33 protein-coding genes are annotated in these 41,043 nt (G+C 71.6%); 26 read left to right on the plus strand and 7 right to left on the minus strand.

The window, feature by feature from the left end; all coding sequences use genetic code 11:
* Window position 1: 1 nt before the first annotated feature.
* The 14 genes from ACFVST_RS23745 to ACFVST_RS23810 all read left to right on the plus strand — a co-directional run bounded on the left by ACFVST_RS23745 (window position 2) and on the right by ACFVST_RS23810 (window position 16,239).
* Window positions 2–1,858, plus strand: coding sequence for a peptidoglycan D,D-transpeptidase FtsI family protein (locus ACFVST_RS23745; RefSeq protein WP_390155443.1), 1,857 nt, complete (start codon window positions 2–4; stop codon window positions 1,856–1,858).
* A 14-nt stretch (window positions 1,859–1,872) separates the two neighbouring features.
* A complete protein-coding gene (locus ACFVST_RS23750) occupies window positions 1,873–3,579 on the plus strand; it encodes a UDP-N-acetylmuramoyl-L-alanyl-D-glutamate--2,6-diaminopimelate ligase (RefSeq protein WP_390155445.1) in 1,707 nt (568 codons plus the stop codon).
* 4 nt (window positions 3,580–3,583) lie between these two features.
* Window positions 3,584–5,017, plus strand: a complete 1,434-nt coding sequence (gene murF / locus ACFVST_RS23755) for a UDP-N-acetylmuramoyl-tripeptide--D-alanyl-D-alanine ligase (RefSeq protein ID WP_390155447.1) — start codon at window positions 3,584–3,586, stop codon at window positions 5,015–5,017.
* Window positions 5,017–6,087, plus strand: coding sequence for a phospho-N-acetylmuramoyl-pentapeptide-transferase (mraY, locus tag ACFVST_RS23760; protein WP_390155496.1), 1,071 nt, complete (start codon window positions 5,017–5,019; stop codon window positions 6,085–6,087). Before murF ends, mraY begins: the two co-directional genes overlap by 1 nt.
* On the plus strand, window positions 6,069–7,496 hold the full coding sequence (gene murD / locus ACFVST_RS23765) for a UDP-N-acetylmuramoyl-L-alanine--D-glutamate ligase (protein WP_390155449.1): 1,428 nt from the start codon (window positions 6,069–6,071) through the stop codon (window positions 7,494–7,496). Before mraY ends, murD begins: the two co-directional genes overlap by 19 nt.
* A 135-nt stretch (window positions 7,497–7,631) precedes the next feature.
* A complete protein-coding gene (gene ftsW, locus ACFVST_RS23770) occupies window positions 7,632–8,966 on the plus strand; it encodes a putative lipid II flippase FtsW (RefSeq protein WP_390155498.1) in 1,335 nt (444 codons plus the stop codon).
* A gap of 6 nt (window positions 8,967–8,972) precedes the next feature.
* The gene (gene murG / locus ACFVST_RS23775) at window positions 8,973–10,067 is read left to right on the plus strand and encodes an undecaprenyldiphospho-muramoylpentapeptide beta-N-acetylglucosaminyltransferase (RefSeq protein WP_390155451.1); all 1,095 of its coding nucleotides are present in this window, start codon (window positions 8,973–8,975) and stop codon (window positions 10,065–10,067) included.
* A 45-nt stretch (window positions 10,068–10,112) separates the two neighbouring features.
* Entirely contained in the window at window positions 10,113–10,901 is a 789-nt protein-coding gene (locus ACFVST_RS23780; RefSeq protein ID WP_390155453.1) for a cell division protein FtsQ/DivIB, read from the plus strand.
* Between the two features lie 283 nt (window positions 10,902–11,184).
* Window positions 11,185–12,411, plus strand: a complete 1,227-nt coding sequence (ftsZ, locus tag ACFVST_RS23785; protein ID WP_390155455.1) for a cell division protein FtsZ — start codon at window positions 11,185–11,187, stop codon at window positions 12,409–12,411.
* Window positions 12,411–13,169, plus strand: a complete 759-nt coding sequence (pgeF, locus tag ACFVST_RS23790) for a peptidoglycan editing factor PgeF (protein ID WP_390155500.1) — start codon at window positions 12,411–12,413, stop codon at window positions 13,167–13,169. Before ftsZ ends, pgeF begins: the two co-directional genes overlap by 1 nt.
* Window positions 13,170–13,175: 6 nt before the next feature.
* Complete coding sequence (locus tag ACFVST_RS23795; protein WP_390155457.1) at window positions 13,176–13,895, plus strand: YggS family pyridoxal phosphate-dependent enzyme; 720 nt, start codon at window positions 13,176–13,178, stop codon at window positions 13,893–13,895.
* Window positions 13,896–14,032: 137 nt separating this feature from the next.
* Window positions 14,033–14,701, plus strand: coding sequence for a cell division protein SepF (sepF, locus tag ACFVST_RS23800; protein WP_390155459.1), 669 nt, complete (start codon window positions 14,033–14,035; stop codon window positions 14,699–14,701).
* 60 nt (window positions 14,702–14,761) lie between these two features.
* Entirely contained in the window at window positions 14,762–15,046 is a 285-nt protein-coding gene (locus tag ACFVST_RS23805) for a YggT family protein (RefSeq protein ID WP_390155461.1), read from the plus strand.
* A gap of 71 nt (window positions 15,047–15,117) precedes the next feature.
* The gene (locus tag ACFVST_RS23810; RefSeq protein WP_390155463.1) at window positions 15,118–16,239 is read left to right on the plus strand and encodes a DivIVA domain-containing protein; all 1,122 of its coding nucleotides are present in this window, start codon (window positions 15,118–15,120) and stop codon (window positions 16,237–16,239) included.
* Window positions 16,240–16,448: 209 nt separating this feature from the next.
* Here the strand turns inward: ACFVST_RS23810 and ileS are convergent, their stop codons facing one another.
* Window positions 16,449–19,592, minus strand: a complete 3,144-nt coding sequence (gene ileS / locus ACFVST_RS23815; RefSeq protein ID WP_390155465.1) for an isoleucine--tRNA ligase — start codon at window positions 19,590–19,592, stop codon at window positions 16,449–16,451.
* A gap of 572 nt (window positions 19,593–20,164) precedes the next feature.
* Between ileS and ACFVST_RS23820 the strand changes: the two genes are divergently transcribed.
* From ACFVST_RS23820 to ACFVST_RS23840, 5 genes are all read left to right on the plus strand, one after another.
* On the plus strand, window positions 20,165–21,145 hold the full coding sequence (locus tag ACFVST_RS23820; protein WP_390155467.1) for a TraR/DksA family transcriptional regulator: 981 nt from the start codon (window positions 20,165–20,167) through the stop codon (window positions 21,143–21,145).
* 111 nt (window positions 21,146–21,256) lie between these two features.
* Window positions 21,257–21,883 carry a signal peptidase II gene (lspA, locus tag ACFVST_RS23825; protein WP_390155469.1) on the plus strand — a complete coding sequence of 209 codons (627 nt, stop codon included), beginning with the start codon at window positions 21,257–21,259 and terminating at the stop codon, window positions 21,881–21,883.
* 51 nt (window positions 21,884–21,934) lie between these two features.
* A complete protein-coding gene (locus ACFVST_RS23830; protein ID WP_390155471.1) occupies window positions 21,935–22,876 on the plus strand; it encodes an RluA family pseudouridine synthase in 942 nt (313 codons plus the stop codon).
* Window positions 22,873–23,346 carry a GNAT family N-acetyltransferase gene (locus tag ACFVST_RS23835; protein ID WP_390155473.1) on the plus strand — a complete coding sequence of 158 codons (474 nt, stop codon included), beginning with the start codon at window positions 22,873–22,875 and terminating at the stop codon, window positions 23,344–23,346. The genes ACFVST_RS23830 and ACFVST_RS23835 overlap by 4 nt, the downstream gene beginning before the upstream one ends.
* Before the next feature lie 138 nt (window positions 23,347–23,484).
* Window positions 23,485–25,071 carry a Na+/H+ antiporter gene (locus ACFVST_RS23840; RefSeq protein WP_390155475.1) on the plus strand — a complete coding sequence of 529 codons (1,587 nt, stop codon included), beginning with the start codon at window positions 23,485–23,487 and terminating at the stop codon, window positions 25,069–25,071.
* Window positions 25,072–25,102: 31 nt separating this feature from the next.
* Here ACFVST_RS23840 and ACFVST_RS23845 read toward each other — a convergent pair whose 3' ends face one another.
* Window positions 25,103–26,206, minus strand: a complete 1,104-nt coding sequence (locus ACFVST_RS23845; protein WP_390155477.1) for a mechanosensitive ion channel family protein — start codon at window positions 26,204–26,206, stop codon at window positions 25,103–25,105.
* Window positions 26,207–26,325: 119 nt separating this feature from the next.
* On the opposite strand from ACFVST_RS23845, the gene ACFVST_RS23850 reads away from it, so the two are divergent.
* Window positions 26,326–26,898 (plus strand): dienelactone hydrolase family protein, encoded by a 573-nt coding sequence (locus ACFVST_RS23850; protein ID WP_390155501.1) that lies wholly within the window; start codon window positions 26,326–26,328, stop codon window positions 26,896–26,898.
* A gap of 19 nt (window positions 26,899–26,917) precedes the next feature.
* Here ACFVST_RS23850 and ACFVST_RS23855 read toward each other — a convergent pair whose 3' ends face one another.
* The 4 genes from ACFVST_RS23855 to ACFVST_RS23870 all read right to left on the minus strand — a co-directional run bounded on the left by ACFVST_RS23855 (window position 26,918) and on the right by ACFVST_RS23870 (window position 31,844).
* A complete protein-coding gene (locus ACFVST_RS23855; RefSeq protein ID WP_390155479.1) occupies window positions 26,918–28,639 on the minus strand; it encodes an alkaline phosphatase D family protein in 1,722 nt (573 codons plus the stop codon).
* Between the two features lie 107 nt (window positions 28,640–28,746).
* Window positions 28,747–29,562: a DsbA family protein gene (locus ACFVST_RS23860; protein WP_390155481.1), complete on the minus strand. Its 816-nt coding sequence runs from the start codon at window positions 29,560–29,562 to the stop codon at window positions 28,747–28,749.
* Between the two features lie 103 nt (window positions 29,563–29,665).
* On the minus strand, window positions 29,666–30,361 hold the full coding sequence (locus ACFVST_RS23865; protein ID WP_390155483.1) for a hypothetical protein: 696 nt from the start codon (window positions 30,359–30,361) through the stop codon (window positions 29,666–29,668).
* A 163-nt stretch (window positions 30,362–30,524) separates the two neighbouring features.
* Window positions 30,525–31,844 (minus strand): DUF2252 domain-containing protein, encoded by a 1,320-nt coding sequence (locus ACFVST_RS23870; protein WP_390155485.1) that lies wholly within the window; start codon window positions 31,842–31,844, stop codon window positions 30,525–30,527.
* A gap of 213 nt (window positions 31,845–32,057) precedes the next feature.
* Between ACFVST_RS23870 and dnaE the strand changes: the two genes are divergently transcribed.
* The gene (gene dnaE / locus ACFVST_RS23875) at window positions 32,058–35,612 is read left to right on the plus strand and encodes a DNA polymerase III subunit alpha (RefSeq protein WP_390155502.1); all 3,555 of its coding nucleotides are present in this window, start codon (window positions 32,058–32,060) and stop codon (window positions 35,610–35,612) included.
* Window positions 35,613–35,708: 96 nt separating this feature from the next.
* On the opposite strand, the gene ACFVST_RS23880 is transcribed toward dnaE, so the two are convergent.
* A complete protein-coding gene (locus ACFVST_RS23880) occupies window positions 35,709–35,882 on the minus strand; it encodes a hypothetical protein (protein WP_390155487.1) in 174 nt (57 codons plus the stop codon).
* A gap of 294 nt (window positions 35,883–36,176) precedes the next feature.
* On the opposite strand from ACFVST_RS23880, the gene ACFVST_RS23885 reads away from it, so the two are divergent.
* From ACFVST_RS23885 to ACFVST_RS23905, 5 genes are all read left to right on the plus strand, one after another.
* Window positions 36,177–37,412 (plus strand): NYN domain-containing protein, encoded by a 1,236-nt coding sequence (locus tag ACFVST_RS23885; protein WP_390155488.1) that lies wholly within the window; start codon window positions 36,177–36,179, stop codon window positions 37,410–37,412.
* Between the two features lie 119 nt (window positions 37,413–37,531).
* Window positions 37,532–38,548 carry an ABC transporter ATP-binding protein gene (locus ACFVST_RS23890; RefSeq protein ID WP_390155490.1) on the plus strand — a complete coding sequence of 339 codons (1,017 nt, stop codon included), beginning with the start codon at window positions 37,532–37,534 and terminating at the stop codon, window positions 38,546–38,548.
* A 65-nt stretch (window positions 38,549–38,613) separates the two neighbouring features.
* Window positions 38,614–39,423 carry an ABC transporter permease gene (locus ACFVST_RS23895; RefSeq protein ID WP_390155504.1) on the plus strand — a complete coding sequence of 270 codons (810 nt, stop codon included), beginning with the start codon at window positions 38,614–38,616 and terminating at the stop codon, window positions 39,421–39,423.
* Between the two features lie 67 nt (window positions 39,424–39,490).
* Window positions 39,491–40,252 (plus strand): hypothetical protein, encoded by a 762-nt coding sequence (locus ACFVST_RS23900; RefSeq protein WP_390155492.1) that lies wholly within the window; start codon window positions 39,491–39,493, stop codon window positions 40,250–40,252.
* A gap of 101 nt (window positions 40,253–40,353) precedes the next feature.
* Window positions 40,354–41,043 (plus strand): leucine zipper domain-containing protein (locus ACFVST_RS23905; RefSeq protein ID WP_390155494.1); only part of this gene is annotated, 690 nt, incomplete at its 3' end.

A 41,043-nucleotide genomic window follows, 5' to 3' on the forward strand; every position in this document is an offset into this window, starting at 1 on the left:
GGTGCCGCGGCCCGCCCCCCGCGGCCCGGCCCGGCCGCTGACGCTGGGCAGCCCGCGGCCCCGGCTGCGGCTGGTCAGCCTCGGACTCGCCCTGATCATGCTGGTGTTCGTGGTGCGGCTGCTCCAGGTGCAGGCCGTCGACGCCAGCGCCTACTCGGCCAAGGCGGCGCAGAACCGCTACCTCACCCAGCCGCTCACCGCCGAACGCGGCACCATCACCGACCGCGGCGGCGTCGAACTCGCCACCACCGTCGACGCCTACAACATCACCGCCGACCCCACGATGTTCACGCCGAGGGAGACCAAGCTCGCGGACGCCCCGGAGCAGGCCGCCGCGCTGCTGGCGCCGATCCTGAAGCAGGACGCCGCCGGGCTGACGAAGAAGCTGAAGACGCCGAGGACCCGCTATGTGACGCTGGCCCGCCGCCAGACCCCGCAGGTGTGGAACCAGATCAAGGACCTCAGATCCACCCTCGCGGCCAAGGCCGGCCAGGACCCCAAGGCGGTCAACGTCCTCGCCGGCGTCCTCCAGGAACCCACCAGCAAACGCGTCTACCCCAACAGCGATCTGGCCGCCGGGATACTGGGCTGGGTGGACGCCGACGGCAAGGGCGGCGGCGGACTCGAACTCCAGCTCAACAAGGAACTCGCCGGCAAGGACGGCAAGATCCGCTACGCCCAGTCCGGCGGCCACCGGGTGCCCACCGCGGGCAGCACCGAGACGCCCGCCGTGGCCGGCACCCAGGTGGAGCTGACCATCGACCGGGACATCCAGTGGGCCGCCCAGCAGGCCATCAGCGAACAGGTCAGGAAGTCGAAGGCGGACCGCGGCTATGTCGTCGTCCAGGACACCCGCACCGGCGAGATCCTGGCCCTGGCCAACGCCCCCGGGTTCGACCCCAACGACCTGTCGAAGGCGACCCCCGGCGCGCTCGGCAATCCGGCGCTCCAGGACGCCTACGAGCCCGGGTCCACCGCCAAGGTGATGTCGATGGCGGCCGTACTGGAGGAGAACGCGGCCACCCCCACCACCCGTGTCACCGTCCCCAACACCCTGCACCGCGGCGACCGCATCTTCCACGACGACATCGACCACCCCACCTGGTACCTGACGCTCAACGGGGTCCTCGCCAAGTCCAGCAACATCGGCACCATCCTGGCCACCGGCCAGCTCGGCAAGACCCAGCAGCAGGCGAACCGGGTACTCCACTCGTATCTGCGGAAGTTCGGCATGGGGCGGGAGACCGGGCTCGGCTTCCCCGGGGAGACCTCCGGCATCCTCGCCGCGCCCGGCACCTGGTCCACCTCGCAGCAGTACACGATCCCCTTCGGCCAGGGCTTCTCCATCAACGCGGTACAGGCCGCCTCCATCTACTCCACCATCGCCGACGGGGGCGTCAGGACCGAGCCGACCCTGGTCCGCGGCACCAAGGGCCCCGACGGCCGCTTCACCCCCGCCGACGCCCCCGACCGCCGCCGCGTGGTGAGCGCCGCCACGGCCCGTACGGTCGCGCGGATGCTGGAGTCGGTGGTGGACGACGAGGAGGGCACCGGCCTCGCCGCCCGCATCCCCGGCTACCGCGTCGCGGGCAAGACCGGCACCGCCAACCGCGTCGACCCGGAATCCGGCCGCTACCACGGCTACACCTCGTCCTTCGCCGGCTTCGCCCCCGCCGACAAGCCGCGCGTCACCGTCTACTGCGCCCTGCAGAACGCCACCAAGGGCAGCTACTTCGGCGGCCAGACCTGCGGGCCCATCTACCAGAAGGTGATGGAGTTCGCGCTGAAGTCCCTCCAGGTGCCGCCCACCGGTGCGGCCCCCGCCCGCATCCCCGTCACCTTCAAGCCCCACGGCTGAACCAGGAACCGCCCGTGACCCCCATCACCCCCGATCCCGGGAACCGTCCCGACGCCGGCGCCCCGCGGTCCGGCCGTCCGCCGCAGCCGCCCCGCCCTTTTGGCTCCGGGACGGGTGAGCCCGGTACGCTCACCGCCGTGCCACAAGCCGATCAGTCCCGAACCACCCGCAAGGACGCCCCCGTGACCTACCCCGGAGCCCCCCGGCCGGCCCAGGTCCGTGCCACCCCCCTCGCGGAGCTGGCCGGAAAGCTGGGCGTCAGCGCCACCGCGGAGGCCGCCGTCACCGGCATCACCCATGACTCGCGCGCCGTCCGCCCCGGCGACATCTACGCCGCGCTGCCCGGCGCCCGGCTGCACGGCGCGGACTTCGCCGCGCAGGCCGCCGACCTCGGCGCCGCCGCCGTCCTCACCGACCCCTCCGGCGCCGAACGCGCCGCCGCCACCGGTCTGCCGGTGCTCGTCGTGGACCACCCCCGCGCCCACATGGGCGAGCTGGCGGCCACCGTCTACGGGCATCCCGGACGCGACCTGCTCCAGATCGGGATCACCGGTACCTCCGGCAAGACCACCACCGCCTATCTGGTGCAGGGCGGCCTCACCGCCGGCGGCGATCTGCCCGCGCTGATCGGCACCGTGGAGATGCGCATCGGCGAGGAGCGCATCAAGTCCGAGCGCACCACCCCCGAAGCCACCGATCTCCAGGCGCTGTTCGCGGTGATGCGGGAACGCGGCGTGGCCTCGGTGGCGATGGAGGTCTCCAGCCACGCGCTGATCCTCGGGCGGGTCGACGGCTGCGTCTTCGACGTCGCCGTCTTCAACAACCTCAGCCCGGAGCACATGGACTTCCACTCCGGGATGGAGGACTACTTCCAGGCCAAGGCCCAGCTCTTCACCAAGGACCGCTCCCACCAGGGCGTCGTCAACCACGACGACGAGTACGGGCGGCGGCTCATCGAGGAGTGCGCCGAGCGGGGCTACCCGGTCACCACCTTCTCCGCCGAGGGCCACCCGGACGCCGACTGGCGTGCCGAGGACGTCCAAGTGGGGCCGCTGGACTCGACGTTCACCGCGGTCGGCCCCGAGGGCGTGCGGGTCGCCGCGCGTTCGCCGCTGGCCGGGCCGTTCAACGTGGCGAACACGCTGGCCGCGATCGTCGCCCTCGCCGTCGCCGGACGGGACCCGCAGACCGCCGCCGACGGGATCGCCACCGTGCCCGGCGTCCCCGGCCGCCTGGAGCGCGTCGACGCCGGGCAGCCCTATCTCGCGGTCGTGGACTACGCGCACAAGACGGACGCCGTGGAGTCGGTGCTGCGGGCGCTGCGCAAGGTCACCGAGGGCAGGCTGCACATCGTGCTGGGCTGCGGCGGTGATCGGGACGTCACCAAGCGGGGCGCGATGGGTGCCGCCGCCGCCCGCCTCGCCGACACCGCCGTACTGACCTCGGACAATCCGCGGTCGGAGGATCCACTGGCGATTCTCGCCACGATGCTCGCGGGGGCCGCGGAGGTGCCCGCCCATGAGCGGGGCGACGTCGCGGTGTTCGAGGACCGGGCCGCCGCCATCGCGGCCGCCGTGGGCCGCGCGGAGCCCGGCGACACCGTGATCGTCGCGGGCAAGGGCCATGAACAGGGCCAGGACATCGCCGGGGTGATCCGCCCCTTCGACGACCGGCGGGTACTGCGCGAAGCCATCGAAGCCGTTCAGAAGAATCAGGGATGAACTTGTGATCGCCCTCTCCCTCGCCGAGATCGCCAGCATCGTCGGCGGGCAGACGCATGACATACCGGATCCGTCGGTCACCGTCACCGGGCCCGTGGTGCGGGACAACCGCGAGGTGGTGCCGGGCGGCCTGTTCGTCGCCTTCGTCGGCGAGCGCGCCGACGGCCACGACTTCGCGGAGCGGGCGGTGAAGGCGGGCGCCGTCGCGGTGCTCGGCTCCCGCCCCGTCGCCGGGGTGCCCGTGATCGTCGTCAAGGATGTGCAGACGGCCCTCGGGGCCCTGGCGCGCGCCGTGGTGGAGCGCCTCGGGGCCACCCTGATCGCGCTCACCGGGTCCGCGGGCAAGACCAGCACCAAGGACCTCATCGCCCAGGTGCTGAGCAGCAGGGCGCCCACGGTGTGGACGCCGGGCTCGCTCAACAACGAGATCGGGCTGCCCCTCACCGCACTCAGCGCCACCGCCGAAACCCGTTTCCTGGTACTGGAGATGGGCGCCCGCGGTATCGGCCACATCCGCTATCTGACCGGTCTCACCCCCCCGCGGATCGGCCTGGTGCTGAACGTCGGCACCGCGCACATCGGCGAGTTCGGAGGCCGGGAGCAGATCGCGCAGGCCAAGGGCGAGATGGTGGAGGCCCTGCCGTCCGCCGCGGACGGCGGTGTCGCCGTACTCAACGCGGACGACCCACTGGTTCGAGCCATGGCCGAACGCACCACCGCACGGGTGCTGTTGTTCGGTGAGGCCGACGAAGCGGACGTTCGGGCGCAGAACGTGCGGCTGACCGCGGGCGGGCAGCCGTCGTTCCGCCTTCACACACCCTCCGGGTGCAGTGACGTGACCCTGCGGCTGTACGGTGAGCACCACGTGTCGAACGCGCTCGCCGCGGCCGCCGTCGCCCACGAGTCGGGCATGTCCGCAGACGAGATCGCCCGTGCGCTCTCCGAGGCGGGCACCCTCTCCCGCTGGCGGATGGAGGTCACCGAGCGCGCGGACGGCGTGACAGTGGTCAACGACGCCTACAACGCGAACCCCGAGTCCATGCGGGCCGCTCTGCGCGCGCTCGCGGCGATGGGCCAGGCAGCACAGGCCAAGGGGGGCCGTACGTGGGCGGTGCTCGGTCAGATGGCCGAGCTCGGGGACGAGGCTCTCGCCGAGCACGACGCGGTCGGACGGCTAGCCGTCCGGCTCAACGTGAGCAAGCTCGTGGCAGTCGGCGGCAGGGAAGCGGCCTGGCTGCAGATGGGCGCCTACAACGAGGGTTCGTGGGGTGAGGAGTCGGTGCACGTGTCCGACGCACGGGCGGCGGTCGACCTGTTGCGCAAAGAACTGCGCCCGGGGGACGTCGTGCTGGTGAAGGCATCCAGATCGGTCGGCCTTGAGCAGGTGGCCACCGCGCTGCTCGGGGACGCCGGCGAGGGCGAGGTCGCCGCCCGATGATGAACCAGATCCTGTTCGCGGGAGTCATCGGCCTCTTCCTGACCCTGGTGGGCACGCCGCTGCTGATCAAGCTGCTGGCCCGCAGGGGCTACGGCCAGTACATCCGCGACGACGGCCCGCGGGAGCACCACAGCAAGCGCGGTACCCCGACGATGGGTGGTATCGCCTTCATCCTGGCGACGATCGTCGCCTACTTCCTCAGCAAGGTGATCACCGGCAAACCGGTCACCTTCTCCGGTCTGCTGGTGCTGGGGCTGATGACCGGGATGGGCCTGGTCGGCTTCCTGGACGACTACATCAAGATCGTCAAGCGGCGTTCGCTGGGCCTGCGGGCCAAGGCGAAGATGGCCGGGCAGTTGATCGTCGGTATCAGCTTCGCGGTGCTCGCCCTGATGTTCGCGGACAACCGCGGCAACACCCCGGCGTCCACCAAGCTCTCCTTCGTCACCGACTTCGGCTGGACCATCGGCCCGGTGCTGTTCGTGGTGTGGGCGCTGTTCATGATCCTCGCCATGTCGAACGGGGTGAACCTCACCGACGGCCTGGACGGTCTCGCCACCGGCGCCTCGGTGATGGTCTTCGGCGCGTACACCTTCATCGGCGTCTGGCAGTTCCAGGAGTCCTGCGCCAACGCGCAGACCCTCACCAACCCGGCCGCCTGCTTCGAGGTGAGAGACCCGCTCGACCTGGCCGTGGTCTCCGCCGCGCTGATGGGAGCGTGCTTCGGCTTCCTGTGGTGGAACACCTCGCCGGCCAAGGTCTTCATGGGCGACACCGGTTCGCTGGCGCTCGGCGGCGCCCTGGCCGGCCTCGCCATCTGCTCCCGTACCGAACTGCTGCTCGCCCTCCTCGGCGGCCTCTTCGTCCTCATCACCATGTCCGTGGTGATCCAGGTCGGCTCCTTCCGCCTCACCGGGAAGCGGGTCTTCCGAATGGCCCCGCTCCAGCACCACTTCGAACTCAAGGGGTGGTCGGAAGTCCTGATCGTGGTCCGGTTCTGGATCATCCAGGGCATGTGCGTGATCGTCGGACTCGGTGTCTTCTACGCGGGATGGGCAGCCGACAAGTGACCAGCAGCCAGGAGTGGACCGGGCGGCGGATCACCGTCGCCGGGCTCGGCGTCAGCGGTCTCAGCGCGGCCCGCGCCCTGACCGGACTCGGCGCCGCTGTCACCGTCGTCGACGGCGGTGACAGCGAGGCGCACCGCGAACGGGCCGCGGCCGCCGAGGCGGAGGGCATCGCCGTCCGCCTCGGTGACGCCGAGACCCTGCCGCCGGGTACCGGGCTCGTGGTCACCTCGCCGGGCTGGGCGCCGTCCGCACCGCTCTTCGCGGCGGCCGCGGCGGCCGGCGTGGACGTGGTCGGCGATGTGGAGATCGCCTGGCGGCTCCGCGGCCCGGACTCCGCGCCCTGGCTGGCCGTCACCGGGACCAACGGCAAGACCACCACCACCCAGATGCTGGCGTCCATCCTCACCGCGGCCGGCCTGCGCACCACCGCCGTCGGCAACATCGGCACCCCCATCGTCGACGTGGTCCTCGGCGAGGAGCAGTACGACGTGCTCGCGGTGGAGCTGTCCAGCTACCAGCTGCACTGGGCGCCCTCGCTGCGCGTGCACTCCGCCGCCGTCCTCAACCTCGCCCCGGACCACCTCGACTGGCACGGCTCGATGGAGGCGTACGCCGCCGACAAGGGCCGTGTCTACGAGGGCAACCAGGTGGCCTGTGTGTACAACGTGGCCGACAAGGCCACCGAGGACCTGGTGCGGGCCGCCGACGTCGAGGAGGGCTGCCGCGCGATCGGCTTCACCCTCTCCGCCCCGGCGCCCTCCCAACTCGGCGTGGTGGACGGCATCCTGGTCGACCGCGCCTTCGTCGAGGACCGGCGGCGGCAGGCCCAGGAGCTGGCCGAGACGGGCGACGTCCAGCCGTCCGCCCCGCACAACATCGCCAACGCCCTCGCCGCCGCCGCCCTGGCCCGCGCCTACGGCGTACCGGCCGCCGCGGTCCGCGAGGGCCTGCGCGCCTTCCGCCCCGACGCCCACCGCATCGCCCATGTCGCGGACCTCGGCGGGGTGGCGTACGTGGACGACTCCAAGGCCACCAACACCCATGCCGCACAAGCCTCGTTGGCGGCGTACGAGTCCATCGTGTGGATCGCCGGGGGGCTCGCCAAGGGGGCCGTCTTCGACGAGTTGGTGGCGCGTTCCGCGGCCCGGCTGCGGGGCGTGGTGCTGATGGGCCGGGACCGGGCGCTGATCCGCGAGGCGCTGGCGCGACACGCCCCCGAGGTCCCGGTGGTGGACCTGGAGCGGACCGACACTGGGGCGATGGCGGCCGCGGTCCATGAGGCGAGGGGGCTCGCCCGCGCGGGCGACACGGTGCTGCTGGCGCCGGCCTGCGCCTCCATGGACATGTTCGCCAACTACAACAAGCGCGGGGACGCTTTCGCTGACGCGGTACGTGGGCTCGGCGCCTGAACCCTTTCCGGGAGGGACCGTGACCATGAGGCGCAGTGCGATGGTATGTCCGATGCGGGAGTACGGGAGTTGGCGGCTGATCCGTCCCCGGGGCGGTCGTCCGGTACCGGGCCCGGTGGGAAGCTGACGGCGCCGATGTCCTCCGCACTCGCCACCTTCAACCGCCGGGTCCGCCGCGCCTGGGACCGCCCGCTTACCGCCTACTACCTGCTCATCGGCAGCGCGCTGCTGATCACGGTGCTCGGCCTGGTGATGGTCTACTCCGCGTCCATGATCCGGGCCCTGCAACTCTCCCTGCCCGGCGCCTACTTCTTCCGCAAGCAGTTCGTCGCCGCCCTCATCGGCGGCGCCCTGCTGCTGGCCGCCGCCCGGATGCCGGTACGGCTGCACCGGGGCCTGGCCTACCCGATGCTGGCGGTGTCCGTCTTCCTGATGGCGCTGGTGCAGGTGCCGGGGATAGGGATGGCGGTCAACGGCAACCAGAACTGGCTGTCGCTGGGCGGCCCGTTCCAGTTGCAGCCCAGTGAGTTCGGCAAGCTGGCGCTCGTCCTGTGGGGCGCGGACCTGCTCGCCCGCAAACACGACAAGCGCCTCCTCAGCCAGTGGAAACACCTGCTGGTACCGCTGATCCCAGTGGGCTTCCTGCTGCTCGGACTCATCATGCTCGGCGGCGACATGGGCACCGCGATCATCCTCACCGCGATCCTCTTCGGCCTGCTCTGGCTGGCCGGCGCCCCCACCCGCCTCTTCGCCGGAGTCCTCTCCGCCTCCGCGCTGATCGGCGTCCTGCTGATCTGGACCAGCCCCAACCGGATGTCCCGGCTCGCCTGCCTCGGCGCCACCGACTCCGGCCCCGGCGACCGCTGCTGGCAGGCGGTGCACGGAATCTACGCCCTGGCCTCCGGCGGGCTGTTCGGCTCCGGGCTCGGCGCCAGCGTGGAGAAGTGGGGCCAACTCCCCGAAGCCCACACCGACTTCATCTTCGCCATCACCGGTGAGGAACTCGGCCTGGCCGGCACCCTCTCGGTACTGGCCCTCTTCACCGCCCTCGCCGCCGCCGGCATCCGCCTCTCCGGCCGCACCGAGGACCCCTTCGTGCGGTACGCGGCGGGCGGCGTCACCACCTGGATCACCGCCCAGGCCGTCATCAACATCGGCGCGGTACTGGGCCTGCTGCCCATCGCCGGCGTCCCCCTCCCGCTCTTCTCGTACGGCGGATCCGCCCTGCTGCCCACGATGTTCGGGATCGGACTGCTGATCGCCTTCGCCCGCGAGGAGCCTGCCGCCCGGGCCGCGCTCGCGATGCGCGGACCAGGGCCGGTACGCCAGCTCGTCGGCCGGGCGGCGGCCCGTCGCCGGGACTTTGATAAAAACGGGGCTGCGGCACGAGGTTCGCGGGTCACCGCAGAACCTCGCAGATGGAACACGATGCGACGGCGCGCCGCGGCGCGTTCGTCCGGAGAGCGGTGAATTTCGGTGCATGTCGTACTCGCCGGTGGGGGGACCGCCGGCCACATCGAGCCAGCGCTTGCCCTAGCGGACGCCCTGCGCAGGCAGGACCCGACCGTGGGCATCACTGCCCTCGGCACGGAACGCGGTCTGGAAACCCGGTTGGTGCCCGAGCGGGGCTACGAACTGGCGCTGATCCCCGCGGTCCCGCTGCCGCGCAAGCCCACCCCCGAGCTGATCACCGTGCCGGGGCGGCTGCGCGGCACCATCAAGGCGGCCGAGCAGGTCCTCGAACGCACCCGCGCGGACGCGGTGGTGGGCTTCGGCGGCTATGTCGCCCTCCCCGGCTACCTCGCCGCCAAACGGCTCGGGGTGCCGATCATCATCCACGAGGCCAACGCCCGCCCCGGCCTCGCCAACAAGATCGGCTCCCGCTACGCGGCCCAGGTCGCCGTCTCCACCCCCGACAGCAAGCTGCGCAACTCCCGCTATATCGGCATCCCGTTGCGCCGCTCCATCGCCACCCTCGACCGGGCAGCCGTCCGGCCCGAGGCGCGCGCCGCGTTCGGCCTCGACCAGAACCTGCCGACGCTGCTGGTCTCCGGCGGCTCGCAGGGCGCCCGCCGCCTCAACGAGGTGGTCCAGCAGGCCGTTCCGGCGTTCCAGCGCGCCGGTATCCAGGTGCTGCACGCGGTCGGCCCGAAGAACGAGGTACCGCACGTCGACAACCTGCCCGGGATGCCGCCCTATGTCCCGGTACCGTATGTGGACCGGATGGATCTCGCCTACGCCGCGGCCGACATGATGCTCTGCCGGGCCGGCGCGATGACCGTCGCCGAACTCTCCGCCGTCGGGCTCCCCGCCGCCTATGTACCGCTGCCCATCGGCAACGGCGAACAGCGGCTCAACGCCCAGCCGCTCGTCAAGGCGGGCGGCGGACTCCTCGTCGACGACGCCGAACTCACCCCGGAATGGGTGCAGGGCAACGTCCTGCCGGTCCTCGCGGACCCGCACCGACTGTATGAAATGTCCCGCGCCGCCTCCGAGTTCGGCCGCCGGGACGCCGACGAGCTGCTGGTCGGCATGGTGTACGAAGCGATCAGGGCGCGGCACGCGGCCTGACGCCCGACCGGTCACGCCGCACGGTGTGACGGAAGGCAGGGGAACGTGGCCGGACCCATGACCGCCCGCCGCAGCGAGCGGCGGCCGCCCAAGTCCGGCCCGCCCCGGCCCGACCGGAGCCCGCGCCCCCACCGGCGCCGCCGCCTCCTGGTCCTCACCCCGCTCCTCCTCGCCCTCCTCGCCGGCCCCGCACTCTGGGTGCTCTACGGCTCCTCCTGGCTCCGCACCACCCGGGTGCAGGTGACCGGCACCGAGGTCCTGACGCAGGCTCAAGTCCGCGACGCGGCAAGGGTTCCGGTCGGCTCGCCACTCGTCTCGGTGGACACCTCGGCCGTCGCGGCCCGGCTGAAGAAGGCGCTGCCGCGGGTCGACTCGGTGGACGTCTCCCGCTCCTGGCCGCACGACATCTCGCTCAGGGTGACCGAACGCCATGCGGTGGCGGTGCTCGCCCGGGGCGGCCGATTCGCCGAAGTCGACCGCGGGGGCGTGCGGTTCGCCACTCTCGCGCGTCCGCCCCGGGGCCTGCCGCGGATCGAGTTGCGCGCCGCGGACTCGCCCAGCCGGTCGCGCTTCGGCACCGGGCGGCTGCTGCGTTCCGCGGTGGCCGTGGTGGACGATCTGCCGGCCGCCGTACACCGCGACACCCGCAAGGTCACGGTGCGCTCATTCGACTCCGTGGTACTGGAGTTGACACGTTCGCGCACGGTGAACTGGGGGAGCGGAGAGGAGAGCGCGGCGAAGAGCAGGGTCCTCTCCGCTCTCATGAAAGCAGCTCCACATTCCCGGCACTTCGACGTCAGCGTCCCCACCGCCCCTGCCTCATCGGCGAGTTGACGGCTGTTGTCGCAGGCCAGCACCCTGGTTGGGCAGCGCTACGGGTGATCACATAGGGTGAAAAGAAAAACGGGAGGTTCGGCGTGTTCGTTGAACGGGCGCCACGTGTCGACTTAGTGTCCTGTTCGGAACAGTCAAGAAGTCCCAGCAACAGGCACACTGGTAACCCTAAACTTCAGGCTTAGGGTTCGGGTCGGCTTCGGACCGTCCCATTCGGCATCAGTCGTCGCGGCGCCATCAAGAGCGCGGCGGCGGCACGTAATCGAGGCGAGAGGCCTTCGACGTGGCAGCACCGCAGAACTACCTCGCAGTCATCAAAGTCATCGGTGTCGGCGGCGGTGGTGTCAATGCCATCAACCGGATGATCGAGGTCGGTCTCAAGGGCGTCGAGTTCATCGCCATCAACACCGACGCGCAAGCTCTGTTGATGAGCGACGCCGACGTCAAGCTCGACGTCGGCCGGGAACTCACCCGCGGACTCGGCGCCGGCGCCAATCCGGCCGTCGGCCGCAAGGCCGCCGAGGACCACCGCGAGGAGATCGAGGAGGTCCTCAAGGGGGCCGACATGGTCTTCGTCACCGCAGGCGAGGGCGGCGGCACCGGCACCGGCGGCGCGCCCGTCGTGGCCAACATCGCCCGCTCGCTCGGTGCCCTCACGATCGGCGTTGTCACCCGCCCCTTCACCTTCGAGGGCCGCCGTCGCGCCAACCAGGCGGAGGACGGCATCGCCGAGCTCCGCGAAGAGGTCGACACCCTCATCGTCATCCCCAACGACCGGCTGCTGTCCATCTCGGACCGCCAGGTCTCCGTCCTCGACGCCTTCAAGTCGGCGGACCAGGTACTGCTCTCCGGTGTCCAGGGCATCACCGACCTCATCACCACCCCCGGCCTCATCAACCTGGACTTCGCCGACGTCAAGTCCGTGATGTCGGAGGCCGGTTCGGCCCTGATGGGCATCGGCTCGGCCCGCGGCGACGACCGCGCGGTGGCCGCCGCCGAGATGGCGATCTCCTCGCCGCTGCTGGAAGCGTCCATCGACGGCGCCCGTGGCGTGCTGCTCTCCATCTCCGGCGGCTCCGACCTCGGCCTCTTCGAGATCAACGAGGCGGCCCAACTGGTCAGCGAGGCCGCCCACCCCGAGGCCAACATCATCTTCGGCGCGGTCATCGACGACGCCCTCGGCGACGAGGTCCGGGTCACCGTCATCGCGGCCGGCTTCGACGGCGGGCAGCCCCCGGCCAAGCAGCGTGACGGCGTCATCGGCGGTTCCGCCAAGCGGGAGGAGCAGCCCGCCCCGTCGTCCCGCCCCGCGGAGAGCCGCCCGGCCTTCGGCGGCCTCGGCAGCGTCACCCCGCGCGAGGAGCCGGTGAGCCCCGAGCCCGTGGCCGAGCCGGTCCCCGCGAGCGAACTGCCCTCCGGTTCCACCCAGACCACCCCGCCGCAGCCGCGCACCACCACCACGTACGACAGCGCTGCCGAGGAGCTGGACGTGCCGGACTTCCTGAAGTGATAGGCCGAAGCGAGGCCGCGGCCCCCGCCGCGGCCACTGCGGAACACTCCGCGAACGGCGCCCACTTCGCCTTCACCGATCGGTGGGGCGGGGTGAGCGCCGTTCCGTACGAAGAGCTCAATCTCGGTGGGGCCGTGGGCGACGAGCCGGAGGCGGTCCGCACCAACCGGGCCCGCGCCGCCCGCGCCCTGGGCCTCGACCCGGACCGCGTGGTCTGGATGAACCAGGTCCACGGCCGCGAGGTCGCCGTGGTCGACGCTCCCTGGGGCGAGCGGCCGGTGCCCGAGGCGGACGCCGTGGTCACCACCGAACGCGGCCTTCCGCTCGCCGTGCTCACCGCGGACTGCACCCCCGTTCTGCTCGCCGACCCGGAGGCCGGCGTGATCGCGGCCGCCCACGCGGGCCGTCCCGGAATGGTGGCCGGCGTGGTCCCCGCCACCGTCGCCGCCATGACCGCACTGGGCGCCGACCCCTCCCGCATCGTCGCCCGCACCGGCCCCGCGGTCTGCGGCCGCTGCTACGAGGTGCCCGAGCGGATGCGCGCCGAGGTCGCCGAGGTGGAGCGGGCGGCCTTCGCCGAGACGAGTTGGGGCACCCCCGCGGTGGATGTGACGGCCGGGGTGCACGCCCAGTTGGAGCGGCTCGGGGTACACGACCGGGAGCAGTCCCCGGTGTGCACCCTGGAGTCCGGCGACCACTTCTCGTACCGGCGCGACCGCACCACCGGGCGGCTCGCGGGCTATGTGTGGCTGGACTGAGGGCAGATGACGGAACGCAAGGAGCAACTCGCCGCGAATCTGACGGGAGTTGAGGACCGGATCGCCACCGCCTGCGCGGCGGCCGGCCGGGACCGCGACGAGGTCACCCTGATCGTGGTCACCAAGACCTACCCCGCGTCCGATGTGCGCCTCCTCGCCGAACTCGGCGTGCGGCACGTGGCGGAGAACCGCGACCAGGACGCCGCCCCCAAGGCCGCCGCTTGTTCGGACCTGCCGTTGACTTGGCACTTCGTGGGCCAGTTGCAGACCAACAAGGCGCGTTCCGTGGTCGGTTATGCCGATGTCGTGCAGTCCGTGGACCGGGTCAAACTGGTCGACGCGCTCTCCCGGCAGGCCGCGGCGGCCGGTCGCGAGGTGGGCTGCCTGATCCAGGTGGCACTCGACGCGGAGGAGGGCGGACGGGGTGCCCGCGGCGGCGCATCGCCGGGCGCGGTAAGGGAGTTGGCGGACCACATCGAGGCCGGGCCCGGGCTCCGGCTCGGCGGTCTGATGACGGTGGCGCCGCTCACCGGAACCTACGCGGGACAGCCGCGGCAGGCGTTCGACCGACTGTGGGAAATCTCAACAGCCCTGCGCTCGCGGCATCCTGCTGCGAACATGGTCTCAGCGGGGATGAGCGGAGACCTCGAAGAGGCCGTGGCGGCCGGAGCGACACATGTGCGCGTCGGTACTGCGGTACTCGGAGTCAGACCACGGCTCGGGTAACGTCGCCAAGAAGTCGGACCACAGCAGAAAATATGGTCAATCCCAAACTTGTGGGACGGACCGAGTGGATCGCGGACACTAGGTTGGCGGCAGCCGATCCACCACGACGATCCACCACAGAGCGGAGGACTCAGAGCATGGCCGGCGCGATGCGCAAGATGGCGGTCTACCTCGGTCTCGTGGAGGACGATGGTTACGACGGCCGGGGGTTCGACCCCGACGACGACTTCGAGCCCGAACTGGACCCGGAGCCCGAGCGGGACAGCAGACGGCACGAGTCGCCGCACCAGTCGCACCAGCCCCTTCCGGCACACGAACCGCATGAGTCCCACACGAACGAAAGGGACGAACCGGCGCGTTCCGTAAGGGCGTCGGCTGAGCGCGAACCGGCCCGCCGGTCCGCCTCACTTGCCCCGGAATCCGGACGTCCGGCGCGTATCGCACCCGTGGCGTCCATCACACCTGAACGTCAGAGCCTGGAGAAGAACGCGCCGGTGATCATGCCCAAGGTCGTGTCCGAACGAGAGCCGTACCGGATCACCACACTCCACCCCCGGACCTACAACGAAGCCCGTACCATCGGGGAACACTTCCGCGAGGGCACTCCGGTGATCATGAATCTGACGGAGATGGACGACACGGACGCGAAGAGACTTGTCGACTTTGCGGCTGGACTCGTCTTCGGTCTTCACGGCAGCATCGAGCGGGTGACACAGAAGGTCTTCCTTCTGTCTCCTGCTAACGTCGATGTCACGGCGGAGGACAAGGCCCGCATCGCAGAGGGCGGGTTCTTCAACCAGAGCTGAGACACAACCGGTCACAACAGCAGCAACGGTACGAGTTCAGGGGAGAGGGAAGCGCGGATCATGAGCGTGTTCTTGGATGTGCTCTACATCGCGTTGATGTGCTTCCTCATCGTGCTCATCTTCCGGCTGGTGATGGACTACGTGTTCCAGTTCGCCCGCTCATGGCAGCCAGGCAAGGTGATGGTGGTCCTCCTTGAGGCCACCTACACAGTCACGGATCCACCGCTCAAGCTTCTGCGGCGATTCATCCCGCCGTTGCGTCTCGGGGGCGTGGCGCTCGACCTGTCCTTCTTCGTTTTGATGATCATCGTCTACATCCTGATCTCCGTCGTGAGCCGGCTGTGAGCGATACGGTCCTGCCGAATGTCGACTGCCGAATGTCGAATGCCGCCGATGACCCCAGTTGAGGTGAAGAGATGCCGCTGACCCCCGAGGACGTGCGGAACAAGCAGTTCACAACCGTCCGTCTGCGAGAAGGCTATGACGAGGACGAGGTCGATGCCTTCCTGGACGAGGTCGAAGGCGAACTGACCCGTCTGCTCCGCGAGAACGAGGACCTGCGCGCCAAGCTGGCCGCAGCGACCCGTGCCGCCGCGCAGAACCAACAGCAGCAGAACATGCGGAAGCCGCCCGAACCGCAGGACCGGCCGCAGGGTCCGGTGCCAGCCGCCATATCGGGCCCGCAACCGGTGCCCCCGCAGCAACATCCGATGGGCGGTCCGCCCCAGTTGCCCGGTGGTGCACCGCAGTTGCCCGCAGGCCCCGGCGGTCACGGCCCCGGACCCCAGGGTCCGCACGGCCCCGGCCCCATGCAGGGCGGTCCCATGGGCGGCCCGATGGGCGGCCACGGCGGCCCCCAGCTTCCCGGCCCCGGCGGTCCTGGTGGCCCCGGCGGCCCCGGCGGTCAGGGTGGTCCCGGCGGCGACAGCGCGGCCCGGGTGCTGTCGCTGGCCCAGCAGACCGCGGACCAGGCGATCGCGGAGGCCCGTTCCGAGGCCAACAAGATCGTCGGCGAGGCCCGCAGCCGTGCCGAAGGCCTGGAGCGGGACGCCCGCGCCAAGGCCGACGCCCTGGAGCGGGACGCGCAGGAGAAGCACCGCGTGGCGATGGGCTCCCTGGAGTCCGCTCGCGCCACGCTGGAGCGCAAGGTCGAGGACCTGCGCGGCTTCGAGCGCGAGTACCGCACCCGGCTGAAGTCCTACCTGGAGTCCCAGCTCCGCCAGTTGGAGACGCAGGCGGACGACTCGCTGGCCCCGCCGCGGACCCCGGCGACCGCTTCGCTGCCGCCGTCCCCGGCTCCGGCGCCCTCGATGGCTCCGGCCGGTGCGGGTGCCCCGTCCTTCGGTGGCAACCAGACGATGGGCGGGGGTGCTCCGGGCGGTCCCGCGCAGGGTGCCCCGTCGTACGGCGGGCAGCAGCAGATGTCCCCGGCGATGACCCAGCCGATGGCGCCGGTGCGGCCGCAGGCTCCGCAGCCGATGCAGCAGGCGGCACCTTCGCCGATGCGGGGCTTCCTCATCGACGAGGACGACAACTGAGCGGTCACCGCCAGTAGTACCGACAAGGGCGGGGCTCCGGATTCTTCCGGGGCCCCGCCCTAGTGTGCGTAACGGGGGCCGCCCACCTGGGAGTTGCCCGGCGCCGGGGGTCCCGCAAGCGCGGGGTTGGGCGGGTCGTGAACGGAACCGCCGCCCGCCGGTGGGGAGTTGGCGGGCGGCGGTGCCGGGGGCGGGTGCTCCCGGGTGGGTCAGGACTTGCGGAGGTGGAAGGTGAGGGTGAGGGGCTCGTCGGTGAAGGCCTCGCCGTAGGAGTCGTCCGCCTCGCCGGAGGCGAAGTCCGCGGCGAGGACCTCGTCCGCGATCAGCCCGGCGTGCTCGGTGAGCGCGGTCCTGACCGCCTCGTCGGACGCGGTCCAGCGCAGCGCGATGCGGTCCGCGACATCGAGCCCCGAGTTCTTCCGGGCCTCCTGGATGAGGCGGATCGCGTCCCGGGCGAGCCCGGCCCGACGCAGTTCCTCGGTGATCTCCAGGTCGAGCGCGACGGTGGCGCCCGAGTCGGAGGCGACGGACCAGCCCTCCCGCGGTGTCTCCGTGATGATCACCTCGTCCGGGGCGAGGGCCACCGGCTCCCCGTCGACCACGACCGAGGCGGTGCCCTCGCGCAGCGCCCGGGAGAGCGCGGCGGCGTCGGTCCCGGCGATGGCACGGGCCACGGCCTGTACGCCCTTGCCGAACCGCTTGCCCAGGGCACGGAAGTTGGCCTTGGCGGTGGTGTCCACCAGTGAGCCGCCCACGTCCGAGAGACCGGCGAGCGAGGTGACGTTGAGCTCCTCGGTGATCTGGGTGCGCAGTTCGGCGGAGAGCTGGTCGAAGCCGGCCGCGGCGACCAGCGCCCGGGACAGCGGCTGCCGGGTCTTGACGCCGGACTCGGCGCGGGTGGCGCGGCCCAGTTCGACCAGCCTCCGCACCAGTGCCATCTGCTGCGACAGCCGGGGGTCGACGGCCGCCGGGTCGGTCTCCGGCCAGCTCGCCAGGTGCACCGACTCGGGGGCGTCCGGCGTCACCGGCACCACCAGGTCCTGCCAGACCCGCTCGGTGATGAACGGGGTGAGCGGGGCCATCAGCCGGGTCACCGTCTCGACCACCTCGTGCAGGGTGCGCAGCGCCGCCTTGTCGCCCTGCCAGAAGCGCCGGCGGGAGCGCCGCACATACCAGTTGGACAGGTCGTCCACGAAGGCCGAGAGCAGCTTGCCGGCCCGCTGGGTGTCGTAGGCGTCCAGGGCCTGGGTGACCTGGTCGGTGAGGGTGTGCAGCTCGGACAGGAGCCAGCGGTCGAGGAGCGGGCGGTCGGCCGGCGCCGGGTCGGCGTCGGTCGGGGCCCAGCCGGAGGTGCGGGCGTAGAGGGCCTGGAAGGCGACGGTGTTCCAGTAGGTGAGGAGGGTCTTGCGGACGACCTCCTGGATGGTGCCGTGGCCGACGCGGCGGGCCGCCCAGGGGGAGCCGCCGGCCGCCATGAACCAGCGGACGGCGTCGGCGCCGTGCTGGTCCATGAGCGGGATGGGCTGGAGGATGTTCCCCAGGTGCTTGGACATCTTGCGGCCGTCCTCGGCGAGGATGTGGCCGAGGCAGACCACGTTCTCGTAGGACGACTTGTCGAAGACGAGGGTGCCGACGGCCATCAGCGTGTAGAACCAGCCGCGGGTCTGGTCGATGGCCTCGGAGATGAACTGCGCCGGATACCGGCTCTCGAACAGCTCCTTGTTCTTGTACGGGTAGCCCCACTGCGCGAACGGCATGGAGCCGGAGTCGTACCAGGCGTCGATGACCTCGGGCACCCGGCTCGCGGTGCGGCCGCAGCCCTCGCGCGGGCAGTCGAAGGTGACCGCGTCGATGTACGGGCGGTGCGGGTCCAGCGCCGACTGGTCCCGGCCGGACAGCTCGCCCAGTTCGGTGCGGGAGCCGACGCAGGTGAGGTGGCCCTCCTCGCAGGTCCAGATCGGCAGCGGGGTGCCCCAGTAGCGGTTGCGGGAGAGGGCCCAGTCGATGTTGTTGTCCAGCCAGTCCCCGTAGCGGCCGTGCTTGACCGAGTCGGGGTACCAGTTGGTCTTCTCGTTCTCGGCGAGGAGGCGGTCCTTGACGGCGGTGGTGCGGATGTACCAGGACGGCTGCGCGTAGTAGAGCAGCGCGGTGTGGCAGCGCCAGCAGTGCGGATAGCTGTGCTCGTACGGGATGTGACGGAAGAGGAGGCCGCGGGCGTCGAGGTCCTGGGTGAGGGGCTCGTCGGCCTTCTTGAAGAACTGGCCGCCGACGAGCGGGACTTCGGCCTCGAAGGTGCCGTCGGGGCGCACCGGGTTGACCACCGGCAGCCCGTACTCGCGGCACACTCGGAGGTCGTCCTCACCGAAGGCGGGGGACTGGTGGACGAGGCCGGTGCCGTCCTCGGTGGTGACGTAGTCGGCGTTGACCACGAAGTGCGCGGGGGCCTCGAAGGGCACCAGCTCGAACGGCCGCCGGTAGCCCCAGCGTTCCATCTCGGCGCCGGTGAAGCGCTGCCCGGTCGCGGTCCATCCTTCGCCGAGCGCCTTCTCCAACAGGGGCTCGGCGACGACCAGTTGCTCGGTGCCGTCGGTGGCGACCACATAGGTGACCTCGGGGTGGGCGGCGACCGCGGTGTTGGACACCAGGGTCCACGGCGTCGTCGTCCACACCAGCAGCGCGGCCTGCCCGGCGAGCGGCCCGGAGGTCAGCGGGAAGCGTACGTAGACCGAGGGGTCCACGACCGTCTCGTAGCCCTGGGCCAGCTCGTGGTCGGAGAGGCCGGTGCCGCAGCGGGGGCACCAGGGCGCCACCCGGTGGTCCTGGACCAGCAGGCCCTTGTCGAAGATCTCCTTCAGCGACCACCACACGGAGTCGACGTACTCCGGGTCCATGGTGCGGTAGGCGTCGTCCAGGTCGACCCAGTACCCCATGCGGGTCGTCAGCTCGGCGAAGGCGTCGGTGTGCCGGGTCACGGACTCCCGGCAGCGGGCGTTGAACTCGGCGATGCCGTACGCCTCGATGTCCTGCTTGCCGTTGAAGCCCAGCTCCTTCTCCACGGCCAGCTCCACCGGCAGCCCGTGGCAGTCCCAGCCCGCCTTGCGGCCCACGTGGTAGCCGCGCATGGTGCGGAAGCGGGGGAAGACGTCCTTGAAGACGCGGGCCTCGATGTGGTGGGCGCCCGGCATCCCGTTGGCGGTGGGCGGGCCCTCGTAGAAGACCCACTCGGGGCGGCCCTCGGACTGTGCCAGCGTCTTGGCGAAGATCTTCTGCTCGCGCCAGAAGTCCAGCACAGCGTGCTCAAGCGCGGGCAGGTCGACCTGGGCGGGGACCTGGCGGTACTGCGGCGGCGTCATCGGCGTACTCCTCCAACGGAACGTGCTGCCTTCCGTCGGAGGGACGAGAGCCGGCCGCGCTGCGGCGCTCCCGCGGTACCACCCTCCTTGGCCCTCCGGCGGCGGGTGTGCCGGCGGGCCCCCTCATTGGGGCAGCGAGACCGGGTCTACTGGCCGGGCCGGGGGCCTCGGTGTTCTTCCGGCGACTCCGGGGTGATCTTCACGTCGCGCAGACCCCCGGGCTCACACCGTCCCCGGGTCGCTCCTGGCCGCGTACGCCGCTACTCGTCCCCATCCACGTTTTTCGCTGCGCCCAGTGTACGGGGCTCGGCGGACCGCGGCCGACCGCTTTTCCCGGGGCGCGGGGAGGCGCCGGGTGACCCGAATGGTCCGTCGGGCCGGTGGGGGACGGGTGGGGCGGGGAGGGGCGGATTACCCGGCGGGGAGCTGGGCACAACGCTTGCAGGTCGCTCGCGCGGCTCCGGCGGGGCGGGCTGATCGGGCGGCGTGCCCCGTTGCCGCGGGCTGGGAGTCGATTTATCGTTCCAGCGCGATTCGCGGGGAAGATCACCCTATGTGAAGGGGTCTCTGCCATGGTGGCGAAGAAGACCGCCGTACAGCATTCGGAGAAGGGCGGTACCGCCGCTTCCCGCGGCCGGTCGACCGCCGCGGACGGCGCGGGCCGGGCCCCCGGGAAGTCGCGGCCCACCCCGGAGAAGGCAGCCGGAAAGCGGACGGCCACCAAGAAGACCGCGAAGAAGACGGCCACGAAGAAGACGGCCACGGCTGCGAAGAAGGCGGCGCCGAAGCAGGCCGCCGCCGCCGAGAAGACGGCAGCCGAGAAGCGCTCCGCGAAGAAGACGGCGGCCAAGAAGACGGCCGCGAAAAAGGCCGCGCCGAAGAAGGCCGCGGCCAAGAAGACGGCGGCGGGGAAGAGTGCCGCGCAGAAGGCGGGCGCCGAGGTGGCGGCCGTGAAGAAGTCCGCCAAGAAGTCCGCGGGCAGGAAGAAGGCGGAGGCCCCCCGGGCCGAGGCCGGCAGGAAAGGTGCGGGTCACGAGACGGCCGCCCCGGTGGCCGAGGGTGCGGCTGAGGCCGCCGAGACGACAGGAGCCACGCCAGTGGTTGCGAAGAAGACGGTGGCGAAGAATCCCACCCCGGTGCCCCTCGCGGCGGAACCCGGCGAGCTCGCGGTACGCCCCGGCGAGGATCCGTGGACCAAGGACGAGGTCGACGAGGCCCGCGCCGAGCTGACCGCCGAGGTGCTGCGGCTCAACAACGAGCTGGAGTCCTCCGAGCAGTCGCTCGCCGGTCTGATGCGGGACTCCGGCGACGGCGCGGGCGACGACGAGGCCGACACCGGCAGCAAGAACATCACCCGCGAACACGAGCTGGCCCTCGCCGCGAACGCCCGCGAGATGCTCCAGCAGAGCGAGCGCGCCCTGGAGCGCCTGGACGCCGGCACCTACGGCGTCTGCGAGAACTGCGGCAATCCCATCGGCAAGGCCAGGATGCAGGCCTTCCCGCGGGCCACCCTCTGTGTGGAGTGCAAGCAGAAGCAGGAACGCCGCTACTGACCGCGGACCGTGCGGCACGCACCCCGTCCCCGAGCGCCCCGTGCGGGCCGCGGGCCGGGGTGCGTGTCGTACTCTCGTCCCCAGCGAAGGCATCCAGCTCGAAGGACTCACGTGGCAGAGGCGGAGCGCACCATCGGTACGCCGGATTCACCGGAAGCGGCGGACGCCGCCGAGGACCGGGGCGGCGAGAGCGGGACGGGCGGGAGTGAGAAGGGCGAGCAGGGCGAGGCTTCGGTGCCGCAGGGTGGCCGGGGGCCGCGGCGGATCGCCGTCCTGCTCGGTGTCGCGCTGCTCGCCTACCTCATCGATCTGGGCAGCAAGATGCTGGTCGTGGCGAAGCTGGAGCACCGCGAGCCGGTCCGGCTGCTCGGTGACTGGCTGCAACTGACAGCCATCCGCAACGCGGGCGCCGCCTTCAGCATGGGCGAGGCGTACACGGCGGTCTTCACGGTGATCGCGGCCACGGTGATCTTTGTGATCGTGCGGCTGGCGCGGAAGCTGTACAGCCTGCCCTGGGCGATCGCGCTGGGGCTGCTGCTCGGCGGTGCGCTGGGCAATCTCACCGACCGGCTGTTCCGTTCCCCGGGTGTCTTCCGGGGCGAGGTCGTGGACTTCATCGCCCCTCGGCACTTCGCCGTCTTCAATCTGGCGGACTCGGCGATCGTGTGCGGCGGCATCCTGATCGTGCTGCTGTCGTTCCGCGGCCTCGACCCGGACGGCACCGTCCACAAGAACTGAGCCCCGGCACTCGCGTACGGGGCCGTCAGAACCGTCCGTCATACTCGACGGGTGAGCACGCTTCCCGAGATCCGTACCCTGCCCGTGCCCGACGGCCTGGAGGGCGAGCGCGTCGACGCCGCCATCTCGCGCATGTTCGGCTTCTCCCGGACCAAGGCGGCCGAGCTGGCCGCCGCGGGGAAGGTGCAGGTCGACGGGGCCGCGGTGGGCAAGTCCGAGCGGGTGCACGGCGGGGCCTGGCTGGAGGTGGAGATGCCGCAGGCGCCCGCCCCGGTGCAGGTGGTGGCCGAGCCGGTGGAGGGCATGGAGATCGTCCACGACGACGAGGACGTGGTGGTGATCGTCAAGCCGGTCGGGGTGGCCGCCCATCCCAGCCCCGGCTGGCGCGGGCCCACCGTGATCGGCGGTCTCGCCGCCGCCGGGTACCGCATCTCCACCTCGGGCGCCGCCGAACGCCAGGGCATCGTGCACCGGCTGGACGTGGGCACCTCGGGTCTGATGGTGGTCGCCAAGTCCGAGTTCGCGTACACCTCGCTGAAGCGGCAGTTCAAGGAGCGCACCGTCGACAAGCGCTACCACACGCTGGTGCAGGGCCATCCCGATCCCACCAGCGGCACCATCGACGCGCCCGTCGGCCGGCATCCGCAGCACGACTACAAGTGGGCGGTCACCGCCGAGGGCAAGCCGTCGGTGACGCACTACGACCTGGTCGAGGCGTTCCGGGCGGCCTCCCTGCTGGACGTGAAGCTGGAGACGGGCCGCACCCACCAGATCCGGGTGCACATGGCGGCCCACCGGCACCCCTGCGTCGGCGATCTGACCTACGGCGCCGACCCCACCCTCGCCAAGCGCCTGGGGCTGACCCGGCAGTGGCTGCACGCGGTGCGGCTCGGCTTCGAGCACCCGGGCGACGGCCGCTGGGCCGAGTTCGAGAGCGGGTACCCGGACGACCTCCAGCGGGCGCTGGACCGGGTGCGGGCGGAGAGCGCGTGAGCGTTCCGGCCGCGGTCCTGGTCCGGGTCACCGAGGGCGCCGGGGACCGCGAGGCCTGCTTCGCCGTCCGCCGGGAGGTCTTCGTCGAGGAGCAGGGCGTCCCGCCGGAGGTGGAGTACGACGAGTACGACGCCGGGGCCGTGCATCTGCTGGCGCTGGGGGCCGACGGGCGGCCGCTGGGCACCGGTCGGCTGCTGTTCGGGCCCGAGGCGGTGGAGCGTACCGGCGGTGACGCGGCGGTCGGATCGCTGGGGCGGCTGGCGGTCGGCCGGGCGGCGCGGGGGCTCGGGGTGGGTGCGGCGCTGGTGCGGGGGATCGAGGACGCGGCCCGGGAGCGCGGCCTGACCGCGGTCGACCTCCATGCGCAGACGCAGGCGCTGGGCTTCTACGAGCGGCTCGGATACGCGGCGTACGGGCCGGAGTTCCCGGACGCGGGCATCCCGCACCGGGCGATGCGCCGCGCGCTCTGACGCCTGACCCTCTCACCGCACTTCGTCCGCATTCGTCCAACTTCGCGGTGTGGGGCCGGGGTTCGTCCCGTTGGCCCGGGGGCGGCATGGGAGGCTGGGGGTCCGGATTCCCCGAAACATCCCCTCGGAGCGCGCCCCGTGGACCAGTTGGCCCTGCTGTTCGTGATGCTGCTCGGGGCGGTGATCAGCGTGCCGGTCGCCGACCGGATCCGGCTGCCCGCGCCCGTGCTGATGACCATCGTCGGCATCGTGCTGGCGCTGATCCCCGCGGTGCCGAACGTCAACATCCCGCCCGCGCTGATCCTGCCCGCGCTGCTGCCGCCGCTGCTGTACGCGGCCGTACAGCGCACCTCCTGGCGGCAGTTCGCGGCCAACCGGCGGCCGATCTTCCTGCTGGCGGTGGCGCTGGTCTTCGTCACCACCGCCGCCGTCGCGTTCGTCGCCAGTGCCGTGGTGCCCGGGCTGCCGCTGGCCGGTGCGGTGGCGCTCGGCGCGCTCGTCGCCCCGCCCGACCCGGTGGCCGCCACCGCCGTGGCCGGTCAACTCGGCCTGCCGCGGCGCCTGGTGTCCATCCTGGAGGGCGAGGGCCTGTTCAACGACGTCACCGCGATCGTGCTCTACCACGTGGCGATCGCCGCCGCCGTCAGCGGCAGCTTCTCCGCCTCGCACGCCGCCCTGGAACTGGTGCTGTCCGCGGTCGTCGCGGTGGCCGTCGGACTCGCCCTCGGCTGGGCCGCGAAGAAGCTCATGGAACTCCTCGGCGACGCCACCCTGCAGATCGGCCTCACCCTGCTGGTGCCGTTCGCCTCCTATGTCCTGGCCGAGGAGTTCAGGGGCTCCGGGGTGCTGGCGGTGCTCACCACGGCGCTGTTCCTCGCCGAGTACGCCCTGGACGCCGACGATGTGCAGGCCCGGCTCGCCGGCCGCACCTTCTGGGACGTGGTGGACACCCTGGTCACCGGCCTCGCCTTCGGCCTCGTCGGTCTGGAGCTGCACAACGCGGTCCGTACCGCCGAGGGCCACTGGCCGCAGATGCTCGGCTGGGCCGCCGCCGTCGTCGTCACCGTCATCGTGGTACGGCTGCTGTGGCTGCTGCCCGCGTCCTGGATCACCCGCCGGCTGCACGCCCTGCGCGACTACGACGAGGACATCCCCAGCACCTGGCGGGAGACCCTGGTGATGTGGTGGTCCGGGATGCGCGGGGTGGCCTCGGTGGCGCTCGCCCTGGCGATCCCGCTCACCATGGACGACGGCGCGCCCTTCCCGCACCGTGACGAACTGGTCTTCCTCGCCTTCGCCGTGATCATGGTCACCCTCGTCGTGCAGGGGCTCAGCCTGCCGTGGCTGGTGCGGAAGTTGGGGGTGCGGGCCGACACCGAGAAGGAGAAGGAGTTCGAGCGGCTGCTGGCGCGGCGGGCCGGACGGGCCGCCCGCAACCGGCTCAAGGAGATCGAGAGCACCGAGGAACTCCCCGACGAACTCACCGAGTTGCTGATCCATCGGGCCCAGGAGATCGCCCTGCGCATCAGCCCCGACCTGGGCGACACCGAGCGCCGTGAGGCGCAGGCCACCCGGGTGGAGCGGCTGCGCCGGGTGCGGCAGATCCAGGCCGAGATGATGTCCGCGGCCCGGCACGAGGTGCTCGCCGCCCGCAGCGAGGCCGGCTCCGACCCGGAGATCGTGGACCGGGTCCTGCGCCAACTCGACGTCCGCAGCCTGCGCTGACGCCGGTTCCGGAACGCCCGTGCGGAGCGGGTCAGCCGCGGCCGGTGCGGGGCACCCGGCCCTCCTTGACCAGCCGGTGGCTGGGGATGCCGTTCGGAACGGCGGCCGCCGGGCCGGTGTTGATCCGCGGCAGCGCGTACGGGTGCTCGCGGCTCAGCCAGTCGATCATCTGCTCCCGGACGGTGACCCGTACCGTCCAGATGTCGGAGGCGTCCTTCGCGGTCACCACGGCCCGTACCTCCAGGGTGCTGGGGGTGGTGTCGGTGACGGCCAGGCCCCAGTTGCGCTGGTCCCAGGCGGGGCAGCCCTCCACGATGGCGCGCAGCTTGTCGCGCATGGCGGGGATCGGCGCCCGGTGGTCCAGGTGGAAGTAGACGGTGCCGGTCATCTGCGCCCCGCCGCGGGACCAGTTCTCGAACGGCTGGCTGGTGAAGTACGAGACGGGCATGGTGATCCGGCGCTCGTCCCAGGTGCGCACGCTGAGATAGGTCAGCGTCACCTCGTCGATGACGCCCCACTCGCCGTCCACCACCACCGTGTCGCCGATCCGCACCATGTCGCCGAAGGCGATCTGGAAGCCGGCGAAGAGGTTGCCCAGGGTGGACTGGGCGGCGACACCCGCGACGATGCCGATGAGGCCCGCCGAGGCCAGCATCGAGGTGCCGATGGCCCGCAGATCGGGGAAGGTCAGCAGCATCGCGCCGGCCGCCAGCACACCCACCACCGCGGTCACGATCCGCATCATCAGCGAGACCTGGGTCCGCACCCGGCGCACCCGCGCCGCGTCCCGGGTGGACGCCGCGTACCGGGCGTAGGTGGCCTCGACTACCGCCGAGGCGATCCGGATGATCAGCCAGGCACTGGCCCCGATCAGCACCAGGGTCAGCAACTGACCGACGCCCGTCGCGTGGTTCTGCAACGCGTCCCAGCGGACCTGGCGGTAGGTGCCGCGCAGCCCGGCCGCGGACATCACCAGTACCAGCGGCAGCCGGCAGCGGCGCAGCAGGCCCCAGAGCGGGGTCTCGTGGTGGCGGGCGTCGGTCCGGCGCAGTACTTGGTCGACGGCCCAGCCCACCAGCAGAGCCAGCAGCACCGAACCGCCGACGACGATCAGTGGACGTAGTACGTTCTCCATCCCCCGACCGTAACCGCCGGAGGGACCCCTTCCGCAACGCCCCCCGACGGGGCACCGGGAGACGGCGGATGGCACCATACGCGGCTCGGCACGGTCCGCGCGGCTGGCACGATGTGCGGATGGACATCATGCTCTTCCACTCGACGTTCGGGCTGCGGCCCGCCGTGCACGCCGCCGCGGACCGGCTGCGCGCCGCCGGCCACGAGGTGCACACCCCGGACCTCTTCGACGGCCGCACCTGTGAGAGCGTCGAGGAGGGCATGGAGCTCCGGGACGGCCTGGGCCGCGAGGAGTTGCTGCGCCGCGCGGTGCTCGCCGCCGCGCCCTACTCGGAACGCGGCCTGGTCTACGCCGGGTTCTCGTTCGGTGCCTCGGTGGCGCAGACCCTGGCCCTGGGCGACGCCGAGGCCCGCGGACTGCTGCTGATCCACGGCACCTCGGACATCGCCGACTCGGCCTCCGCCGACGGGCTGCCGGTGCAACTGCATGTCGCGGAGCCCGATCCGTTCGAGACGGACGACTGGCTGAGCGCCTGGTACCTGCGGATGAGCCGGGCCGGCGCCGACGTCGAGGTCTACCGCTACCCCGGCGCCGGCCACCTCTACACCGACCCGGACCTGCCGGATTACGACGCGGAGGCCGCCGAGTCCACCTGGCGCACCGCCCTCGGCTTCCTGGACTCGCTGCGGTAGCCCACTGCCCCAACTCCCGCTAGGCGACCGGTGCTTCGGCCCGTTCCATCTGCTGGGTGCCGCGGGGGGTGCGGTAGGAGCGGGCCCAGGACGAGGTGGCGTCCGGGTCGCCGCGGTCCGAGACCAGGAAGTAGTCCATCTGCGCGCGGGCCGCGGTGAGATCGAGCACGCCGTAGCCGTGGCCGTCCATGTCCAGCCATTTCACATGCCGGTTGGCGGCCCGGATCGCGGCCTCGGCGACGGTGGAGACGGTGCCGGCCGGTACATGCAGGAAGTCGTCCACATTGTCCGAGGTGACGGAGGTCACCACGAACTCCGTGGCCGCGGACGGTGACTTGGGATACGTACTGGCGGTCACCGGCACCTCGTTGGCCCAGGCCATATGGATGTCGCCGGTGAGGAAGACGGTGTCGCGGATGGCGTGGTCCCGCAGGTGGCCGATGAGTTCGGCCCGGTCGTGGGTGTAGCCGTCCCACTGGTCCACGTTGACCGCGAGGCCGCCGGAGGGCAGGCCCAGCAGTTCGGTGAGGGGTGCCAGGACCTTGGCGGGTACCGAGCCGAAGGCCACCGGGGAGATCATCACCGAGGTGCCGACCAGCCGCCAGGCGGACTGCGAGGCGGACAACCCGGCCTTCAGCCAGTCCAGTTGGGCCCGGCCGGTGATGGTGCGGTCCGGGGAGTCCACCGCCCCGTCGCCGATCCTGGCCTGCTGGGAGCGGAACGAGCGCAGGTCCAGCAGATGAAGATCGGCGAGGCGGCCGAAGCGCAGCCGCCGGTAGACGGTGCCCTCGGTGGAGGTCCGGACCGGCATCCACTCGAAGTAGGCCTGCTTGGCGGCCGCTTGACGGGTCTGCCAGTCGCCCTCGGTGTCCGGGCTGTGGTTCTTCGCGCCGCCCGACCAGGCGTTGTCGGCGAACTCGTGGTCGTCCCAGATGGCGATGACGGGGTGCGCGGTGTGCAGCGCCCGGACGTCGGCGTCGGCCTTGTGGGCGGCGTGCCGGACGCGGTAGTCGGCGAGGGTGGTGATCTCGTGCGCCGGCTCATGGGGGCGCACCGTGTACTTGGCCTTCGGGTGCTCGCCGGTGGCGAACTCGTACAGATAGTCCCCGAGGTGCAGTACGGCGTCCAGGTCGCGGCGGGCGGCGAGATGGCGGTACGCGGAGAAGTAGCCCGCCTCCCAGTTGGCGCAGGAGACCACGCCGAAGCGCAGCCCGTCGGGGTTCGCGTCGGCGGCGGGCGCGGTGCGGGTGCGGGCGGCGGGGGAGAGGGTGTCGCCGGCGCGGAAGCGGTACCAGTAGTCGGTGGCCGGCCGCAGCCCGCGTACGTCGGCCTTCACGGTGTGGTCGGCGGCGGCGTGGGCGGTGACCGTGCCGCTGGCCGCGACGCTGGTGAAGGCGGCGTCCTCCGCTATCTCCCAGGCCACCTCGGTGTCGGGGCCGCGGCCGGAGCCGGGGGCGGCCTCGGGCACGGGCGTCACCCGGGTCCACAGCAATATGCCGTCGGGCAGCGGGTCGCCCGAGGCCACACCGTGGAGGAAGGCGGGCCCGGCGGTGGCGCGGGCGGCCGCCGCGGCCAGGGGCACCGCGGCGGTGCCGATCGCGGCGGCCTTCACCAGGGTCCGGCGCCGGGGCCGGCCGGGGCCCGCCGAGTCGCCCTCGCCCAAGTCACCGTCGTCCAGGGCGGGTTCGGACCCTGCGGGTCCGGTCCGGTCGGATTCTGATCGGTCGAGTCGTCTGGTCATGACCCATCAGATTACCGATCGGTAGAGCACGATGCGGGCGAACACCGCGATGTCCGCCCGCACTTGGGGAGCGCGTCAGCGAGCCGGCACGGCCCGGACGCCCCGCGTCACGCCTTCAGCGCCGCGTCCATGGCCTTCTGGAAGTCCGGCACCGTCATCGGGGTGTTCTTGCCGTCGGAGCCGGTCAGCTTCTTGCCGTCGACGACGAGCGAGGGGGTGCCGGTGACCTCGTCCTTGTTCTTGTCGAAGGTCTTGGACATCTCCAGCGCCCACCGGTCGTAGGTGCCGTCGTTGACGGCCTTCTGGAAGGCCTTGTTGCCCTTGAGCGCGTCGACCGTGTCCGCGACCTTGATCAGATACGAGTCGTCCTTGAACTTGTCGTCGGTCTCCTCGGGGTGCCACTTCGCCGAGTAGAGCGCCGTCTTGTACGCCTCGAAGGCCTCCGGGCTGACGTTCAGCGCGGCGCCCAGCGCACTCAGCGCGTTCTTGGATCCCTCACCGCCGTTGCTGTCGATGAAGGTGGCGAGGACGTACTTGACGTTGTACTTGCCCGAGTCGATGTCCTTCTTCACGGTGGGGCCCACGGTCTGCTCGAACTGCGAGCAGATCGGGCAGCGCAGGTCCTCGTACATGGTGAGGGTCTTCTTGGCGTCGGGCTTGCCGACGACGAGGGTGGTGCCGTTGGTCCCGCTGGTGTTCGCCGGCTTGACCAGCTTCGCGTTCTTGGCGGCGTCCCAGCCGGACGGCTTGTTGGCCTGCATCACGGCGTAACCGACACCGCCGGCGACGGCCAGCACGGCGACGATCGAGAGGCCCACGAGGACCTGCCGCTTCGTCTTCTCCTTCCGGGCCTGCCGCTCCCGCTCCATCCGCAGCCGCTCGCGCGCCGCGTTCTTCGCCTGCTGGGTGTTCCTCTTGCTCATGCTGATCTGCTCCGAGTGGTGACGCGCGCGACGAGGCGCACGTGAAGGTCGTGGGGGTCTGTACCGCGTCGGCGGCCGGACTACGGGCGCGGTGGTCCGTACGTCAGGCGGCCAGGACGGTGCGGGGTGGCCCGCGGCGCCCTACCGAGTGCAGCACCCACTGGCCGGGCAGGGCGGCCCGTGCCCGGTGTGCGGGGTGCGGGCGGTCCACGGCGGGGGCGGGGCCGGCGGTGACGGCGGCGACCGCCAGCAGCAGTGGCCGGAAGGTGGTGCCGGCCACGGCTCGCAGCACCTGGCCCAGGGCGCGTTCGCCGCGCCGGAGCCAGGCCGCGGCCAGCAGCCCCACCGAGATGTGCGCGGCCAGCAGCAGCCAGGCGGCCGCCGGATCGGCATGGGTGAGCAGGGCGGCGATCCGGGTGTCGGTGGTGCCCATCCCCGGCAGCGGTACGCCCAGCGGGCCGCCGCCGCACAGGACGTCGATGCCGACGGAGCGCAGCGGGCCGCGGACCGGGCCGCCGCCCTGGCCGTAGCAGACGTGCTGACCGGAGGTGAAGAGGGTGTCGGCGGCCAGCTCCAGCGGGATCAGCAGCGCCGCGATCCGGCCGAAGCTCCGCTCCCGGCCGGCCAGCGCATAGGCCGCGGCGAACACCGCGGCGGCGGTCGCTGCCACGGTGAACGGCGGCAGCGGGGCGCGGGAGAGCAGGATGTGGGAGGCGGAGGAGAGCGTCACGACCAGCGCGGCGAAGAGCGCCGCACGCAGCGCGCGCGGCGCCGCCCTGGTGATGTCAGCTCTCTGCACGTCGCTCTCCGGCCGGGCCCCGCGGCGGGGCGCGGCGGGGCGGTGAGTGTCCGTCCGAGTCTGCCACGACCTCGGGTAGGGGTGGGCTAAGGGTTCGCTGTGCGTTACCGGATCGAGTCGCCGCCGCCCGTCGCCGTGCCTGGCCCCGGTCAGAACGCCTGGGTCAGAGCCCCTTGATGCGGCCGTTGCGGAGGAGGTCGACGAAGATGCGGTGGTCGCGGCGGGCGCGGGCGCCGTAGTCGTGGGCGAAGTCCGAGAGCAGCGGGGCGAAGCCGTCCTCGTCGGCGGCGAGGGCCGCGTCGATGGCGCGCTCGGTGGAGAACGGCACCAGCTCCGAGTGACCGGTGGCGTCCTCCGGCACCGCGTGCATGGTGGCGGTGGCCCGGCCCAGGTCGGCGACGACCGCGGCGATCTCCTCCGGCTCGTCCAGATAGGACCAGTCCAGGTCGACCGCGTACGGCGAGACCTCCGCGACCAGTTGCCCGGCGCCGTCCAGCTCGGTCCAGCCCAGCCACGGGTCGGCGTGTGCCTGGAGGGCGCGCTGCGCGAGCACCGTGCGCCGCCCCTGGTGCCCCCAGTACTCGCGGATCGCGCGGTCCGTGACATGCCGTGCGGCGGCCGGGGTCCGCGCCTGTCTGAGGTAGATCACCACATCGCTCTCCAGCGCGTCGCTGCCCCCTTCCAGCAGGATGTTGTACGAGGGCAGCCCGGCCGGTCCGACGCCTATCCCGCGCCGCCCCACCACGTCCTTCACCCGGTACGAGTCGGGGCGGCCCAGGGCGGAGTCGGGCAGCGTCTCCAGATATCCGTCGAAGGCGGCCAGCACCTTGTACCGGGTGGCCGCGTCCAGCTCGACGGCGCCGCCACCGGGGGCGAACCGCCGCTCGTAGTCCCGGATCTCCGTCATCGAGTCCAGCAGTCCGAAGCGGGTCAGGGAGCGGGCCATCCGCAGGGCGCCCAGCAGCGGGCCCTCGGCGGTGTCCAGGGTGAAGGGCGGCACCTCGTCGCTCTTGGCGCCGGCGGCCAGGGCGTGGACGCGCTCCCGGTAGGCGGCGGCGTAGGTGTGCACCAGGGCGGTGATCTGCTCGTCGGCGAGGGCCTTGGCGTACCCGAGCAGGGCCAGCGAGGCGGCGAACCGCTTCAGGTCCCAGAGGAAGGGGCCGACGTACGCCTGGTCGAAGCCGTTCACATCGAAGACGAGCCGGCCCCGGGCGTCCAGGTGGGTGCCGAACCGCTCGGTGTGCAGATCGCCGTGGATCCAGACCCGGCCGGTGCGGTCGTCGAGGTAGGGGCCGCCGGGCTCCAGGTCGTGGTGGAAGAGGCAGGCGCTGCCGCGGTAGAACGCGGAGGCGGAGGCGGCCATCTTCCGGAACCGGGCCCGGCAGGCGGCCGGATCGGCTGCCAGTAGCTCCCCGAATGCGGTGTCGAGGACGGCGAGGATCTCCTCGCCTCGCTGCTCGGCGCTGGGCTGCGGGACCGGCATCGCTGGGTGCCTCCAGAGGCGGATGGTGCGCGGCGGTGGGACGGGTGCTGGGACTCGTGCTGGTACTGGTGTTCCGTGGTTCCAACGCACGAACGGGCCGCCGAGTGCCCCGCCCCGGCTGTCGGACCCGGGTCGTAGACTTCCGCGGTGTCCCCCCTTGGTAGGGAGGGGCGTCAGCGCATCCCGCCGAGCACCCCGCTGGAGGCCTCCGCCGTGGCGTCGTCCGACAAGCCCCCCTTCACCCACCTGCATGTCCACACGCAGTACTCGCTGCTGGACGGCGCGGCCCGGCTGAAGAACATGTTCGACGCCTGCAACGAGATGGGCATGACCCATATCGCCATGACCGACCACGGCAATCTGCACGGCGCCTACGACTTCTTCCACTCCGCGAAGACGGCCGGGGTGACGCCCATCATCGGCATCGAGGCGTACGTCGCCCCGGAGTCCCGGCGGAACAAGCGGAAGATCCAGTGGGGCCAGCCGCACCAGAAGCGGGACGACGTCTCCGGCTCCGGCGGCTACACCCACAAGACGATCTGGGCGGCCGACCGCACCGGCCTGCACAACCTCTTCCGCCTCTCCTCCGACGCCTACGCCGAGGGCTGGTTGCAGAAGTGGCCCCGGATGGACAAGGAGTCGCTGGCCCAGTGGTCCCAGGGCCTGATCGCCTCCACCGGCTGCCCGTCGGGCGAGTTGCAGACGCGGCTGCGCCTCGGCCAGTTCGACGAGGCGCTCAAGGCCGCCGCCGACTACCAGGACATGTTCGGCAAGGGCCGGTACTTCCTGGAGCTGATGGACCACGGCATCGAGATCGAACGCCGGGTCCGCGACGGCCTGTTGGAGATCGGCAAGAAGCTCGGCATCCCGCCCCTGGTCACCAACGACTCGCACTACACGTACTCGCACGAGGCGAGCGCGCACGACGCGCTGCTCTGCATCCAGACCGGCAAGAACCTCTCCGACCCGGACCGCTTCCGCTTCGACGGCACCGGCTACTACCTGAAGTCCACCGAGGAGATGTACGCGGTGGACTCCTCCGACGCCTGGCAGGAGGGCTGCCGCAACACCCTGCTGGTCGCCGAGCAGATCGACACCACCGGCTGGTTCGAGAAGCGCGACCTGATGCCCAAGTTCGATGTGCCGGAGGGCTTCACCGAGGTCACCTGGTTCCAGGAGGAGGTCAGGCGCGGCATGGCCCGCCGCTTCCCCGGCGGCGTCCCGGAGGACCGGCAGAAGCTGGTCGAGTACGAGATGGACGTCATCATCCAGATGGGGTTCCCGGGGTACTTCCTCGTCGTCGCCGACTTCATCATGTGGGCGAAGAACAACGGCATCGCGGTCGGCCCCGGCCGCGGCTCCGCGGCCGGCTCGATCGTCTCCTACGCCCTGGGCATCACCGACCTCGACCCGATCGAGCACGGCCTGATCTTCGAGCGCTTCCTCAACCCGGAGCGCATCTCCATGCCCGACGTCGACATCGACTTCGACGAGCGCAGGCGCGTCGAGGTCATCCGCTACGTCACCGAGAAGTACGGCGCCGACAAGGTCGCCATGATCGGCACCTACGGCAAGATCAAGGCGAAGAACGCCATCAAGGACTCGGCCCGCGTGCTGGGTTACCCGTACGCGATGGGGGACCGGCTCACCAAGGCCATGCCCGCCGACGTCCTCGGCAAGGGCATCGACCTCTCCGGCATCACCGACCCCAAGCACCCGCGGTACTCCGAGGCGGGCGAGATCCGCGGGATGTACGAGAACGAGCCGGACGTCAAGAAGGTCATCGACACCGCCAAGGGCGTCGAGGGCCTGGTGCGGCAGATGGGCGTGCACGCCGCCGGCGTGATCATGTCCAGCGAGACCATCACCGACCACGTCCCGGTCTGGGTCCGGCACACCGACGGCGTCACCATCACACAGTGGGACTACCCGAGTTGCGAGTCGCTCGGCCTGCTGAAGATGGACTTCCTCGGCCTGCGCAACCTCACCATCATGGACGACGCCGTCAAGATGGTCAGCTCCAACAAGGGCACCGATCTCGACCTGCTGGCCATCCCGCTGGACGACCCCAAGACGTACGAACTGCTCTGCCGCGGTGACACCTTGGGCGTCTTCCAGTTCGACGGCGGCCCGATGCGCTCCCTGCTGCGGCTGATGAAGCCGGACAACTTCGAGGACATCTCTGCCGTCTCCGCGCTCTACCGCCCCGGCCCCATGGGCATGAACTCCCACACCAACTACGCCCTGCGCAAGAACGGCCAGCAGGAGATCACCCCGATCCACCCGGAGCTGGAGGAGCCGCTCAAGGAGGTCCTCGGCCTCACCCACGGCCTGATCGTCTACCAGGAGCAGGTGCAGAAGGCCGCCCAGATCGTGGCCGGTTACTCGCTCGGCGAGGCCGATGTGCTGCGCCGGGTGATGGGCAAGAAGAAGGCCGAGGAACTGGAGAAGAACTTCGTCCTCTTCCAGGCCGGCGCCCGCAAGAAGGGCTTCAGCGACGAGGCCATCCAGGCCCTCTGGGACGTCCTGGTCCCCTTCGCCGGCTACGCCTTCAACAAGGCCCACTCCTCCGCGTACGGCCTGGTCACCTACTGGACGGCGTACCTCAAGGCGAACTACCCGGCCGAGTACATGTCGGCGCTGCTCACCTCGGTCCGCGACGACAAGGACAAGTCGGCGGTCTATCTCAACGAGTGCCGCCGGATGGGCATCCGGGTGCTGCCGCCCGACGTCAACGAGTCGGTGGCCAACTTCGCCGCCCAGGGCGACGAGGTGATCCTCTTCGGCCTCTCCGCGGTGCGCAACGTCGGCACCAACGTGGTCGAGTCGATCATCCGCAGCCGCAAGTCCAAGGGGAAGTTCTCCTCCTTCCCCGACTACCTCGACAAGGTCGAGGCCGTCGCCTGCAACAAGCGCACCACCGAGTCCCTGATCAAGGCCGGCGCCTTCGACACCATGGGCCACACCCGCAAGGGCCTCACCGCCCAGTACGAGCCCATGATCGACAACGTGGTGCAGGTCAAACGCAAGGAGGCCGAGGGGCAGTTCGACCTCTTCGGCGGCATGGGCGGTGACAGCGGGGACGGTGACGAGCCCGGCTTCGGGATGGACATCGAGTTCACCGAGGAGGAGTGGGACAAGTCGTATCTCCTCGCCCAGGAGCGGGAGATGCTCGGCCTCTATGTCTCCGACCATCCGCTCTTCGGCATCGAGCACGTCCTCTCCGACAAGGCGGACGCGGCGATCTCCCAACTCACCGGCGGTGAGCACTCGGACGGCGCCGTGGTCACCATCGGCGGCATCATCTCCGGCCTCCAGCGCAAGGTCACCAAGCAGGGCAACGCCTGGGCCATCGCCACCGTCGAGGACCTGGCGGGCTCCATCGAGTGCATGTTCTTCCCCGCGACCTACCAGCTCGTCTCCACCCAACTGGTCGAGGACGCCGTGGTGTTCGTCAAGGGCCGGCTCGACAAACGGGAGGACGTGCCGCGGCTGGTCGCCATGGAACTCCAGGTCCCCGACCTGTCCCACGCCGGCACCGACGCCCCCGTGATCATCACCATCCCCGCGGTGAAGGTCACCCCGCCCATGGTCAGCCGCCTCGGCGAGATCCTGGGCCACCACCGGGGCAACAGCGAGGTCCGCATCAAGCTCCAGGACGCCCGCAAGACCACCGTCCTCCGCCTGGACCGGCACCGGGTCACCGCCGACCCGGCCCTCTTCGGCGACCTCAAGGTCCTGCTCGGCCCGTCCTGCCTGGCGGGTTGACCCGAAGACCGATCTGAGCTCCGAGGGGCGCGCCCGATCGGTCCGGGCGCGCCCCTCGCGGCAGTTCCGGGGGTCTCAACGGCCCCTGGACGGCGTTCAGTTGTGGCCGAAACGCTTCTCGTGCTTCCGTGCCACGTCGGAGGGGCTGCCCGGCACCCGCGTGGTGGACTGGGCCTCGGTCTGCGAGGCGCCCGACTGCTGCTCGGCCCGCTCGGTCTGCGCGGAACGCTCGTTCTGCGACGCCGGTTTGCGGTTCTTGTTCTTGGCCATGGTGCTGCCTCCTTGAGGGGATCTATAAGGGCCAGGGCCGCTGTCAGACTCACATACAGTGGCAAAGGGTGCATTTCAGAGAATCACCGAGAGTAAGTGGACGAGCCCGGTCAATCCACGGTCCGCCGCAGCGGATACGCCACGCCGAAGATCGAGTTCCGGCCGTCAACCCCCGTACGGTCGGGCAGACTCGAAGGAACCCGAAGCGGACCCGCCGGCCCCCCGGGCGCGGTGGCCCTTCGAAGCGCCGGCCCGTGGGAGCCGGGACGTCTACGGGAAAAGAGGGTGGACCGCATGGAGCGCTGCATCGTCCTGGTCGACGCCGGCTATCTGCTGGGGGCGGCGGCGAGCCTCCTCGCCGGAGAGCCCTCCCGATCCCGGATCAAGGTCGACCACCCTGCCCTCGTCCAGGCCCTGCGGGACCGCGCCGAAGCCGAGACCCAGCGCCCCCTGCTGCGGATCTACTGGTTCGATGGCGCCCCTGACCGCGTACCGCAGCCCGAGCACCGGCGGCTGCGGGTGATGCCCCGGGTCACCGTCCGGCTCGGTGCCCTGACCCGCAGCGACGGGCGGTGGGCGCAGAAGGGCGTGGACGCCGCCATGCACGCCGAGCTGACCGAACTCGCCCGCAACCGTGCCTGTTCCGACATCGTGCTGGTCACCGGCGACGGCGATCTGCTGCCCGGCATGATGGCCGCCAAGGAACACGGGGTCGCCGTCCACCTGTGGGCCGTGCAGGCCGCCGACGGCGACTACAACCAGTCCGAGGACCTGGTCGCCGAGGCCGACGAGCGCCGGGTCCTGGACCGCGCCTGGATCACCCAGGCCGTCAGCGCTCGCGAACCCAAGGAGTTCGGCGGAGTCTGCGCCCCGCCCGCCGCGCCCCGCCCCGAGATCGCCGCCATCCTCTCCGCCCCGCTGCCCGACGCCGCCCTCGCCGCCGCCGCGGAGCGCGCCGCCGAACCCCACCCGCGGGAAGGCGGCCACGCCCCGGCCGCCGCCGAGGAGCACCCCGCCGGGGAACGCGGCCACCCCGCCAAGGGCGTCCCCACCCCCAAGGACCTCGCCGCACTGCACGCCCCCACCGGCCACCACCCCGCATCGCAGCCCGCCTCCGCCACCCTGCGCTGGTCCTCCGAGAAGGGCGGCTGGGTGGAGCGGGCGCCCGGCAGCACCGAGCCGCCCGAGGCCGCCGGACTGCCGACGCTCGCCCAGCTCACCACCGCCGAGCAGCGCTGGGCGGACCGCGAGGAGGACATCACCGCCGTCGGCGGCGACCCCTTCGAGGTCGGCCAGGTCTTCGCCCGCCGCTGGTCCGCCCGCCTCGCCGACGAGGACGCGGTACGCCGGATCTCCACCCTCTACCCCCGCATCCCGCACCGCATCGACGGCGAACTCCTGCGGTACGCCGCCCGGTTCGGGCTCCTCGCGCACAAGGACGACCAGATCGACGAGCACGACCGGTACGCGATCCGGGCCGGCTTCTGGCGCGAACTCGACGCCCCCGTCACCGGCAGCCCCACCCCCTGACCCGCCCCCGGCACCCCCCTCGCCGCCCCGCTGCCCGAACGTACGGTCGCGGTCCTCCGTACGGGCAGGGGCGGGGGCGGGGTGCGGGTGCCGACCCCGTAGGCTCGTGCCTTGTGAAGATGTGTCCCGTCCCGCCGGCCGGTGAGCCCGCCGTGGTCTGCGCCGTGCGGGATCTGGGCAAGACCTATCCGGCCGCCCCGCGCCGCCGCGGCCGCCCCGCCACCCCCGAGGTACGCGCCACGGACGGGATCGGCCTCGACATCCACCACGGCGAGATCTTCGGCCTGCTCGGCCCGAACGGCGCCGGGAAGTCCACCCTGGTACGCCAGCTCACCGGACTGATGCGGCCCGACCGCGGCAGCGTGGAGATCCTCGGCCACGACATCGTGCGCCACCCCGACCGGGCCGCCCGCATCCTCGCCTACCTCGGCCAGGAGTCCACCGCGCTGGACGAGCTGACCGTCGCCCTCGCCGCCGAGACCACCGGCCGGCTGCGCGGTCTCGGCACCCGGGCCGCCCGCACCGAACGCGACGCCGTCCTGGACGAGTTGGACCTCACTCCGCTCGCCGGACGTCCGCTGAAGCAGCTCTCCGGCGGGCAGCGCCGCCTCGCCTGCTTCGCCGCCGCCCTGGTCGGCGAGCGCCCGCTGCTCGTCCTCGACGAACCCACCACCGGGATGGACCCCGTCGCCCGCCGCGCCGTCTGGGCCGCCGTCGACCGCCGCCGCGCCGAACGCGGCACCACCGTCCTCCTCGTCACCCACAACGTCATCGAGGCGGAGACCGTCCTCGACCGGGTCGCCGTACTGGACCGGGGCCGCGTCATCGCCTGCGACACCCCCGGCGGGCTCAAGGAGCGGGTGGCCGGCGAGGTGCGGGTGGACCTGGTCTGGCGGGAGCGGGCGCCGCTCGACGTCCCGGAGGTCGCCGCGCTGCGCCCGTCCGCGACCGAGTCGGGACGCCGCTGGGTGCTGCGGCTCGCACCGGACGAGGCACGCGCCGCGGTCGCCGCCGTCACCGGCGGCGCCGCCTTCGCCGCCCTGGACGACTTCACCCTGGCCACCCCCAGCCTGGAAGACGTCTATCTGGCGCTCGGCGGCTCCGGACACGGCGCCGGGGGACTGGTGAAAGCATGAGCCGGCCCGTCACCGCCGGTGTCCCGGGGGCGGTCCCCGCCGGCGAGCAGGAGGAGCAGCACACGGTGAGTGCGGTACCCGCGCAGGTCATCGGGGCAGACCCGCGCCCCGCCCCAGGTCCGGCCCCGCTCGCGCCGCGCGCCAGGCTGCTGCCCGCCCTCGCCGCCGTCTACCGGGCCCAGTTGTCGCGTGCCCGGGTCGCCCGTATCCCGCTGCTCTTCGTGGCCACCTTCCAGTCGATCGGGATCATGGTCCTGATGCGGGGCGTGGTGGACGGCGGGGCGGAGGCACGGGCGGTGGTCGCCGGGTCCGCCGTGCTGGTCGTCGCCTTCGTCGCGCTCAATCTGCTCGCCCAGTACTTCGGGCGGCTGCGGGCCGACGGCGGGCTCGACCACTACGCCACCCTGCCGGTGCCGCCCGCCGCCGTGGTGCTGGGCGCCGCCGCCGCGTACGCCTCCTTCACGGTGCCCGGCACCCTGGTCACCGCCGTCGTGGGCTGTGTCCTCTTCCAACTGCCGCTGGCCCATCTGTGGGTGCTGGCCGCCGTCATCCCGCTCGCCGGGGCCGCGCTCTCCGGACTGGGCGCCGCCCTCGGCCTGCTCGCGCCCCGGCCCGAACTGGCCACCCTCCTCGGCCAGTTGGGGATGTCCGCGGCCCTGCTCCTCGGTGTGCTCCCCGCCGACCGCCTCCCCGAGGCCGTCCGCTACGCCCGCGATCTGCTGCCGTCCACCTACGGGGTGGAGGCCTTCGCCCGCACCTTCGGCTCGGCACCCGACTGGGCGGCCGTCGGACTGGACCTCGCGGTGTGCGCCGCCGTCGGCCTGGTCTCGCTGGCCGTGGCCACCTGGGCGTACCGGCGTGCCGCCGTCCGCTGAGTCGGGGCCGCACCCGGGGGCGGCGTCCGGTGGCGCGGGGGCGGGGCGGGCCTGGCACGATGTGGGGGTGACCGCACCGCTGAATCCACCGCCGCATCATCAGCCCGCGCACGGCACCGTGCAGACCCCGGCCCCCGGCGGCGCCGTGCGGTTCACGCCGTACCAGTCGCCGTACCAGGAGGACGGGCCCGGGATGAAGAGCGAAGTGCGGCAGGCCGTCGTGCTCGCGGTGGCGGCGGCGGTGGCCGGGGCGCTGCTGGGGCTGCTCTGGCTGTGGCTGGCGCCGCGTATCCCGCTCGTCGCCGACCGGCAGGCCGTCTACCTCAAGGACAGCGAGGGGGAGCAGGCCATCGGGGTGGACGGCACCTTCGCGCTGCTCGGCCTCGGCTTCGGGCTGCTGTCCGCGGCGGTGGTGTTCCTGGTGCGGCGGCTCGGCGGCATCCCGCTGGTGGTGGGGCTCGCGGTGGGCGGGCTGCTGGGTTCGGTGCTCGCCTGGAAGACGGGGGAGTGGCTCGGCCCGACGCAGAATGTCGCCGCGCACGCCCGGCAGGTCGGCCCCGGGGTCACCTTCGAGGCCCCGCTGGAGCTGAAGGCGTACGGTGCGCTGCTGGCCTGGCCGATCGCCGCGATGGTCGGGCATCTGGGCCTCACCGCCCTCTGGGGTCCCCGCGACCCGGAGCCCGACCCCTTCCCGTACCACCCCCGACCGGCGGGCGGCGGCGGCCAGTTCCCGCAGCACGGCGGCCCTGCCGACCCGGCACGGGCCCCGCGGGTCAACCTCACCAAGGACCACCCGGAGCCTCCCGGGGACCGGGGAGACGCCGCCTAGGTGTATTGATCACGAGCGTTGTTGACACCTGTCGGGCTTGATCATGGCGAAGACCTCCGGTGTGGTGGAGCTGTCTAGGACTGCACCGCACGGAGGTCTTCGTGTCTCACCGTAATGCCCGGCTGACCGTCTTCGGGAGACGGCTGCTGGTCGAACGTGTCTGTTCCGGCCGTCCAGTTGCTCACGTGGCCGCCGAAATGGGGATCTCGCGGGCCACAGCTCACAAGTGGATGCGCCGGTGGCGGACGGAGGGCGATGCGGGCCTACGGGACCGCTCCAGCCGGGCGCACACCACACCGCGCCGTACGGCTCCCGCGGTCGAGGCCCGCGTCTGCGAACTCCGCCAGGCCCGCAAGCTCGGCCCGGCACGCATCGGCCCGATCCTGGGCCTGCCGGCCTCGACCGTGCACCGCGTCCTGGTCCGGCACGGCCTGAACCGTCTGACCTGGCTCGACCGGCCGACGGGCGAGCCGATCCGCCGCTATGAACGCGCCCGGCCGGGAGAACTGGTCCACGTCGACATCAAAAAGCTCGGCAACATCCCCGACGGCGGGGGCTGGCGCAAGGTCGGCAGAACCACCGGCGACAGCAACCGGCAGGCCACCACCGACGAACGCAAGAGCTGCCACCCGGTCATCGGCTACAGCTACATCCACTCCGCCGTCGACGACCACTCCCGCCTCGCCTACAGCGAGGTCCTCACCGACGAACGCCAACACACCGCCATCGCCTTCTGGCAACGCGCGAACACCTTCTTCCAGACCCACGGCATCACCGTCGAACGCGTCCTG

Source organism: Streptomyces sp. NPDC058045 (genome assembly GCF_042885635.1).
Lineage (GTDB): Bacteria > Actinomycetota > Actinomycetes > Streptomycetales > Streptomycetaceae > Streptomyces.

Coding starts and splice junctions, on each gene's coding strand:
- mraY (WP_390155496.1), top strand. CDS start 5,017: ATGAACCAGATCCTGTTCGCGGGAGTCATCGGCCTCTTCCTGACCCTG.
- murD (WP_390155449.1), top strand. CDS start 6,069: ATGGGCAGCCGACAAGTGACCAGCAGCCAGGAGTGGACCGGGCGGCGG.
- ftsW (WP_390155498.1), top strand. CDS start 7,632: ATGTCCTCCGCACTCGCCACCTTCAACCGCCGGGTCCGCCGCGCCTGG.
- ACFVST_RS23795 (WP_390155457.1), top strand. CDS start 13,176: ATGACGGAACGCAAGGAGCAACTCGCCGCGAATCTGACGGGAGTTGAG.
- sepF (WP_390155459.1), top strand. CDS start 14,033: ATGGCCGGCGCGATGCGCAAGATGGCGGTCTACCTCGGTCTCGTGGAG.
- ACFVST_RS23805 (WP_390155461.1), top strand. CDS start 14,762: ATGAGCGTGTTCTTGGATGTGCTCTACATCGCGTTGATGTGCTTCCTC.
- ACFVST_RS23810 (WP_390155463.1), top strand. CDS start 15,118: ATGCCGCTGACCCCCGAGGACGTGCGGAACAAGCAGTTCACAACCGTC.
- ileS (WP_390155465.1), bottom strand. CDS start 19,592: ATGACGCCGCCGCAGTACCGCCAGGTCCCCGCCCAGGTCGACCTGCCC.
- ACFVST_RS23820 (WP_390155467.1), top strand. CDS start 20,165: ATGGTGGCGAAGAAGACCGCCGTACAGCATTCGGAGAAGGGCGGTACC.
- ACFVST_RS23845 (WP_390155477.1), bottom strand. CDS start 26,206: ATGGAGAACGTACTACGTCCACTGATCGTCGTCGGCGGTTCGGTGCTG.
- ACFVST_RS23850 (WP_390155501.1), top strand. CDS start 26,326: ATGGACATCATGCTCTTCCACTCGACGTTCGGGCTGCGGCCCGCCGTG.
- ACFVST_RS23855 (WP_390155479.1), bottom strand. CDS start 28,639: ATGACCAGACGACTCGACCGATCAGAATCCGACCGGACCGGACCCGCA.
- ACFVST_RS23860 (WP_390155481.1), bottom strand. CDS start 29,562: ATGAGCAAGAGGAACACCCAGCAGGCGAAGAACGCGGCGCGCGAGCGG.
- ACFVST_RS23870 (WP_390155485.1), bottom strand. CDS start 31,844: ATGCCGGTCCCGCAGCCCAGCGCCGAGCAGCGAGGCGAGGAGATCCTC.
- ACFVST_RS23880 (WP_390155487.1), bottom strand. CDS start 35,882: ATGGCCAAGAACAAGAACCGCAAACCGGCGTCGCAGAACGAGCGTTCC.
- ACFVST_RS23885 (WP_390155488.1), top strand. CDS start 36,177: ATGGAGCGCTGCATCGTCCTGGTCGACGCCGGCTATCTGCTGGGGGCG.
- ACFVST_RS23890 (WP_390155490.1), top strand. CDS start 37,532: ATGTGTCCCGTCCCGCCGGCCGGTGAGCCCGCCGTGGTCTGCGCCGTG.